Raw genomic sequence first — 57,671 nt, 5'->3', positions numbered from 1 at the left:
GACTTCCCGCGCCTTTCCCACGCCCATGCCTACGCGGCCTCTATTGTCACCGACGACCACCACAGTGCGGAAGCCGAAACGCCGGCCTCCCTGCAGCACCTTGGCCACGCGGTTGATCTCGACCACGCGCTCGTCGAACTCCTCAGCCTCGGGATACCCCCTAGCGGCCATCATACCTCCTGGCAAGTCTCACCGACGCTCGCGCGTCAGAACTCCAGTCCACCCTTTCTGGCAGCCTCCGCCAGCCTCTCGATGCGGCCGTGGTAAGCATACCCGCCCCGATCAAAGACCACCTTGGTGATCCCTTTCTCGCGAGCCCGCTGCGCTACCGTCTCGCCCACCAACTCGGCCTGCTGCATCTTGGGCAGCTCCGCCAGCCTGGCTCTGATCTCCGGATCCAGAGTGGACGCCGAAGCCAAGGTATTGCCCTGGGTGTCGTCCACCAACTGCACGTATATGTGCTTCAAGCTGCGGAACACGTTCAGCCTCGGCCGCTCCGGGGTACCCATCACCTTCTGCCTCACCCGAGCGTGGCGACGCTGACGCGCCAGATTCTTCTTCCGCACATTCGCCATGACCCAACTCCTCGGCTGCCTGGCTTCGCAAAATGAACAGCCGGCACGTTCTCCTGATAACTACGAGGCACCGGCTTTCCCGGCCTTGCGGCGCACCTGCTCGCCCACGTAGCGGATGCCCTTGCCCAGATAGGGTTCGGGTGGGCGCGCGTCGCGAATCTTGGCCGCCATCTCACCCACCTGCTCCTTGTCCAGCCCCTCAACGCTTACCTGACGCCCAGAGCGGTCCACGGAGAAGGTGATCCCGGCCGGAGGCCTAAACCTCACCGGGTGCGAGTAGCCTACTAACAGCACCAGGTCAGTCCCCTGCAGCTCGGCGCGGTAACCGGTGCCCTCGATCTGAAGGTCCTTTCGAAAACCCTCCACCACCCCGGTGACCATATTGGCGAGCAGGGCCCGTGTGAGCCCGTGCAAAGCCCGGTGGCGGGGCTGATCGCTGGGCCGCTCGACCCTCAGTTGGCTCCGGCCATCGCTCTGCTCCACAACGATGGACATCTCAGAGCTGAATGTACGAGCCAACTCGCCCCTGGGACCGCGTACCTCAACGTGCGGCCCGTCGACCTTCACTTGGACGCCGGCCGGTATGTCAATCGGTTTCTTGCCTATGCGAGACATCTCTCACTCCCCTCGGGTACGAACGACCGCGCCCTACCAGACCTGGCAGAGGACTTCACCGCCGACCCGACTGCGCCGAGCCTGCTCGTCCGTCATCACGCCCAAGGGCGTAGTCAGTATGGCGATGCCCAGGCCACTCATCACCCAGGGTATCTCGTGCCGCCCGCAATAGGCCCTTCTGCCCGGTCGGCTCACCCGCTTCATCCCCGTGATCACCGGTTCCTTGTCTTCTGTGTACTTGAGCCAGATCCGCAGAGTGGATCGGGCCCCGTCCCGGATGATCTCGTAGTTGCGGATATAGCCCTCTTCCTTCAAAACCCGGGCGATCTCCGCCTTCATCCTGGATCCGGGCATGACCACATGGCTCTGATTCACCATGAGGGCATTCCGTATGCGGGCGAGCATGTCAGCAATCGGGTCGCTCGTGGTCATCAACCTACTCCACCTTCCCCATTCCACCCCATGTCACCAGCTCGACTTACGCACGCCCGGGACCCTGCCCTCGAGCGCCTCGCGCCGGAAACATATACGGCAGAGACCGAAGCGCCGCATGTACGCCCGTGGCCGGCCACACATGGCACAGCGATTCACCACCCGCGTGGGGTACTTGCGCCTCTTCTCCCTGGCAATCATCGATTTCTTCGCCACATTCCCTCCGCCAAACTCAGACGCTGCCCGCTCAAGCGGCCATAGCGAACGGCATGCCCATCAGTTGCAGCAGCCGACGGCCTTCTTCGTCCGTCCTGGCCGTGGTCACGATGGTAATCTCCATGCCGCGCACCTGGTCTATCTGGTCGTAGTCTATCTCGGGCCAGACGAGCTGTTCCCGCAGGCCCAGGGTGTAGTTGCCTCGCCCATCAAACGAGTCCGGCGAGATGCCGCGAAAGTCACGCTGCCGGGGAAGGGCCACATTGATGAGGCGATCGAGGAAGTCATACATGCGGCTCCCTCTCAACGTCACTTTCACTCCCACCGGAGCACCCTCGCGCAGCCTGAACGACGCAATGGACTTCCGCGCCCGCCGCACGGCCGGCTTCTGCCCGGTGATGGCCGCTACGTCCCGCGAAGCCGCGTCCAGGGCATTGGCGTTGGTCAGCGCTTCGCCCACGCCGACGTTCACCACCACCTTCTCCACGCGCGGCACCTGCATGACGTTGGTGTAGCCGAACTCCTCCATCATGCGGGGGACGATCTCCGACTCATACAGGTCTTTGACCCTTGGCATCTAACTGTCTCCCGCCTACTCGATAGTCTCGTTGCATCTCTTGCAGAAGCGCACCATGCGCCCGTCCGCTGTCACCCTTATCCCGACCCTACTGGGCGCGTCACACGTCGGACATACTAGAGCCAGGTTCGACAGGTGCAGCGGTGCCTCGCGCTGGATGATCCCTCCGTCGCGCTCTCGCGTCCGCCTCTCATGCACCTTCACCAGGTTCAGGCCCTGCACCACGGCTCGCTCGCTCTTAGGATCTACTCGCAGCACCTGGCCGCGCATCCCTCGATGCTCGCCACTTATGACCTCGACCGTGTCGTCTCGTCGTATCTTCCTCACCGGTACCTCCCTCGTAGCTCTACAAGGCTTCCGGGGCCAGCGAGACTATGCGCATGAACCCCTTGTCTCGGAGCTCTCGAGCCACAGGGCCGAAGATCCGGGTACCCCGAGGGCTGCGCCCATCATCTATCAGGACGGCCGCGTTGTCGTCGAAGCGAATGGAGCTCCCATCGGGCCGTCCGTACTCCTTGCTGGTGCGCACGACCACCGCCCGCACCACATCGCCCTTGCGCACGGCGCTGTTGGGAGCGGCCTGCTTCACGGAGGCGATGATGATGTCGCCCACGCTGGCGTACTTGCGCTTGGTGCCGCCGAGAACGCGGATACACATGAGTTCACGCGCGCCTGTGTTATCTGCCACTCGAAGAGTGGACTGCTGCTGGATCATCGCCTATCTCCCTCGAATAACGCGCCCACAGGCACGGATTGCTGCTGCCTACTCCTCGGGCAGTGCCTCACGACTCAGGATCTGCTCCACCACCCAGCGCTTCGTCTTGCTGAGCGGCCGGCTCTCCCTAATGCTCACCGTGTCTCCCAGGCGACACTGATTGTCCTCGTCGTGAGCCACGTACTTCCTGTGGCTGCGTACCACCTTCCCGTACAACGGATGACGGTAAGAACGCTCCACTTGGACGACGACCGTCTTGTCCATCTTGTCGCTGGTAACCGTCCCGGTAAGAACCCGACGCTGCCCGTTCATTCTTCCTCCGCCACTTCGGCAGCCAACTGCCGGTCCCTCAGAACGGTCTTGATGCGCGCGATGTTCTTGCGCACCTCGCGCATCCGTTGCCGGTCGGCCAACTGCCCGGAAGCAGCCTGAAACCGTAAGTTGAAGAGCTCTCGGTTCGCCTCGTCCAGAAGACGCCCCAGCTCCTCATTGTTGCTCTCGCGCAGCTCGCTCGCCCTCATGATCCAGCCACCCTAGAGCCAGTGATGGGGTCCGTCTTGACCACGAACTGAGTGGCGATGGGAAGCTTGGAAGAGGCCAGCCGGAATGCCTCCCGCGCCAACTCCTCATCTATGCCGCTCAACTCGAACAGAATCCGCCCGGGCTGCACCACCGCCACCCACTCCTCCACCGAGCCCTTGCCGCCACCCATCCGCGTCTCCGCGGCCTTCTTGGTGACCGGCTTGTCCGGGAAGACGCGCGTCCACATGCGTCCGCCCCGGCGAATGTAGCGCACGATGGCGCGTCGCGCCGCCTCCAATTGGCGGTTCGTCATCCAGCAAGCCTCCATCGCCTGGAGACCATACTCCCCAAAAGCAATCGTGTTCCCTCGCGAGGCCACCCCTCGCCTTCGGCCACGCTGTTGCTTCCTATACTTGACCCGTTTCGGCATCAACATCGCGTTACATCTCCCCTGAGCCCGGTGTGGCCCACCTCGGCCTAGGCCTGAGCTGGCTCCGTCTCTGCCTCGACCCGCCTGGGGCCGACGCCCTCGGGCATGACCTCACCTCGGTAGATCCAGACCTTCACCCCTATGAGTCCGAAGGTGGTCAGTGCCTCCGCCTGGCCGAAGTCTATCTCAGCCCGCAGAGTGTTCCTGGGTATGCGCCCCTCGCGCATGGTCTCCGTGCGCCCCATGTCAGCACCCGACAGACGACCCGAGACCCGTACCATCACCCCTTCGGCCCCAGCCCGCATAGCACGCTGCATGCCCTGACGTACAGCACGCCGGAAGCTCACCCGCCGCTCCAACTGCTCGGCGATGCTCTCTGCCACCAGCTTGGCCTGAAGATCCGGGTCGCGGATCTCCTGGACATCTAGCCGCACGTGCTTCCCGGTCCGATCCTCCAGGCGCTGGCGCAAGGCGTTCACGATGGCACCCTTGCGCCCGATCACAATGCCGGGCCGAGCGGTGTGGATCGTCACCGAAATCTGGTTCGGGAACCGCTCGATGTCCACCGCAGCGATGGCAGCGTTTCTCATCTGCTCGTAGATGAGTTCCCGTATCTCTATGTCCTCGAGCAACTGCTCCCGGTAGCTCTTGTCCTTGTCGGCAAACCAACGCGCTCGCCAGTCGTTCACTATCCCGATCCGGAAGCCGTAGGGATGAACTTTCCTACCCAAGTTCTCTGCCTCCCCGTCCTATCTCACCAAGCCAGATCGTCCCAGGCATCTCCTAGATCGAGCGCTGCGACAGCACTACCCTGATGTGGCTCGACCTTCTGCGAATGGGCTTCCACCGCCCGCGAGCTCCAAACCGCCGCCACCGTCGGGTAGGACCAGGGTCCGCCGCAATCTCTGCTACCACCAGCTCGTCCGGCTCCGCCCCGAAGTTGTTCTCGGCGTTAGCCATAGCGCTCTTGATCGCCTTGGATACGGGCAGAGCCGCGCTCTGGGGCATGAACTGCAGCACAGCCAGCGCCTCCTGCGCCGGAAGGCCGCGAACCTGGTCAATAACCAGCCTCACTTTCTGAGGCGAGATACCCACGTACTTCTGTACGGCCTGGTAACCTTCTTCGTACATCTCTGTTCCCTGCTCAGCGCCGCGCGGCGCGCCCGCGACTTACGTGACCGCGGAAGAGCCTCGTGGGCGCGAACTCGCCCAGCTTGTGGCCCACCATGTTCTCAGTTATGTAGACCGGGACGTGCCGGCGCCCATCATGGACCGCGATCGTATGCCCCACCATCTGGGGAAACACAGTCGAGGCCCGCGACCAGGTGCGTATCACTCGGCGCTCGCCCGTCCGGTTCATTTCCTCGACCTTCTCCAGAAGCTTGCTCTCTATGTAGGGCCCCTTCTTGAGAGATCTAGTCACTCATGTCCTCCTGTCCTTCCCTCACCGGCGCCGGCCGCGCCTGCGAACGATGTACTTGTCCGTTCGCTTCTGTTTGCGGGTACGCTGCCCCAGAGTCGGCTTGCCCCAGGGAGTCTTGGGGCTGGGCATCCCGATGGGCGCCCGACCCTCGCCACCACCGTGTGGATGATCCCGCGGTGTCATGGCCGACCCGCGTACCTCCGGGCGTCGGCCCAGCCAGCGCTTGCGCCCTGCCTTGCCCAGGCGGATGTTGGCGTGGTCCTCGTTGCCCACCTGTCCGATGGTGGCCATGCACTCCATCCTCACCCGGCGGACCTCGCCGCTCGGCAACCGGATCTGGGCGTAATCGCCCTCCTTCGCCAAGACCTGCGCCCCGGTGCCCGCCGCGCGCACCAGCTGCCCTCCTCTCCCGGGCTCCAACTCTATGTTATGGACCATCGTTCCCAGAGGGATGTTAGCTATAGGCAGGGAGTTGCCCACTCTTATCTCGGACCCTGGCCCCGACATAACCGTAGCATCCACCTTGAGGCCGAGCGGGGCCACTATGTACCGCTTCTCGCCGTCGGCGTAGACCAGGAGCGCGATGCGCGCTGACCGGTTGGGGTCGTACTCGATACTGGCCACCCGCGCCGGCACGCCCTGCTTATCACGCCTGAAGTCAATAACCCGGTACCGGCGCTTGTGGCCACCGCCCCGGTGCCGCACCGATATGCGGCCACGGCTGCGCCCGCCCGTCCTCCTCAGAGGCCTGACCAGGGAGCGCTCGGCTTCCGTGGTCGTGATCTCCTCGAAGGTAGGCACGCTCATGTCCCGTCGTCCGGGGGACGTAGGCCTGTATACCTTCACTGGCATCTATGGACTCCTCTGGTCTCCTCTTACGCTGCGTCGCCGGCTAGGCAGACTCGAGCGCACGAATGGACTGCCCCTCGGCCAACCGCACCATCGCCTTCCTCCTGGCCGGCCGGCTGACGATCCATCGTCGCCCCGCTCTTCGCCTCTTCTCCGGCACGTTGACGACATTCACTGCCGCCACGTCCACCTCGAACAAGGTCTCCACCGCCTGCTTCACCTCAATCTTGCTGGCGGCTGGATGCACCTCGAATACGTACTTGTTCTCCCCGCGGAGGCCGTACGTCTTCTCCGTCGTTAGCGGCCTTCTGATCACTTCGTATATGTTCACGCCTCGACCTCCGCCCTTCGCGCCCGCGCCGGGTCGAGCCACTCCTCCACCTCGTCCAATGCCCCCAGCGTCAGGAGCAGACGTTCGTGGCCAAGGAGATCACGGATGTTCAGGTAGGTGGCTCGAATTACTTTGACGTCGGAGAGGTTGCGCGCGGCCAGCTCCAGGTTGCGATCAGGCTTGTGCACAGCCACCAACACGCTATCTCCCGCCTGCAACCGGTCCAGGGTCGCCACGAACTCCCTAGTTCGGGGGCTATCCGGACTCAGCTCGTCTACCAGGGTGATCAATCCCGCCCGTGCCTTCACGCTCAGTGCCGACCGGACGGCCGCACGGCGCATCTTCTTGGTCAGGTCCTGGCGATAGCTGCGTGGCCGAGGCCCGAACGCGATTCCACCCCCTCGCCAGATCGGGGACCGAATGCTGCCATGTCGAGCGCGGCCCAAGCCCTTCTGCCGCCACGGCTTGCGCCCACCGCCGCTTACCTCGCCCCTCGTCTTGGTCGAGTGGGTCCCCAGGCGAGCGTTGGCCAACTGCCGGACCAAAGCCTGATGCATCAGATCTTCGTTCGGCTCCACGCCGAAGATCGCGTCCGGCAGCTCCCTCTCCGACACGATCTCGCCTTCTATGTTGTGCACCGGAACCAACATGTCTAGCTCCTCTGGCTGACTGCGGCTACTGCTTACGGGCCTCTTTGATGACCACCAGGCCGTTGACGGCCCCAGGCACGCCGCCCCGGACACCTATGATATGTCGCTCAGGATCGACGAAGACCACCTCCAGCCCAGACGCGGTGCGCCTGGCGTTGCCCATGTGGCCCGGCATCCGCATCCCCTTGAGTACTCGCCCCGGAGTCGTCCCTGATCCTATGCTGCCCACTGCCCGATGCCGGTCCGACTGGCCGTGGGTCTTAGGGCCACCGGCGAACCCGTGGCGCTTCACCGCACCGGCGAAGCCGCGTCCCTTGCTGGTTCCCACCACATCCACTCTCTCGCCTAGGCCAAACTGGCCTACGTCGAGCACTTGCCCCAACTCGTACTGCTCATCGGGCTTGACCCGGAACTCCCGCACGTGACGCAGGGGAGGCGCACCCGCCTTCTGGAGGTGAAGCCGCTCCCCCTTGGTGATCTTCCGGCCAGGCACGGCCTCGAACCCCACCTGGATGGCCGAGTAGCCATCCTTCTCGGTGGTCTTGCGCTGCGTGACATAGCAGGGCCCGGCCTGGATGAGTGTCACCGGTATGAGCTCACCTTGTTCGGTGAACATCTGGGTCATGCCGAGCTTTCTTCCTATGAGACCTTTCATCATACACCTCGGAGAGAGCTGCCCAGGCCTAAGAGTAGCCGAAAGGCGCTAGACCTTGATCTCGATGTCCACACCGGCGGGCAGATTGAGACGCATAAGCGTGTCTATGGTCTTCGAGGTCGGCCTGAGCACGTCAATGAGCCTCTTGTGAGTCCGGATCTCGAACTGCTCTCTCGAGTCCTTGTCAATGAATGGCGACCGCATCACCACGAAGCGCTCGGTCTTGGTGGGTAGCGGCACCGGCCCGGCTACCGCCGCACCCGTCCGCTCCGCTGCCTCGACGATCTGCTGTGCGGACTGGTCGATCAGTCTGTGGTCGTAGGCCTTCAGTCGGATCCTGATCCTTTCCCTTGCCATATCGCTTCCCCGGCGCCCCTACCCCCTAATCGAGCACTTCGGTGATGGCGCCGGCACCCACGGTGCGTCCACCCTCGCGGATGGCAAACCGGCTCCCCGCCTCCAGCGCTACCGGCGTGATCAGCTCCACCGTCATCTCTATGTTGTCCCCAGGCATCACCATCTCTACCCCCTCAGGCAGCAAGATGGTCCCCGTCACGTCCAACGTCCGCATGTAAAACTGCGGCCGATACCCAGGCAAAAACGGCGTGTGCCGCCCACCTTCCTCCGCCCGTAGTACATATACCTGCGCCCGGAAACGATCGTGCGCCCGTATGCTCCCAGGCTGCGCCAGTACCTGCCCCCGCTCTACCTCATCCCGCTCTATCCCCCGCAACAAACACCCTACATTGTCCCCCGCTATCCCCTCATCTAGAGTCTTGCGAAACATCTCTACCCCAGTCACTACCGTCCGCCGCGTCTCCCGTAACCCTACTATCTCTACCTCGTCCCCTACCTTCACCGCCCACGCTCTATCCGACCCGTCACTACCGTCCCACGTCCCTTGATCCCAAATACATCCTCTATCGCCATCAAAAACGGCCGGTCTACCTCCCGCTGCGGCGTGGGTACATAATCGTCTATCGCCCGCAATAACTCCCATATGCACCTGTACTCCGGCGCCTCAGGGTCCGTACTGTCACTCTCAATTACCTTCAACGCACTCCCACGTACTACCGGTACCTCGTCCCCAGGAAAACCATGCCCATCCAATAACTCCCGTAACTCTAACTCTACTAACTCCAATAACTCCTCGTCCTCCATCATGTCGACTTTGTTCAAAAATACTACCATCGCCGGTACCTCAACCTGCCGCGCTAATAGTACGTGCTCCCGCGTCTGCGGCATGGGACCATCCGGCGCCGCTACTACTAGTATCGCCCCATCCATCTGCGCCGCACCAGTGATCATGTTCTTGATGTAGTCAGCATGACCAGGACAGTCTATGTGCGCATAGTGCCGCTTCTCAGTCTCATACTCTACATGCGCTATCGCTATCGTGATGCCCCGCTCTTTCTCCTCCGGCGCATTGTCTATCGACTCAAACGGCCGGTAACTCGCTAACCCCTTCAACGCTAGTACCTTCGTGATCGCTGCCGTCAGCGTCGTCTTGCCATGGTCTATGTGCCCTATCGTCCCCACGTTTACGTGCGGCTTCGTCCGTACAAACCGCTCCCTCGCCATCTCTCGGTACCTCCTGAGGCACTCCGCCCACCACTCCACGGACTGGGGGCAAACTCTACTATTATAGCTGCCTAGACCGGCTCCGCAACCCGGCGTCCTGGGGCGTTCAGCCGGTAAGGCGTCTGGCTACCTCTTGCGGCACGGGGCCGTAGTGATGGAACTCCATGGTGAAGGTGCCGCGGCCTTGGGTCATGGAGCGGATCTCGGTGGCATAGCCGAACATCTCCGCCAACGGCACCAGCGCCACAATGGCTTTGAACTCGCCGGGCCGCTCCTCCATCCCCTGGATGTCGGCGCGGCGCTGGCTCAGGCTGCCGATGACGTCTCCCGTGGCCGCCTCCGGCACCACTGCCTCCACCTTCATGATCGGCTCCAGCAGAATTGGCCCCGCCTTCATCACGCCATCGCGGAAGGCCATACTGCCGGCGATGCGGAACGCCAACTCCGACGAATCCACCGGATGGTAGGAGCCGTCCACCAGCCTCACTTTCACGTCCGTCACCGGGTAACCCGCTAGGACACCGGCACTGGCTGCTTCCTCGATCCCCTGGCGCACAGCAGGGATGTACTCCTGAGGAATTGCCCCACCGACGATGGCATTCTCGAACTCGAGGCCGCTCCCCTTGCCTAGAGGCTCAATCTGCAGCTTGACGTGACCGTACTGGCCCCGGCCGCCCGTCTGCCGGACGAAGCGTCCCTCGACCTCGACGGCTGCGGTGATCGTCTCTCGATAGGCCACCTGGGGCGTGCCCACATGGGCACCAACTCCGAACTCCCTCCGCATACGGTCAATGAGAACCTCGAGGTGCAGCTCACCCATCCCCGAGATCAGCGTCTGCCCGGTGGTGTCGTCGTAGTCTATGCGGAAAGTGGGATCCTCCTCGGCCAGTTTCCGCAGGGCATCAGACATCCGGTCCTGATCCGCCTTGGTCCGCGGCTCAATCGCCACCGAAATGACTGGCTCGGGAAACGTGATGGATTCGAGCAAGATCGGGTGATCCACATCGCATAGGGTGTCCCCCGTGCCAACGTCCCGAACCCCAACCGTGGCCACGATGTCGCTGGCGAAGATCTCTTGCACTTCCTCCCGTCGGTTAGCGTACATCCGCAGCAGTCTGGGCAGCCTCTGCCGCTGGCCCCTGCTCGCATTCAGGACCGTATCGCCCGTGGCAGCCCGTCCGGAGTAGACCCGCAAGTAGGCCAACCGACCGGCATACGGATCCGACACGATCTTGAACACCAGGGCACTGAAGGGCTCGTCCACCGAGGCATGCCGCACCGTCGGCTCGCCGCTATCGGGTCGCACCCCCTGTATAGGCGGAATGTCTGCCGCCGAGGGCAGGTAGTCAACCACCGCATCCAGGAGTCGTTGGACGCCCTTGTTGCGAAGCGAGGAGCCGCACAGCACTGGCACCAGCTGACCGGCAATGGTGCACCGCCTCAGGCCCTGAACCAGCTCCCTCGGCGCGATCTCCTCACCCTCTAGGTACTGGTGCAGGATGGCATCATCGTGGCTGGCGATGGCCTCCACTAGTTCCTCGCGTCGCTGGGCTACCTCTGATTCCAGTCCGGCGGGAATGGGCACGCTCTCCGGTCGCGTCCCCAACTCGTCCGGATAGACCAACGCCGTCATCGGGATGAGGTCCACGGCGCCGGCGAACGATGCCCCCACCCCGATGGGCACCTGGATCGCGACCGGCGACGCCCCTAGGCGATCGCGGATCATGCCAATGGTGCGCCAGAAGTCCGCCCCCTCTCGATCCATCTTGTTGACGAAGCACACCCGCGGAACCCGGAACCGATCGGCCTGCCGCCACACCGTCTCCGACTGGGGCTCCACCCCGGCCACGGCATCGAAGACCACCACGCCCCCATCCAGCACCCGCAAGGCGCGCTGCACCTCAGCCGTGAAATCAATGTGGCCTGGGGTGTCAATGATGTTGATCTCATAATCGCGCCAGAAGCAGGTCACGGCCGCGGAGGTTATGGTGATCCCCCGCTCTCGCTCCTGCTCCATCCAATCCGTCACCGTGGTGCCCTCATCAACGTTCCCCAGTTGGTGAGTGCGGCCGGTGTAGAAGAGGATGCGCTCGGTGGTGGTGGTCTTGCCCGCGTCTATGTGAGCGATGATGCCTATGTTGCGGGTCCTCTCGATCGGGTAGCTACGCACTGTCCCTCAGACTCTCAGGTAGCTCAGCTCACCAGCGATAATGGGCAAAGGCTCGGTTGGCCTCAGCCATGCGATGAGTCTCTTCCTTGCGCCGAATGGCCGATCCCTCTCCGTTCGCGGCGTCTATCAGCTCCGCTGCCAGCTTCTCGGCCATGGAGTGGCCGGGCCGCTGCCGGGCAGCCATCATCAGCCACCGCAAGGCCAGCGAAGTCCGCCGGTGGGGCGCTACTTCCATCGGGACCTGATATGTGGCCCCACCCACCCGGCGTGGCTTCACTTCAATCACCGGGGTGACGTTGCGCACCGCTTGCTCGAATACCTCCAAGGGGTTCCGGCGGGCGCGCTGTTCTATCAACTCGAAGGCGTCGTACACCAGTCCCAACGCGACGCTCTTCTTCCCCCCACGCATGAGCTTGTTGACAAACCGCATCAGCAGCTCACTCTGATAGCGCGGATCGGGCTCCACCTCACGGCGAGGCGGCCTATACCGTCTAGGCATGCCTTCCCTCCTGCGAACGGCACGACAAATGCCGGGGCCCCAGGGCCCGATGACTTGTAGATTGACCGGACCAGATGAACGACCAGCAGAGGCTTCAGCAGATGCCCTAGCGCGAATTCCCGTGCTAGCAGACTCGGGGGCCCGCGATGCCCGGGCTACCCGCCTACCGCCCGGATAGGGGAGCGGAGGCGTCTCGCGCTCGCGAAGCCCTACCGCTTCGGCCTCTTCGAACCGTACTTCGAACGTCCCTTGCTGCGCCCTTCCACACCGGTGGAGTCGAGCGCACCACGAACTATGTGATAGCGAACACCAGGGAGGTCTTTGACGCGACCGCCCCGCACCAAAACCACGTTGTGCTCCTGGAGGCTGTGTCCCTCCCCCGGGATGTACGCGGTGACCTCAACGCCGTTGCTGAGCCTGACCCTCGCCACCTTGCGGAGAGCCGAGTTCGGCTTCTTGGGCGTCGTGGTGCGAACCTGGGTGCAGACGCCACGCTTCTGCGGATTACCCTTGGGCATCCGCTTCGTACGCCGCTCCTGGCTGTTGTAGTTGTACTGCAGAGCCGGCGCCTTGGACTTCCTGGCCGACGGCTTGCGCCCTCTACGCACCAACTGATTGACTGTCGGCAATCCTTCCTCCTCTCGAGACTATCCTCCCGCCGCGACTGCGCTGCAGAGCGGCACCGGCGCTTCGATTGCCAAAGACGCATTCTATCACGCCCCTCCTTCCAGCGCAAAACCCCTGCAGCCGGGGGCTACACGACTAGTGCGTTCAGGGAGCAGCCCTGCGGAGCAGAACCGCGCCTCCCGCTTCTTCAATAGGCTTCGAACGTGGGCTATCCCCTCGGCCGCCAGGCCCAAGCGATGGCATCCAGGCACTTTCGGTCTCTCCTGATGCGTCCCTGTGCCTCCTGTAGACAGAAGCACCCCGAGGTAGGTTGCGTGGGGGCGCATACCCCCTTCGAGCGGAGGTGCACCGACGCAGTGGACGCATGGAGACACGGGACGCGGCCCTCAGGGTACGGAGCACCTGCAGCGCAGTCGCGGATTGCGCCCCCGATCTGGGTGCCCTCGAGGAGCGGAAAGACAGTGTAGGTCGGAATCCGTGGTCCGATACTAGGCTGCCAAAAGGCGCCGCCGCCGAGCGTGGCAGCCGTCAACCGCTGGACAGACTCGGATCGCCACCGCGGCTCACGAGAGCCGCGCCACCGCAAATGAACGAGGCCCACCCGGCGGCCAGGACGGACCTCCAGCCAGCCAGATGCCTCCCCTCAACCAGGCCAATCGGGCCCTTTGGCTGCTCGTGGCCAACGCCCATGGTCGGCAGCCTCCGCGGCTGGCCCTCAACCAAGGCGTAGCCGCCCCCGGGGCAAGGAGGAGCTGCGCCTGCGCTTGACTCGCTTCTGCTTGCCCTGTATCTACGGGAAGAACTAGAGACCGTTCCCGGCTTGTGCCTCACGCGTCAGGCTTAAGGAGAGGGCATGACAGAGCGACTGCTCCTCGAGGACTTTCTGCCCGATTCCCAGCTGGTGGTGCCGCAGCATCAAGTGGACAGGGCGCGTTTCCCCGCCATAGACGCGCACAATCACCTCCGGTGGCTCAGCCGCGATGGCGAACCCGGTGAGCGGTCGGAACTGCCGCCTCACCTCCTCATCGAGGCTCTCGACCGCCACAACGTGCGCGGCATCGTAGACCTCGACGGTTTCGTCGGCGGCCGGCTAGATTACGCTCTGGACGTCATCAAGGCTCAGTACCCGGAGAGGGTCGCGGTGCTGGCGGCGCTTGACTGGTCGGTCTGCTCCGACCCCGGTTGGCCAACCGCCCTGGTAGAGCAGTTCACTCAGGCCGTGGCCCGCGGCGCCGACGGACTCAAGGTTTCCAAGAGCCTTGGGCTCAGATACCGCGACGAGGCCAACCGCCTGATCCCGGTGGATGACTCGCGCCTGTCCGATCTGTGGGGCGCCGTGGCCGACGCGGGCGTCTGCGTCCTCATCCATGTGGCCGACCCAGTCGCCTTCTTCCGCCCCCTGGACGGACGCAACGAGCGCTGGGACGAACTACACCTCCGCCCCGATTGGAGCTGGTATGGGCCCGAGTTCCCCTCGTTCGAGGCCCTCATGGACCAGCTCCTGGGGTTGGTAGGCAAACATCCTGGTACCTTGTTCCAGGTGGCTCACGTCGGCTCCTACGCCGAAAACCTGAGTTGGGTAGCCGATGCGCTCCTCCGGCCGCATCCCAACGTGTATTGCGACATCTCCGAGCGTATCGCCGAACTAGGCCGCCAGCCTCACACCGCCCGCAGGTTCCTCATCGAGTTCGAGGACCGAGTGCTCTTCGGCACCGATCGGCCACCTCTGGGCCCCTGGTATCCCTACTACTTCCGCTTCCTGGAGACCTTCGACGATTACTTCCCCCACGGGCCCGAGGTGCCACCGCGGCAGGGGCGGTGGAACATCCACGGCGTGGGCCTGCCCGACTCGGTGCTGGACAAGCTCTATCGTCGCAACGCCCTGCGCCTCTACCCGGGGCTCGTCGCCGACTGACTGTTACCCGCGCTTCGCAGTACCGGGGGGCGGCCCGCTGGACCGCCCCCCGGCAGTTCCCTGTGTGCCAGCCAGGCTATCCGGCCGCGTCCGGCTTCGACGCAGGCGAGGCCTCCCCCTCACCCGCCGCACCGGGCTCCAGCTCAGCCGTCAAGTTAGGCTCAGCCAACTCCAGCGCCGCGTCCTGGCCGCTGGGCAGCCCAGCCTTGGCGGCTAGCCCCGTGCCCACCGGGATGAGCTTGCCGATGATGACGCTCTCCTTCAGGCCGCGGAGCTCGTCCACGGCCCCGCGCACGGCCGCATCTGCCAGAACCCGAGTGGTCTCCTGGAATGAGGCTGCCGCCAGGAAACTGTCCGTGCTCAGAGCACCCTTCGTGATCCCGAGCAGCACGTCCTGGGCCGTGGCCGGCTCCCCGCCCTGCTCGATGACCTCGCTGTTCACTTCCTCGAACCGGAATCGGTCCACCAGCTCGCCCGGCAAGAAGTCCGTATCACCGGTGGTGCGCACGCGCACCTTCTGCAGCATCTTGCGCACGATGAGCTCAATGTGCTTGTCGTGGATGACCACGCCCTGGGCGCGGTACACCGATTGGACCTCCTCCAGCAGGTAGGTCTGCACCGCCTCACGCCCCAGCACCCGCAGTAACTCTCGCGGGTTCTTGGAGCCTTCAGTGAGCTGCTCGCCGGCCTTGACCGTCTGCCCCTTTTCCACTCGGAGCCGAGCGGAGGCCGGTATCTCGTACTCCTGCTCGATGGTCTCCTCATACCGGACCAGCGCCCGGTCCCCTTCGAAGAACACTTCGCCTGCATGCTCGGCCACGATGGCGCTGCCACCGTCCTGGCTGTCCCGCGCGATGGCCGTGCCGCTGGGCACGTGATCGCCGTCGCTGATCAGCAACTCGTGGCCCTCCGGGATCACGTGCTCCTCGCTCCGCACCGCTGAGGAGGTTATCTTCAGCTTGCGTACCTCACCTTCCCAGTAGACGTCCACCACGCCGTCAATGTCGGCGATGATGGCTTCGCCCTTAGGTATGCGGGCCTCGAACAACTCCTCCACCCGGGGCAGGCCACGGGTGATGTCCTCCCGGTCCGCTACGCCACCAGTGTGGAAGGTCCGCAGGGTGAGCTGCGTGCCGGGCTCACCGATGCTCTGAGCCGCGATGATCCCCACCGCCTCGCCCATGGCGATCATCCCACCCCGGGCCAGATCCCCACCGTAGCATAGCTGGCATAGCCCATGCCGGGCCTCGCAAGTGAGCGGAGAGCGAACGAACACCTGGTCCACGCCCATCATGGAGATCTGGCGCGCGATCCCCTCGGTGATGAGCTCGTTGCGGTCCACGATGATCTCGCCCGTCTGCTCGTCAACGACGGCAGCTCCAGCCACTCGGTTGGTGAGCCGCTCGATGAAGCTTTCCCCGAGCCGCTCCGACGACTCGCGGTCCACCCAGATCCCGCTCTCGGTGCCGCAGTCCTCCATCTCAATGATGACGTCCTGAGCCACGTCCACCAGACGCCTGGTCAGGTAGCCCGCGTCTGCGGTACGCAGGGCGGTGTCAGCCTGCCCCTTGCGGGCCCCGTGAGTGGACAAGAAGTACTCCAGCGCCGTCAGACCTTCGCGGAAGCTCGATCGAATGGGCAGCGGGATAATGCGGCCAGAGGGGTCACCCATCAGGCCCCGCATGCCAGCCAACTGCGAGATCGGTCCAATACCACCCTTGGTAGCGCCGGACGCCGTCATAGCTCCCAGCGACTCCGTAGGGCTCAACTGCATCTGTACCGCGTCGGTCAGGTCATCCTTAGCCTTGCTCCAGATGGCCACCGTGCGCTGATACTGCTCCATCTCGGTGATGAGGCCCCGGCGATAGAGCCGCTCCAGTTCCTCCACTCGATCGGTCGCCTCAGCGATGATGGCCGCCTTCGTCTCGGGGACCACTATGTCACTCACCGCGATAGTGGCACCCGACCGGGTCGCGTAGCGGAAGCCCAGCTCCTTCATCCGGTCCACCATCTGGGCAGTAGCCTTGTGGCCTAGTCGGGTGAAGCACTCGCCGACCAGTTCGTTAAGGGCCGACTTGTCCATGACCCGGTTGACGAAGCGCAACTCCTCCGGAAGAACCATGTTGAACAGCACCCGACCGGCCGTGGTCTCCAGCAACTCGACGGAGCCATCCGGACGCTGGTACCGCACCTTCACCCGGGCCCTGGGGTGCACCAGGCCCACGGTGCAGGCCATCTCCACCTCTTCCATGCTGCCGAAGACCTTTCCCTCGCCTTTGGCGCCCGGCTTCTCCGTGGTGAGGTAATGGCAACCAAGTACCATGTCCTTGGTGGGGCCCACCACCGGCTCGCCGCTAGCGGGCTTAAGCAGGTTGACGGACGAGAGCATGATGTGGCGCGCCTCGCTAACCGCCCGATCCGACAGCGGCACGTGCACCGCCATCTGGTCCCCGTCGAAGTCTGCGTTGAAGGCAGCACACACCAGAGGATGTATCTGGATGGCATTACCCTCGATGAGCACCACTTCGAAAGCCTGTATGCCCAGCCGGTGCAACGTCGGCGCACGATTCAGCAGAACCGGACGCTCCTTCACCACTTCGGCCAGGATGTCCCACACTTCGGGTGCCATCCGCTCCACCATGCGCTTGGCACTCTTGATGTTGTGCGCTACTTCTCTCTCCACCAACCGGCGCATGACGAAGGGCTTGAACAGCTCTAGCGCCATCGTCTTGGGCAGGCCGCATTGGTGCAGCTCGAGCTCTGGCCCGATCACGATCACCGAGCGACCGGAGTAATCCACTCGCTTGCCCAGCAGGTTCCGGCGGAAGCGACCTTGCTTGCCCTTCAGCATATCCGAAAGCGACTTGAGCTTCCGGCGCCCCGAGCGTGAGACCATACGGCCCCGCCGACCATTGTCTATCAGCGAGTCCACCGCTTCCTGAAGCATGCGCTTCTCATTGCGGACGATCACGTCGGGCGCTCCCAGCTCCAGAAGCCTCTTCAGTCGGTTGTTGCGGTTGATAACTCGACGATAGAGGTCGTTCAGGTCACTGGTAGCGAACCGGCCGCCATCCAGCTGCACCATGGGCCGCAGGTCAGGAGGGATCACGGGCAGGATGGTCAGGATCATCCACTCGGGGCGACTACCCGACTTGCGGAAGGCCTCCACCACCCGCAGGCGCTTGGCCGCCTTCTGCCTTCGCTGCTTGGAGTGCGTGGTGCGCAACTCATATCGCAGTTCCTCGGCCAGCTTATCTAGATCTATCTTGCGAACGATCTCATAGATTGCCTCGGCCCCCATGCCGGCGGAGAAGATGTTGCCCCACCTGCTCGCCAGGTCGTAGTAGCGACTCTCGGAGATGAGCTCGCGCTCGCGGATGGACTTGAGCTCCTCGATCTCCTCTTGCACCCGGGCGGCGATCTTGTCCGCCTCCCGCTGCGCTTCCGCTCGGATGGCCTCGCTCTCCTGATCCAGCTCGAACTGAGCCTTGTCGCGGCGGGCTCCAAGTGTCCGCCGGATCTCCTCCCGCCGGTTGTTGGCCTCGGTCTGCAGCGTGTTCAGCCGCTCCTCGGCCCATTCGGTCAGGTGCTGCAGGTGTTCTCGGGTGATGGTCTCCCCTTCGCCAACCAAGTCGCGGTCCAGACTGGCGACGCGCACCTGCCCTGGGGAAGACCGTCCGATCCGGTCCTCCAGCCATTCCTGTAGTGAGCGAGTCTCGGTCATGAGCTCGTCCGCCCGGGTGGACAGCTCCTCTTCGATGCGGGCGAAGCTCTGCTCGATCTCGTCGTTCACTGTGCCCATGCGCTCGTCGAACTCGGCTCTCAGCTCCTCGACGCGGCTCTCCGCTGCCTGCTCCAAGGCCTGGATCTCGGCCGCTGCCTCCTTCTGAAGCCTCTGCATGGTGCGATTGCGCAGGTCCTCATTCACGTCATAGACGATGTACTGAGCGAAGTAGAGAATGCGCTCCAGGTTGCGAGGCGAGATGTTGAGCAGCAGCCCCAGCCTGCTGGGAACGCCCTTGACATACCAGATGTGGGCCACCGGAGCGGCCAGTTTGATATGACCCATCCGCTCTCGGCGCACTTCCTTGCGTGTCACCTCGACGCCGCACTTGTCGCACACCACACCCCGATACCGGACGCGCTTGTACTTGCCGCAGTAGCACTCGAAGTCCCGCGTAGGGCCGAAGATGCGCTCGCAGAAAAGGCCGTCACGCTCCGGGCGCAGCGTCCGGTAGTTTATGGTCTCAGGCTTGGTCACCTCTCCGTAGGACCAGGAGAGAATCTCCTCCGGCGAGGCCAGACTGATCCTGATTCTGTTGAAGTCATTAACTTCCAAAGCTATCCTCCCCTCATTAGCCCCGGCAGCCCGGTGAGGCCACCCGGCAGACGCGGCACGCGTTCTTCCGGCTGCTCCTTGCCGAACTCGATGGTCTGCCCCTTCTCGTCGAACACCTGGATGGACAGCCCCAGACTCTGCATCTCCTTCACCAGCACTCGAAACGACTCCGGCACTCCCGGCGGCTCGATGGGCTCGCCCTTCACGATGGCCTCGTAAGTCTTGACGCGGCCGGTCACGTCATCGGACTTGATGGTCAGCATCTCCTGTAAGGTGTAGGCCGCGCCGTAAGCCTCCAGGGCCCAGACCTCCATCTCTCCGAATCGCTGCCCACCGAATTGGGCCTTGCCCCCGAGGGGCTGCTGGGTCACTAGCGAGTAGGGCCCCGTCGAACGGGCATGCACCTTGTCCTCCACCAAGTGCACCAGCTTCATCATGTTGATGTAGCCCACGGTCACCGGCTGGTCGAAGGGCTCACCAGTCTTGCCGTCATAGAGCCTCATCTTGCCCGTAGTAGGCACCGGCCACCCCGTCTCCGCCTGCACCTCGCGCGCCCGCTCCTCCAGCTGGTCGTCGGGGATGTCTGCCGCATCGTACCCGCGTTCCTCGATCCATGTTCGCCAGCAGATCGTGCGGGCCAGCTCGTCGGCCGCGGCCCGACGGGCCTGATCTGTCTCTTCCGAGCTGATGAGCACCGAATCCGGCTCGTATCCCCTGGCCCGCAACCACTCCCTCAGGATGGCGTCACGACTGTAGGCCGGGTCGCGCAGGATCCGCTCCCAGTCGTAACCGTGGTAGTTGGCCGCGGCATAGACCTGGCGTACCTCACTATCGTCTTCGAAATCGCTTTCGGCGTAGCCCTGCGCCCGGGCCCATTCCCAGGCTGGCTCACCCACATCGCGCCAGGCCCGGTCAACCAGGTAAGCGCGAGCCAGCTCGGCCGCTATCTCGCGTTCGCTCGCCCCGTCGAATACCGGGGTGATGGCCTGGAAGCCCAGGCGGTTCGCAGCCCAGCCCAGGTGCGTCTCCATGATCTGCCCAATGTTCATGCGCCCGGGTACGCCCAGGGGATTCAGGATGATCTGAACGGCCGTCCCGTCCTCGAGAAACGGCATGTCCGCGATGGGCACGATGCGCGATACCACTCCCTTGTTACCGTGACGACCGGACATCTTGTCGCCCTCGGTGAGCTTCCGCCGCTGGGCCACGCTCACCCGCACCATCTTGTCCACCCCTGCGGGGAGGTCACGGTGCTCCTCGCGGGTGAAGACCTTGACGTCCACTACCTTCCCCTTCTCGCCGTGGGGCAGCCTGAGGGAAGAGTCCTTCACCTCTCGCGCCTTCTCGCCGAAGATGGCGCGCAGAAGCTTCTCCTCCGGGGTCAGCTCCGTCTCGCCCTTAGGGGTGATCTTGCCCACGAGGATGTCGCCCGGGCCCACTTCGGCGCCGATGCGCACAATGCCCTCTTCGTCCAGGTCCTTCAGGGCTTCCTCGCCCACGTTGGGGATGTCGCGAGTGATCTCCTCCGGCCCGAGCTTCGTGTCTCGCGCTTCGATCTCGTGCTTCTCTATGTGGATGGAGGTGTACTTATCCTGGCGTACGAGCTCCTCCGAGATCAGTATGGCGTCCTCGTAGTTGCCGCCCTCCCACGAGATGAAGGCCACCAGCACGTTCTGCCCCAGAGCCAGTTCGCCCCTGCAGGTGGAGGAGCTGTCAGCGAGAGGCTGGCCACGAGAGACTCGCTGGCCCTTCTCCACAATGGGGCGCTGGTCGATGCAGGTGCTCTGGTTACTGCGGCGGAACCGGCGCAGCGGGTACTCGATCTCCTGGCCCGAACCCGACAGGACTACTATCCGCTCGCCAGTGACCGAGATTACCTCTCCGTCCTCCTGGGCCAGCAGTACCTGCCCCGAGTCCTGGGCCGCGCGCGTCTCCACACCTGTGCCTACCAGGGGCGCGTCAGGCTGCAGAAGCGGCACTGCCTGGCGCTGCATGTTAGAGCCCATTAGGGCGCGGTTGGCGTCATCGTGCTCTAGAAACGGGATCAGTGCCGCCGATACCCCCACCACCTGCTTGGGGGATACGTCCATGTACGCCACCCGCTCTATGGGCTGCATGGCATAGTTGGCACCCTGACGAGTGTCCACGCGGTCTTCCACGAACCGCCCATGCTCATCCAGGGGAGCGTTCGCCTGGGCGATGACGTACTTCTCCTCATCGTCGGCGCTCAAGTACTCTATCTGATCGGTCACCCGTGGCCGGATGAGGAACTCCTCCCGCGGCAGCTGCGCCAGACGGAGCGCCAAGTCCTCGTCTATCTCCTGCCCAGCCCGGGCAATGGTCTCGCCTTCGTGAACGACGTCCTCCCGTAGGATCTCGCCCACCATCAGGTCGAGCGAGTTGGCGACGCGGTTCACGACCTTGCGGTACGGAGTCTCCACGAACCCGTACTCGTTCACCCGCCCGAAAGTTGCCAATGACCCGATGAGCCCAATGTTCGGGCCCTCGGGGGTCTCGATGGGACAGATGCGACCGTAGTGGCTGTGATGCACGTCGCGGACGTCGAACCCGGCCCGATCACGGTGCAGCCCGCCCGGCCCCAATGCCGACAACCGGCGCTTGTTGTTGAGCTCCGCCAGGGGGTTGGTCTGGTCCATGAACTGGGAGAGCTGGCTGCCCCCGAAGAACTCGCGCATGGCGGCTACGACAGGCCGGATATTGACCAGCGACACCGGCGTCAGTCGCTCGGGGTCGCGAATGCTCATTCGCTCCCGGACGACGCGCTCCATGCGCAGCAGCCCGATGCGGAGGTGGTTCTGGATCAGCTCCCCTACTGTCTTCACCCGGCGATTGCCCAAATGGTCTATGTCGTCCGCCTGGCCGTCTCCGTTATTGAGCTGGATCATGCGGCGCACGATGGCCACCAAGTCGTCCTTGATCAACGTGCGACGAGCCTCAGAGCTGCTCGGCCGGAGGCGTCGGTTGAGCATATAGCGGCCCACTCGGCTCAGATCGTAGCGCCGCGGGTCGAACAGCAGGCCCTGCAGAAAGCTGCGCGCGTTGTCCGCCGTAACCGGGTCACCCGGGCGCAGACGACGGTAGAACTCCATCACCGCTTCGGAGGCCGACTTAGTGGGATCGCGCTCGATGGTAGCTACGACGTAGTCGTGCTCCTCCGACACGTTGGCATCCTCGAAGAGAGCCAGAAGCTCCTCGTCCGTGCCTTCCTTGATCGGGCTATCCAGCAGACCGTCTTCCACCACGCCCAAGGCCCGCAGGAGCAGGGTTACCGGGAGCTTGCGCTTTCGGTCCACCTTGACCGAAAGGATGTCACGGCGACTGGTCTCAAACTCCAGCCAGGCCCCCCGGTCAGGGATTAGCTTGGCCATGCACAGGTTGCGGCCCGTGGTGCGATCCTCCTCTATGGTGAAGTAGCACCCCGGAGAGCGAATTAGCTGAGATACCACCACCCGCTCGGCACCGTTGACGATGAAGGTGCCGTTCTCGGTCATGAGCGGGAAGTCGCCCATGAAGACTTCCTGTTCCGAGATCTCACCCGTCTCCCGGTTCACCAACCGGGTCCGCACCCAGAGCGGGGCCGCATAGGTCATGTCTCGCTCGCGACACTGGGCTTCATCGTAGGTCGGCTCGCCGAAGCGATAGTCACCGAAATGCAGCTCAAGTTGCTTATTGAAGCTTACTATGGGAGAGACCTCATCAAACAGATCTCGCAGCCCTTCCCTAGCCAGCCAGTCGAACGACTCCCTCTGCACCTCAATCAAAGGAGGAAGCGCCAGGGCTTCGTGGATCTTGCTGTAGGACTTGCGATTGCCGTTGCGAGAGTCAAACATAGTCGCCAATTCTCCTTCCAGAAGGGAACGCAGCTGGTCCCACATGGACCCGGTCCGGCCGGGTGTTCTCCGGTCGCACGCTCCGGCAAAGAACGAGCGAGCTACCTCCGAAGCGAAGGTGCCCAAGCCATCCCACGCGGCCTGAGCAGACACGCGCGGCCCTGCGCCAAAGCGTCAGGGCAACGTCAAGCAGCGCTCGACTGCGAGCGCCGCGCGAAGTTGGATTCCGTTTCTACTTGATGGCACCACTGGAAAGGGGATACAATAGGAGTGTCGTGCCACACCACCTGTAGGCACTGCTTGTGTATGAGTCGCCCGCGAGACCCAGCCTGGCCCAGCCCACCGTGCTTAGACCGCTCCGATACCAAGTTGTTAGTCTACCATAGGGCCAGACGGTTGTCAAAACCAGCAGCAGGTGCGGCTCTGCCCCTCGTCGTCCGCGCCCGCAATCCCATCAGGCTGAGTCGAGCGATCTAGCCGCGGCCAAGATGATCTGAACCGCTACCGCGGGCGCGATCCTTCCAGTATCCACCATCAGGTTGTAGTAATCGGGATTCCGCCAATTAGCGTTGTTGTAGTAGCGCTTGATGTACCCGGCCCGTTCCGCGTCTCCTGAGCGCACGACACGTTGAGCGGCCTCCCTGGAGACTTGCTGGCTCTGCATCACTCGGGCAACGCGCACTGCCTCCGGGGCGTAGATGTGCACATGCAGCGCGTCCGGGCGGTCCTGGAGCACAAATTGAGAGCCTCGGCCAGCGATCACGCAAGGCTGGCTCGCCAGCTCCCGGATCGCCTGGCTCACATACTCCAAGTAGAGGGAGTCCGCCAATTGCTGTCGCCTCCCCGCTTGGCTACGCCGCACCAGCCCTACCATGTCGCTCGAGGAGAAGGTCCTCTCCTGAGCCGCCTCCCTCTCCTTGGCATCAAGCACTTCCTGTGGCAGCCCGCCCTGCCGGGCAGCTTCCTCGATGATCTCCCTGCCGACGTACCTGACTCCCAGCTCCCGCGCTACCTCCTCACCAATGGCATCGCCCTCGCTACCGGTCTCTCGGGAAATGGTCACCACGGCCATCGCCTCTTGCCTCCCGGGAAAGCGACGGGACCACCCTGGTGGGCGCTCCCCTGGGTCAGAACTGGCCTCCGCACCTTCGGTCAGGGCCCGCTCTGACGGGGCTCACGTCCGCGTGAAGTCTCAGCTGGTTCTACAGGTGGCGCAATTGCCCCCGGCACAGGACCCACACCCGCCCCCGACGGCGTGGCTCCCTGCAGAACCTTTGCTGAAGGCCGCGAAGCGTGACAAGAGCCGTCGGACCTCGGTCCCGCCACAGCTCTGACACGCTGCCGGCTCATCCGCCCGGGCAGCGCTGCAGACGCGCTCGAACCGGGCGCCGCACGTCTGGCAAGCATACTCATACAGAGGCATCTACACACTCAGTTATCGGCATCGGTGGCGCGGATACCGTAATACGAACGGCCGCGCACCAGCAACCGCAGAATCGTCTCTGGATCCCTCCGCGCCAATCGCTGCCAGATCTCGAGCGGGGACAGGGGACTGTTACCGTTGGCGAGAAACAGCCGGAAGACTGCCGTCATCAAGCTCGTGTCGCTGGCGACGAACTCGGGCCGCTCGGCGCAGCAAGTCCGAAGGCTGTGCCAGAGGCCATCCACCCGATGCACCTCCGCCGTCTCCGGGTCTACCCAGTCTATGGTCTCAGTCCCTCTATGAGTGGCGAGGCTGAGGCGACAGCCGGGGCAGAGATGGTGCCACAGCTCGACCCGGAAGTTGCGCCCCTGCTGTTCCCACCAGTCCAGGTCTATCTGGAAACGAGTCTGCACCGTGGGTTTAACCTGCATTAGCTCACCGCTCCTGAGAAGCCGCTCGCTCGTCCATAGCGAAGTAGCCACTGCCTACCGCGACGTAGCGCCAGTCCAGCGACAGCTCCGCCAGGATAGGCTCCGGGGGACACCGGCGGAGGACATTGACGGCCGAGTACAGAGTGTTGAAGTGCACTGTGCCCTGAGGACTGAGCTTGGCCAACTCGCCGAAGACCTCCCGAAGCAGCTCCGCCACCGGGCGACGCGCCGCCATCGTCCGACGCCATAGCCGGTCCGACGCCTCACGAGAGTCGTCCAACATGATCAAGGTCTCGTCGAATTCCACGCCCATGGGCTGCCGCCTTATCTCGAAGCCCAGCCGATCGTCAGCAACAACGGCCACCCGCACGTACTCCCGCTGAGTTCTCCTCTTGGCCCGATAGGCCACTCGCAGCACGTCGGGCTCTTCCGTGCGAGAGAGAGAGAGGTAGCCGCCCGAAGGAATCTCGTGGCGCTGGTACCATTCTGCCAGACCAGAGGCATAGCCGCCCTTGTGGGAGACCCACACAGTCAAGCGTTCGTGGTTCTGCTCGTCCACCAAAGTGACGATGCTCATCCCCTCTTCTCGGCGCGGCAGCACCGAGGTGATCGGACTGGCCAGAGGCAACGTGCCTGCCCTCCAGTGGGGATAGGGAAGGGCAAACTCCACCTCTGTCTCCCCTGCGGCAGGAGCCGGAGCCGATGAACCGACCGAGCTGAGCTCGTCGGGGATACCCCAGATCAGGCCTAGCGCCTCGGTGGGTATGGCCTCCATGCTGAAGGAAACGGGCTCGTACCGCAGGCGCTCCGGCGTCTCCAACACGGACTGCGGCACCAGCCGGTGGAGGAGCCACAGGTGCTCCCCCTCGCTCCCCACATCCACAAACCGCTCGTCCTGACTCAGAGCCAGCTCCAAAGCAAAGGTGGCGATCTCGGGCGTACCCGCTTCCAGCTCGATCTGCTCCAGTATCTCGGCCGTGCTCAGAGGCCCCTGGACTCCATCAGTGCCACGGGCTTGCTCCCAGGTGACCTCGATTACCGCCTCCGCCAGGTTGAGATAGCCGACATGCACCTCGGGCATGAGCTCCCGCACCAGCCAGAGCCCGTCGTTGGTCACAAACCCGATCTCGCTCTCGGCCATTGCCTCGGCCAGCACTGCCATGACACTCCCGCGGTGCGCCCGGTATATCTCCTCCGGCGAAGGTGCACTCTCGAGCTCGCCCGGCCCGCGTATGAGCTCGTTCAGGGGATGGTCCTCCTGGTACTCGGAGGCAAACTCGCGAACCTGCTCGCCCAGCTGAACGGCGATCACCTTGAACGGAGCATGTCCTGGCCAATGACCCTCGCGCTTGGCCGTCACCACACCAGTCGCGAACTCGAGCGCCGGGAAGATCAGCTCCTCGCCTTCCTCATACGCGTCGGCAGGGCGGTAGAACCGGCCCTGCTCCATCAGCCTTCGGACGCGGTCACGTTCCTGGTGCACGCGCCGAAAAACGACCGCCCGCGCCAACTCGTCGGTTGCCACGGGCCGCCTCGCGTCCACGATGAGCTCGCGCAGGGCTTCCAGGTCTTCGGCGTCGGGCCTGAACTTACGCCAGTACTCCGGGTCCTGGGTGCGACGAACCTGCACTCACAATCCTCCGACGTCTTGATTCACAGCCAACAAAGCAGTCTACCACTAGCTCAGCCCACAGACAAACACGGGCAAGGGAATAGGTTACAGGGGATAGGGGATAGGTTACAGGTTGCGGGGAACTGGGGGACAGGGGCCAATGCCGGCGAGAGCGGGGTGCCTGGACGTGCCCATCCCGTGAGGTTCGACCGCGTGACGCCCCTGCCCACTGTCCCCTATCCCCTGTGCCCTGTAACCTATTCCCCGCTCCTGGGGTATAATCCACTGCCATGCCTATCAGCGTGCTGCCGCCCGAAGTAGTAGAGAAGATCGCCGCCGGTGAGGTGATCGAACGGCCCGCGTCCGTCGTCAAGGAACTGGTGGAGAACTCGCTGGACTCGGGTGCATCGCGGATCGAGGTGCACGTGGCCGATGCGGGCCTGACCGAGATCACGGTGCAGGACGATGGCTGCGGCATTCCCGCCGCCGAGGTCGAAGTGGCCTTCCGCCGCCACGCCACCAGCAAGCTGCTCTCGCTCGACGATCTGGACCGGCTGCGTACCCTGGGATTCCGGGGCGAAGCGCTCGCTAGTATCGCTGCCGTCTCCGACGTGACCCTTTCCACTCGGCACCGCGGTGAGCCGGTGGGATCGCGAGTGCGGGTGCGCTTCGGCCAGAAGCCTGAGAGCCAGCCCGAGGCCCACGGTCGGGGCACCATGGTCACCGTACGCGACCTCTTCGCCAACGTTCCCGCTCGCCGCCGTTTCCTCCGCCGTCCCTCCACCGAGACCCAGCAGGTCGTGTCTCTGGTGTCTCGCTACGCTGTGGCTCACCCAGAGGTATCGTTCGCTCTCACGGTGGACGGGCGCCCAGTCCTCCGCACGGTCGGAGGCGGCCTTCTCGATGCCATCCGACGCGTGCACGGGCCCGAGGTGGGAGATGCACTCATCCCCTTCGATCGAAGGGAGGAGGGCCTCCGGGCTTACGGCTATGCCGGGCCTCCCCACCTTCACCGCTCCTCATCCCGGCACATGGACACGTTTGTCAACGGCCGCCTGGTACAGGACCGGCTCCTGACCCGGGCCACCATGGAAGCTTACCGCGAGCTACTCCCCACCCGCCGCTACCCCTTGGTCATCCTGCTGCTGGAGTGTGACCCCGCTGAGGTGGACGTGAATGTCCACCCCGCCAAGGCCGAGGTACGCTTCGCCGACCCCGACCGCGTCTTCCAGGCGTCCTATCGTGCCCTACGGGAAGCGGTAGCTGATCCTGCCATCGTCCCCTCGTTTGGCTTTCCTGCCCGCGATGACCCCGACCCGGACAGCAGGCAGGCTCTCCTGCGGTTGGTCCCGGCCGGGGGGCGGGGTGATGAGGACGGCTGGGACAGGCAGGAGCCCGGCCAGATGCCGCCGGCTTCGCTTTCGTCTCTCCCCCCATTGCGCCCCGTGGGTCAGGTGCAGCTCACCTACATCGTGGCCGAGGGCCCAGACGGGCTCTACCTCGTGGACCAGCACGCTGCCCACGAGCGTGTCCTGTACGAGAAGTTCATGTCCCAGAGATCGGCCGGCCGCCCTGAGTCGCAGGCGTTGATCTCGCCCACCACGGTGGACCTGGGAGCAGAACGCGCCTCGCGACTTGACTCGGTGCTGCCCCGGCTCAGGGAGATGGGCTTTGACGCCGAGGCCTTCGGCCCCGGCACTGTCATTCTGCGGAGCGTGCCCGCTATGCTCGCCCAGCGCGGCACCTCGGTGGAAGATGCCCTAACGGATGTGGTGGACTCGCTCGCCCTCGGCGAAGAAGAGCGCTGGCTGGAGCACAGTCTAGTGAGGTTGGTGTGTCACTCAGCCCTGCGCGCCGGCGAGGCGCTGGACTATGCCGAGATGCGGCAGTTGTTGCGGGATCTGGAGGCCACCAGCACCCCCCGCACCTGCCCACATGGACGGCCAACCATGCTCTACCTCAGTGCGGCCCAAGTGGAGCGGGAGTTCCGCCGACACTGATGATCGATGATCGCGATGGCCGGGCTATGCCCGGCCCGGCCCGCACCATCCCGGACCCGTCCGGGGCGGCAAGGGTCGAGGATGGGAGTATCGTCTTGGACGATCAGCGTAACCACACTGACTCAACTCGCAACACAGGTGGCCTTCGACCGCCAGTCCCAACGGCTCTAAGCCGCCTCTTGCTGCGCGCCCTGGCCGATGGCCTCACTCTCTCCAGAGTGGGCATGGCCGGCCTCCTTGTCTTCCTGGGCCTGCGCCAGGGTCAGGAAGCACTGCCGCTGGCCGTCGCTATCATCATCGCTGGCTGGACAGCCGATACCGTGGATGGGCACCTCGCCCACCTTGCCGGCGGCGAGGGGCAGACCTTGATCGGTCGCCACGACGTCACCATAGACGTGGCCTTCTCCTTGGGCGGGCTGGCCTACTTCGCCCTCTCCGGATACCTTTCCCGGTGGTTGGCTCTGGTGTACGTCCTCGTGGCCGCCATTGCCTTCCTCGTGCGCCCCGCCCGGGTCACCGCCATCCTGCTTCAGATGCCTACCGCGGTCCTGCCAGCCGTGGTCACCTTCGTGCATGACCGACGCTTGCTTGCCGTACTGGTGCTCTGGGCCTTGGCCTTGCTTGTCCTGGACCGGCGCCGGTTCTCCTGGCGCCTGAGCCAGCTAGGCCGCGGCCTGTCCGACCTGCTGGGAGGCGGCCGCCTCTGACAGCACTCCGACGCGGTCCGGCCCACTGGGCAGCAGAGCCAGCCGCCTGCTCCCATCTAGGTCCGAGTGCCCTCCCCGGCCGACCCTCCGGTGTCCGATCTTTCCCCATACTGGTGGAGAGGTTGACCATTTGTTACAATTGGTTTTCACAGTCAGTTGGGTGCCAACCCTTCCAGGAGATGCAGGTTCACATGCTAGATGTCAGAGAGCTCGGCAACCGCGCTGTCGACAACGTAGAACGAGTCATAATCGGCAAGAGCACCGAGGTTAGGCTTTGCGTCATAGCCCTATTGTGTCAGGGTCATGTTCTCATCGAAGACGTCCCTGGCGTGGGCAAGACCATGCTTGCCAAAGCACTCGCCCGTTCCATCGGGTGCACCTTCCGCCGCATCCAGTTCACGCCCGACATGCTCCCTAGCGACATCACGGGCGTGTCGGTGTACAACCAGAAGACCCAGGAGTTCGAGTTCCGCCCCGGGCCGGTGATGACCCAGATACTGCTCACCGACGAGATCAACCGGGCCACTCCCAAGACGCAGTCCGCCCTTCTGGAAGCGATGGAGGAACGACAGGTCACAGTGGACGGCATCACCCATGCCATGCCTGAGCCGTTTCTCGTGCTCGCCACCCAGAACCCCATCGAGTACGAGGGGACGTTCCCCCTGCCCGAGGCCCAGTTGGACCGTTTCCTGCTGCGCATCCGCCTCGGCTACCCTGCCCCCCGCGAGGAGATGGCCATCCTCAGTTCCCAGCAGCACCAACACCCTATCGAAACTCTGGAGAGGGTGGTGGAGCTCGAGGAGCTCCAGCAAGCCCAGGTCGCCATCCGCGACGTCTACGTGGACGACCTCGTCAAGGAGTACATCGTCTCCCTGGTCAACGCCACCCGCACCCACCCGGACATCTACCTCGGCGCTAGCCCCCGGGGATCACTGGCCCTCCATAGAGGGGGGCAGGCACGAGCCGCGCTCGAGGGCAGAGACTACGTGATACCAGATGACGTGAAGGCATTGGCTCGCCCTATGCTGGCGCATCGGCTCATCATCAGCCCGTCGGCGCGCATCAAGAACGTGGACGCCACCGCCGTCATTGACGAACTGCTGGACACCGTTCCCGTTCCTGGGGCCCGGCTGCGCCCAGCCCGCCGCCCGGCTTGATGCTGCGATCTCGGGGATCGAAGAGAAGCACCTCGTGACACAGGCCGACCTGGTTCTACTGCACGCGCCCAGCGTCTATGACTTCCGGCGCCAGTCCATACTCTACGGGCCCATCAGCGACGTCGTGCCTTCCATGCCCATCTTCGAGATGTACCCGGTGGGATTCGCCAGTATGGCCTCCTACTTGGAGCGTAACGGCTACCGGGTTCGCATCATGAACCTGGCTCACCGGATGCTCCGGAGCCGGAAGTTCGATGTCGAGAAGGCCATCGCCCGCCAGAGACCGCTCGCGTTTGGGGTAGACCTGCACTGGCTGCCCCACGCCCAGGGTGCCCTGGCCGTGGCTCAGCTCTGCAAACGGATCCATCCCGACATCCCGGTGATCTTCGGCGGCTTCTCCGCCACCTACTACCACGAAGAACTCGCCGCCCGAGACGAGGCGGACTTCGTGCTCCGGGGCGACTCCACCGAGCAGCCTCTTCTACAGCTGATGAATGCCATCCGCCGCGGCCTGCCGCTGCACGACATACCCAACCTCACGTGGAAGGACCGTCACGGGGTCCATGCTAATCCCCTCTCCTACGTGCCCGAGGACCTGGGATCGTTCTCCCTCGACTACGGCTACGTCATGTACTCGGCGGTGCGGTACCTGGACCTGGAAGGGGTGATCCCGTTCCTGGGCTGGCTGGACTACCCCATCACCACCGCTCTCACGTGCAAGGGTTGCAGCAATACCTGCAACACTTGCGGTGGCTCTGCCTTCACCTCGCGCCGCTTCTTCGGGCGCCAACGGCCCGCTTACCGCGATCCGGTCGACCTGGCGGCGGACGTGCGGCGCATATCCGAGTTCAGCAATGGCCCGGTGTTCATCTTGGGTGACCTGCGGCAGACCGGCGACGAGTACGCCAACGCCTTCTTCGATGCCCTCGGGCGATGCCGTTCACGGCTGATGGTTGAGCTCTTTGAGCCCGCTCCACCATCTTTCTACCAGAGGCTATCCCATGCTGCTCCCGACTTCACTGTAGAGATCTCTCTCGAATCCCACGACGATCGCGTGCGGCGCGCCTTTGGACGCGCGTACACCACCCAGGACGCCGAGGCCAGCATCGCCGCGGCGCTCGGGTCGGGGTGCGCCCGCTTCGACGTGTTCTTCATGATCGGCCTGCCCGAGCAGACGCCCGTTTCCGTTCTGGACACAGTGGATTACTGCGAGGAGCTTCTGGAGCGCTTCTCGGCCGGCGGGCGGCCGCGAGTGCTTCCCTTCTTGTCCCCCCTGGCTCCCTTCCTGGACCCGGGAAGCCCTGCCTTCGAGGATCCCGAGCGCTTTGGCTACCGGCTCTTCCACCGGACCCTGGAGGAGCACCGGCAGGCGCTGCTGAGCCCGTCCTGGAAGTACGTACTCAACTACGAGACTCGCTGGATGACGCGCGATGAGATCGTAGACACCACGTACGAGGCCGGGCTCAGACTGAACCGGATCAAGCAGCGGTTCGGCCTGGTTGAGGACTCCGTCGCGGACGCAGTGGAGGCCCGCATCCACAAAGCCCGCCGACTCATCAGACAGATAGACGACGTCATGTCCATCGGCGACGAGCGGCGTCGGCAGCGCCTGCTGACCGCGCTCAAGCCCCAGGTCGACACAGCCAACGTATCCACCGTGTGCGAGAAAGGCGAGCTCAACCTGCCCATGGGCATGCTCAAGATACGCTGGCCGGGCGCCGTCCGGACGGTGCTGCAGCGCATGGTCGGGGAGTGGCAGCGTGCGCTCCCGTGAGCGGCTGCTGGAGCTAAGGAACGCCCTACCCTTCATCATCTGGCTCGCCTCGCTCGCTGTGGCGCTCAACTCCGGATGGGTGGTGGCTTACCGCCTTCTCTACCTCTTTAGCCTGCTTATCCTGCTAGGGCTTTTCTGGAGCGGCGGAGCAGTCTGGTCTCTCAGCGTGCAGCGCGAACCCCTGTCGCGGGCGGTGTACGTAGGTGAGACTTTGATCGAGAGGGTGTGGGTCCGCAATCGCTCTCACCTCCCCCAGCTCTGGGTAGTCATCGAAGACCTGTCCCGTCTGCCCTTCCATCGTATGCGCCAGGTGCTGAGCTACATCTCGCCCCGCGCCGAGCGCGAGTTCCTGGTACGCACTCGCTGTGTCCGTCGCGGCCGGTTTCAGCTAGGCCCCTTCGCCCTCACCGGGGGGGATCCTTTCGGCATCTTCCGCACTCGCCGGCATCTGGCCACAGGCGGCAGCGTGGTCGTCTACCCCCGCGTGTTCGCCCTGCCCGCTCTCGATCAGCTCACCGGCGTACTCCAGGCCGATGGGCGTCGCTCCCAGCGATCGGCCGACCCCACCACCGATGTGTCTACCATCCGCGACTATCAGCCCGGTGATGAGTTCGCCCGCATTCATTGGCTCTCCAGCGCCCGCCAGGGCAGGCTCATGTCTAAGGAGTTCGAGGATAACCCGGGCGGCGACATCTGGGTGGTGCTCGACCTACACCAGGCAGTACAAGCCGGGGCCCTTCTAGATGTGGGCAGCGACGTGGAGCTGGATGCCGATGACTGGCCATTGCTCGAGCCCGCCACAGAAGAGTATGTGGTTAGCCTGGCGGCTTCGGTTGCCACCCACTTCATCCGCGCGGACCGAGCCGTGGGGCTGGTGGGTCATTCCAGCGGTCGCCTCCTGGTGCAGCCGGACCGGGGCGAGCGACAGCTCGGTCGCATTCTGGACCTCTTGGCGGTGGTCCAGGCCAGTGGCCGTCTGCCTTTGGACCGGCTGCTGGAGCAGGAAGCTGCCCTCTTCCGCCGGTACGACACCGTCATCGTGATCACCCCGTCGGACCGCCCGGAATGGGTGGGGGCTGCTCACGCGCTTTCCCTCAGGGGCACTCGGGTGCTGGCCCTCGTGGTAGACCGCGCCAGCTTCGGCGTGGCGGCCAAAGCGGACATTCGTGGCCTCCTGGCGGCAAGACGCATACCCTTCTGCGCGGTCGAGAACGGACAGCGGCCAGACGAGGCCGTCTGCGTGGCAGCCACCGTCCCCGTCCGCACCACCGTCGTCGTCCGCCGGCCCTAGCCCAGCGCTTGACCTCGGCCGGGCCCCGGGCCAGAATCGGCCCCGACCTTCCACGCCGGAGGAGCCCATGGCCCGCTACGTGACCGTCAGCAGTGTCTCCCATCGCCCCGTGCCTGCCGTCGAGGACATGGAGGCCCGCCTGGAGCAGGCAGCCGCTCTGGCTACCCGAGCCGCGCGCATGGGCGCCGACATCATTGCCTTCCCCGAGATCTACCCTCACCTCGGCGCCCCTGCGGATGCCTGGCCGGAGCTGGCCGAGACCGTCCCTGGTCCCACAACCTCCCACATGGCCGAGCTTGCCCGTCACCACGGCGTCTACCTCATCTGGCCCCTAGTCCAGAAGGAGGACGGACGCGTGTACAATTCGGCCGTCCTTCTGGACCGACAGGGCGAAGTGGCTGGCATCTACCACAAGATGTTTCCCACTATCGGCGAGATCGAAGCCGGGATCGCCCCCGGAATCTCAGCCCCGGTGTTCCAGACCGACTTCGGCCGGATCGGGATGGCCATCTGCTTCGACCTCAACTTTCGCCCGATAATGGAGGGCCTGGCCCGGGCCGGGGCGGAGGTCATCTTCTTCTGCTCCATGTACCGAGGCGGGCTGCAGTTGCGATCCTGGGCTCTGGAGCTGGGGACGTATCTGGTTTCCGCCGTGGCCGGCGAGTTGGGTCAGATAGTGGACATGGGCGGGGCAGTGCTCGCCGAGGCTACTTACGAGGCAGTCTGTCTGGCCCGCATCAACCTCGACCGGCGGTTGCTGCACATGGACTACAACTGGGACAAGATGGACGCCATGCTAGAGAAGTACGGGCCCGGCGTCGCCTTCCAGTACTACACTCGTGAGGCCAAGTACACCGTCGCCTCCGAGATGGAGGACAAGACGGTGGACGACCTGATCCGCGAGTTCGAGCTCGAGGAGCAGGAGCACTACTTCCTGCGCGCCCTCTGCGCCCGGGAAGAGGCTCTCCGGCGGAGGTGATCCGAGGCAGCTAAGGCTGGCGGCCGCCCTCGTCCTGAGCGCGCTAGCGGGTCACTACCACCCAGGTGCTCTCGGCAGTGCCATACTGGCCGTAGTGGACCCAGTCTCGACCCTGGGCATCGAGGGCGGTCCCCACGAGGTGTTCAGCCCCCTCCGGATCCGAGTCGAAGTTGGCGTCCACGCCGGCGTAGTCCACCACTTCCTGGTCGGAGAGCACTTCCACCGGCACCAGTTCGCCCCAGCCTCGCTCCAAGATCAGCTCCTCCAGCTCCTCCGGCACGTCGTTGGCCAGGAAGGCATTGCCGTCCACCCACCCGCCCCGGTCCAGGAAGAACTCGCGCACTTCCTGGTCCTCGAAGGCAACGTCATTCGTCAACAGCACTGCATACGCCATGTCTGCGTCTCCAGCTAACGTATGCCGCTAGTATACAGCCGCCGGGTGGCGCAATGAAGCGAGAAGGGATTGCCTCACAGGGCCGGGCCGAGTGCTTGACATCGCCCGCCCCGGACGGCTAACCTTCGCCCGTTCGCTGCTGGGCAGCCCACCACTCTGTGCCACGTGAGGAGCCGCCATGCCAACGGTCGTTACATTCGGTGAAGCGATGATCCGTCTCTCCCCGCCCGACTTTCGCCGCATCGAGCAGGCCACCTCGTTCGACCTCACCGCCGGAGGCGCTGAGCTCAACGTGGCCGTGGGCCTGGCCCGGCTCGGCGTAGATTCCGCTTGGGTCAGCCGGCTGCCCGACAACGCCCTGGGGCGGCTCTGTCGCAACCGAGCTCGGGAACTGGGAGTCGACACCTCCCACATCCTATGGTCCAAGGACGACCGCATGGGGCTGTATTTCGTGGAGTTCGGTGCCGCTCCGCGCGCTAGTTCCGTGCTCTACGACCGGGCCGGGTCGGCGATCAGCCGCATCTCGCCCAGCGAAGTGGATTGGGCCAGCGTGCTCGACGGCGCCCGCTGGTTCCATACCAGTGGCATCACTCCTGCCCTGTCGGACGGGGCTGCTCAGGTCGCTCAGGAGGCCATCATGGCCGCCAAGCAGGCGAGCTGCACCGTGTCCTACGACCTCAACTACAGGGCCCGCCTTTGGTCGCAGGAGAAGGCGCGCCAGGTGCAGTCGCCCCTCATGCAGAATGTGGACGTCCTGTTCACCACGGAGGAAGACACCGAACGCGTCTTCGGCATCAAGGCGGAGAACTACCAGAAGGTGGCTGAGCTTCTGTCCGAGCAGTTCGGCTTCCAGGCGGTGGTCATCACCCTTCGCGAGGACATCTCCGTCTGGCGCAATCGCTGGTCGGCCTTCGTCTACCAGGAAGGCCAGCACTACCTCGGCCCCACCTACGAACTCGAAATCGTGGACCGTGTCGGCGGGGGCGACTCGTGCAGCGCCGGCTTCATCTACAAGTCTCTCTCGGGCGCCGGCCCTCAGGAAGCCATCAACTTCGCCGTCGCCTTCTCCGCCCTCAAGCACAGCATCCCGGGCGACTTCAACCTCGCCTCCGAGGAAGAGGCCAACCGCCTCCTCGCCGGCGGCGGCCTGCGCATCTCTCGCTGAGGAGGTCCGAATGGACAAGCGTAGCATTGCCCGGCGCATCGAGGATGCCGGCGTCGTCGCCGTGGTGCGCCTATCTCAGGCCCGCGAACTGGCCCAGGTAGCCGATGCCATCCGCGCCGGCGGGGTTGACATCATCGAGTTTACCTTCACCACCCCCGGGGCCCTGCAGATCATCGAGCAGTCCGCCTCACGGTTTGGCGATGAGGTGCTGCTGGGCGCAGGAACGGTTCTGGACCCAGAGACGGCCAGATCAGCCATACTGGCGGGGGCCCAGTTCGTGGTCTCACCCACGACTGATTTCCGCACCATCGAGCTCTGCCACCGGTACGGCAAGGTGGTCATACCAGGGGCGTTCAGCCCCACGGAGATACTGGCCGCCTGGCAGGCCGGCGCCGACTTCGTCAAGGTCTTCCCGGCCGGCGTCTTGGGGCCCGGTTACCTGAGGGACGTGCTGGCGCCTCTGCCTCAGGTGAGGCTGGTGCCGACCGGCGGAGTGGGAAAGGCTAACGCCGCCGACTACATCCGGGCCGGCGCGGCCGCTTTGGCCGTCGGCAGCGATCTGGTCAACAACAAACTGGTGGCCGCGGGCGACTTCGCCCAGCTCACTGCCAACGCTCGCGCCCTGACCGAGGCGGTCCGAGCGGCACGGTCCGGTTGAGCCCTGTGACACGCGAAAGGGGCCGTAGCGACACCGAGTCAGACGCCGAGCGCGTCTCGCGCCGGGCCGAAGCTTTGATGCGCAGCGGGCTCCACTGATCGGAGGCGGTTCTGCTCGCGGTCGGCGAGCACGTCTTCGGCGAGGTCCCCGGGGCGGTACTCCGGGCGGCCAACGGCTTCCGCGGCGGCGTGGGGTCCTCTCGCCAGGAGATGTGCGGCGCGCTCTCCGGCGGGGTGATGGTACTGGGCCTGATGCACGGTCGGGAGAGTGCCGCCCAGGACGATCAAGCCGCGGCCGAGGTAGTTCGGCGGTGGCGGGAGACGTTCCTAGCCCACTTCCGCTACACCCAGTGCGAGCCCATCTACCGTCTGGTGCGTGAACCGGCGGGTCCGGGAACCTGCGCCGTCGTCGCGGGCGAGGCTGCCGGGCTCCTGGTCCGGCTGATCGAGGGCGAGTCTGCCAGCATGATATGACGCAGCGCCCCTGCCCTTAGGCCGCGGGCCTGACGTCGGGCGCGGCAACGCCGGAAGGGGATCTACAATCGGCGGAGCGTCGGCCGGGGGTGCCGTTATCCATCGGCACCACGGTCGGGCTCCAGCCTTGGAAGCCTGGAGGGAATCAGATATGAAACTAGTGATGTTCTCGAAGCACCTCGCGCCTCTCTCCATCGAGGAAGCGGCCAGACGGGCGGGCGAGCTGGGGTTCGACGGCCTGGATCTGACCGTGCGTCCCGGCGGCCACATCGAGCCTCCCGACGCCCTGGAGGCCCTGCCCCGGGCAGTGGACCTAGTCCGGGGAATGGGCTACGACATACCCATGATCACCACCGGCATCACTAGCGCCGACGATCCCCATGCCGACGACATCTTCCAGGCCGCCGGGGAGTCGGGGATACGAGACCTGAAGCTGGGGTACTGGCCCTACCGGGGCTTCGGCAACATGCGCCGCCAGATCGAGGAGGCCCGCGAGTTGCTCGACGGCATCGCCCCTCTGGCTGAGAAGCACGGAGTGCGGGCCAACCTGCACTCGCACTCTGGCAACTTCCTTACGGCCGATGCCGCCGTGGTCTGGCAGCTCCTCCTCGGGCGCGACCCCGACGTAGTGGGTGCGTACATAGACCCCGGACACATGACCGTGGAGGGCGGAGTAGCCGGCTGGAAGATGGGGATGGACCTGCTCACTCCCTGGATCAACCTCGTGGCCATCAAGAGCATGGCCTGGGTGCACCAGTATGACGAGGAGATGGGACAAGAGAAGTGGCAAACCAAGCTGGTGCCGCTTCCTGAGGGCCTCGTCCCCTGGCGCGAGTTCTTCGGCTACCTGCACGACATCGGCTACGACGGGACCATTTCCCTCCACAGCGAGTACCAGGGCCCCCATTCCTGGCGCGACCTTTCGCTGGAAGAGCTACTGGCCCAGACGAAGGAGGACCTGGCCTTCATCAAACAAGTGATAGCAGACACGTTCCACCAGGAGTGAGAGAGGGAGAAGGGGGAAGACGCGGGGACGCGGAGAGCGGGGGACCTGGAGTCGGACACTCGCAGGACCAAGGCCCAGGGGGCGCGGAATCGGGTGGCGGCAGGAATGCAGGAGTAGGGCGACCGGGCCTGGTCGCCCTAGGACCCTAGTTGCGCGCCTCCCGGGAGTAGTTGAGGAGCCCGCCGGCCAGAACCACCTCCACCTGCCGCGGTGACAGGTGATGCCGCACTTGGATCCGGCGGTCCTGGCTCAGGTTCTCCAACGTCAGCTCTTCTCCCTGCGCCAGGGACGTCCTCAACCCGGCCAGCCTGAGAACGTCGCCCTGTGCCACGTATCGCCAGTCCTCGGCGTTGACGAACTCCAGCGGAAGTACGCCGAAGTTAACCAGGTTGGCCGCGTGAATGCGAGCGAACGACGAGGCGATGACCGCCTGCACCCCCAGGTAGCGCGGAGCGATGGCGGCGTGCTCTCGGCTCGACCCCTGGCCGTAGTTGGCCCCTCCAATTACAAACCCGCTCCCCGCCTGGCGCGCCCGCGCCGGGAAGTTTGGGTCCACCCGAGTGAAGGTGAACTCGCTTATCGCCGGAACATTCGACCGCAGAGGCAACACCTGTGCTCCCGCGGGCATGATGTGGTCGGTGGTGATGTTGTCCCCCACCTTGAGCAGCACCGGCCCCTCGATAGTGTCCGGCAGCGGTTGCATCTCCGGCAACGGACGGATGTTGGGGCCACGGATGATCTCTATCCCTTCGCCCCGCTCGGGAGGAAACACGATGAGGGCATCATCGGTGAAATACAGATCCGGCTCCCGGACTTCAGGGGGTCTGCCCAACTCGCGGGGGTCGGCGATGTGGCCGACCAGGGCGGAAGCGGCGCAGACTTCCGGGCTGGCCAGGTACACCTGGTCATCGGGAGTCCCCGAGCGGCCGGGGAAGTTGCGGTTGAAGCTTCTGAGCGACGCCCCTCCCGTCGGAGGAGCCTGGCCCATCCCGATGCAGGGGCCGCACCCCGATTCCAGCACCCGCGCGCCCGCCGCCACCATGTCCGCCAGGGCGCCGTTGCGCGCCAGCAGGGTGAGCACCTGGCGCGATCCCGGGCTAATGGTCAGGCTGACCTCGGGGTGCACAGTGCGCCCCTTGAGGATGGCGGCCACCGTCATGAGATCGCGCAGGGAGCTGTTGGTACAGCTGCCAATACAGACCTGGGCCAGCTTCACCCCCGTCAAGGCCGTGACCGGTTGCACCTTGTCGGGGCTCGACGGGCAGGAGACCTGTGGCACCAGGGCACTAAGGTCTACCTCCACTACCTCATCATACTGCGCTCCCTCGTCGGCCGCGAGGGGCACCCACTGCTCCTCGCGGGCCTGAGCGCGTAGGAACTCCCGCGTCCGCTCGTCGCTGGGGAACAGGCTACTGGTGGCCCCCAGCTCCGCGCCCATATTGGTGATGGTCGCACGCTGGGGCACGGACAACGTCGCCACGCCGGGACCAAAGTACTCCAGGATCCGTCCCACTCCCCCCTTGACCGTGAGTCGGCGCTGGAGCTCAATGATGATATCCTTGGCGCTCACCCACGGCGGCAACTCGCCCACCAACTTGACCCCCAGCACCCGAGGCATCTCCAACCGGAAAGGCTCCCCGGCCATAGCCATTGCCACGTCCAGGCCACCGGCCCCAATGGCCAGGGAGCCGATGCCGCCGGCCGTGGGAGTGTGCGAGTCCGCACCGAGGAGGGTGCGCCCAGGGCGGGCGAAGCGCTCCAGGTGTACCTGATGGCAGATGCCGTTTCCCGGCCGGGAGAACACTACCCCGTAGCGGGCCGCCACGCTCTGCAGATAGCGGTGGTCATCAGCATTGCGGAAGTCGCTCTGCAGCATGTTGTGGTCCACGTAAGACACCGATAGCTCGGTCTTCACCCGGTCCACGCCCATGGCCTCCAGTTCCAGGTAGGTCATGGTACCGGTAGCGTCTTGGGTGAGCGTCTGGTCCATCCGCAGAGCGATCTCCTGCCCTGGCTCCATCGAGCCTTCGACCAAGTGTTCGGCGATGACCTTGTGCGCCAACGTACGCGACAACTGAGTCCCTCCAATGCCAGAGGTAGGGGAGCGATTCCGAGTATAGCACCCGCTTGCCAGGGGCGGAAATGGCCCGTCCTAGGCGTTGACCCGGGCCAAGCGCCACTCTAGAATCCAACCCCAGTATGGAGGTGAGCGATGTCATTGGTGCTGGCGTGCGGGCAGTTCTCGCCCTCGGCGGGCGACATAGCCGCTAATGTGGCCACCATGCTCGATCAAATGCAGCAGGCAGCCGGAAGCGGCGCTGCTCTCATAGTCTTCCCCGAGCTGGCCCTCACCGGCTATCTGCCGCCGGAGGAGGTGACCCCCCTGGCGGTGGCACCTGTGGGGCCAGAGATGGCACCTTTGAGGCAGGCGGCCGAGCGCCTCGGAGTGGCAGTCGCTTTGGGCTTTCCTGAACTCGCCCCTGACGGCATCCGATACAATAGCATGGCTTACATCTCGGGCTCGGGCGACGTTGCTTATGTCTATCGGAAGACCCATCTGTGGGACACAGAGAAGCAGTGGGCAACTCCGGGGAGCACAGTTGGCACGTTCGAAGCCGCCGGTGTACGGGCCGGGATGTGGATCTGCTACGACACCCGCTTCCCCGAGGTCGGGCGGCTGGTGGCCGTGAACGGGGGAACGCTGGCCCTGGTAGCCACCGCCTGGCTGGGGCCGGCAGACGAGTGGGAGCTGGCGGTGCGGGCTCGGGCCCTGGACAATGGCCTCTACGTCGTAGCTAGCGCCCTTCAGGGCCAGCACGCATCCTACCGGTTCAACGGCTCTAGCCTGATCGTGGACCCTCATGGCAACGTGTTGGGCCGTATCCCCGAGGGTCGGCAGGCGATTGTCACCGCCGGATACGACCCGGCGGTAGTCCAGGGCTTCCGAGCACGGCTGCCCCTGCTCGCTCATCGCCGTCTGGACGCTTACGCGCCTCTGGGAAAGGCCGCAGATTGGTGACTGGCAGCCGCCGCCAGGGCGCCGAAAAGCCGGCGGGAGTGCTCCTGCAGGGCGATCAGCTCTTCCGGATGCCACTGCACCCCCATTACCAGCACTTCCCCCGGCATCTCCACCGCCTCCACCAGGCCATCGGGCGACCACCCCACTGCCCTCAGGGCACTGGCTACGTCCCTGACCGCCTGATGGTGCATGCTGTTCACCCGTATCTCGCGGCGGCCTACCACAGCCGCCAGGTGGCTGTCGGCCTCCAGCTGGACCGAGTGCACGAGCGCCTGCCGCTCCGGCGAGCGGTGGAGCAGGGTCGAATCGGGCCGGTCGGTGGGGATGTCCTGGTAGAGAGTGCCGCCCAGGGCTACGTTGAGTACTTGTATCCCACGACAGATGGCCAGAAGGGGCTTCTTCTGTGCCACAGCCACCCTGACCAACGCGATCTCACTGTGATCGCGCTCGCTGTCGGCCGTGCCGCATTGGGCCCGGCGCTCCTCCCCGTACCAGGAAGGCTCCACGTCGCCACCGCCCACAAGCAGCACCGCATCCACCCCGGCGACCGCCCGCGCCAGGGAGGACGCGGTCAACCCGACCGGGATCAGTACCGCGTCCGCTCCCGCGACAGAGATCGCCCTCAGGTACGGATCGGAAACGCCCTGTGCGCCATGCCCGCCCTTCTGTCCCGGAAGACGGACGCACCCCACGCCAATCAGAGGCCGGACAGCCCCTGCCGGGTGGGGCTCCGCCTGATGAGAGTGGCATGATGTCATCGCCGGTCACCTCCTCCGATGCGGTCGTGGGCTGTGCCTACGACCCGATATTCCTAAGCCACGACCTTCCCACCCACCCAGAGAACGCCGGCAGGCTACGGGCCATACTGTCCACGCTGCAAGAGCGCGGCTTGCAGGAGCGTCTCCTCTCCATCCCGGTGCGGCCGGCCCGGGAGAGCTGGATCACCCGGGTGCACGACCCCGCCTACCTCGTCTGGCTCCGGGAGGCGTCGCGGCCACCGGTCCGCCATGTGGACCAGGACAACTACATTGGCCCCGGTTCCTACCAGGCCGCAGTAGCCGCCGTCGGAGCTACTGTGGAGTGCGTGCGTGCCGTCCTCGAAGGTGTCTCTCGCTCGGCGCTGGCTCTGGTTCGACCGCCGGGCCACCATGCTCTGCCCGAGCAGATGATGGGCTTCTGCCTGCTCAACAACGTCGCCTGTGCCGCTGCCTACGCAATGGAGGAGATGGGGTTGGAGCGCGTGCTCATCCTCGATTACGATGCCCACCACGGCAACGGCACCCAGCAGGCTTTCTGGGAAGACCCCCAGGTGCTCTACGTATCCATTCACCAGCGTCCCCTCTTCCCCGGTTCCGGCTCCGCCGCCGAGCGGGGCTCCGGTCCGGGCCTGGGCTATACGGTGAACCTTCCCCTACCGCCGGGTAGCGGCGATGAGTCCTACAGTTTCCTCACCGACGCCATCATCGATCCGCTCGCGCGGTCGTTCCGGCCTCAGTTGGTCCTGGTCTCAGCCGGGTACGACGCCCACTGGCGAGAGCCCCTGGCCAACCTACGCGCCGACGTGTCTGGGTTCGATCGCCTGACCACCCGGATCCTGGCCCTGGCTGAGGAGCACTGCGAGGGCCACCTGGTCCTGGTGCTTGAGGGCGGCTACGACGAGCAGGTCCTCGGCACTTGCGTGGCCAACGCGGCCGAGATCCTCCTGGGCACGCCTGGCAACTGCCTAGACCCTATAGGCCCGGCCCCTCTACCTGCTGCAGACGACCTCCGGCACCTGGAGTCGTTGCGGCACGGCCTGCTGGGCTGAGGTCACTGCGAAGGCGACCGGAGGTAGTCCAGGATCAGGCGGTGCACCACTTGCTCCACCGGTGCATGGTCGTCAGTGAACACCTGTCCCTCGCCTGGGGTGGCTCGCACCCTCCCCTGCACCCGTCTAGCCACCTCGACCAGGCGAGGATCGGTCAGGGCCGCCAGGTTGACCTGAAACTGCTGAATGTCTGTATCCTGCCTGGTACCCACCACCATGCTGTTACTCAGCCCCGCCAGGGACAGTGGCAGGTCTACCACGTAGACATCCGGAAACACCACTGCCATGGTGCTGGCAAGTGCCCTCACTAGGCTGTCATCCGTAGTGGATCGCCCTACGTTAATGGCCACCACCCCTAGCTCCGTCAGGTGGCGATCTGCCTCCTGGAAGAACTCCACCGTGGTTAGGTGAGGCGGGATGTACGGCGGGCGGTAGGCGTCAATGATGATGACGTCGTACTCCCTGGGCGAGTGGGCCAGGAAGTACCTCCCGTCCGCGGCTACGGCGTTCAGGTTGGGCTCGTTCATGTCGAAGAACCTGCGCCCCACCTCGATGATGTCCGGATCTAGCTCGGCCCCGTCTATGGGTATGGGACCGTACACCTGCGTGTACTGCTTGGCGATGGTGCCTCCGGCGAGCCCGATCAAGCACAGGCTCCCCACATCCTCCGGCCCGTAGGGCGCGGGGTTGAAGTAGGGAGCGAGAAGGAACAGGTCCCACACGCTCCCCGTTAGCACCATGTCCGGACGGTACACTGAGTGGATGCCCTGTCCCTCGTTGAGGTACAGCAACCGTCCGCCACGCCGCTCCACTACCTGAATGTAGTTATAGGGCGATTCCTGCTCGTGGATCATGTCGGGCACCGCCCTCAGCGCCCCTCCGGGCAATAGCACCGCCGCCACCACCAGAACCGCCAGCATGGCGAGCTGGGAGGCTTGCAGGCCGCCCGTCCGAGCCAGTCCGATCAACCCCACTACGACCAGTAGCGCGGCCTGCACCAGAAAGGCGCTCCTGGTCCCTGCAGTTGGGATAAGGACCAGGCTGACAGCGAAAGTGCCCAGCAGGCTGCCCACTGTAGACACGGCGTAGACGGCCCCCGACGATCTGCCCGACGATCCCACCTGCCTCACCACCAAGCGCGTGGCAAAGGGGCTCACGCAGCCCAGCATCACGGTGGGCACGGACAGAAGGGTGACCACACCAAACAGCGAGAGCACCAGCAGGCTGGCGAGATAGCGATCCAGCGCCTCCTGTCCATAGCGGAGGATCGGTTGGGCCACGAAGGGGATGAGTCCCACCGGTGCACCGGCCCAGGCGACCAACAGAAAGAGAGTGCGCGGCCTGGGCGATCGGTCGGCCAGGCGGCCACCGAGGTAGTATCCTGCCGTGAGATACAGCAGCACCATGCCGATCAGGACGGCCCACACGATCTGGGAGGAGCCGAAGTAGCTGTTGAGCAACCGCGAGGCCGCCATCTCCAACCCCAGGCTGCAGAATCCCCCCGCGAAGACCGCTAGGTGGACCTCGGTCGAGCGCTGCATCACTTGCCTCCCCGGCAATCGGCGATTATAGAGTTGTGGCAGCAAGACCGGCAAAGCATCCGTGCGAGGACCCCCGTGCTGAACACCCCCCAGAGCCTGCTCGACTACGACACCGAGCTGCTTCGGGCCATCGCCCTCACCCGAGGGCTGGACGCCTCCGCCAGTCGTCCCCAGCTGCTGGCTGCCCTGAGCGAGGCCAACTCCCGACCACTCTCCGTTCGTCTGCTCTGGGAGGAGCTGTCCGAGGAGGAGCGCCGGGCGGTGGCGCGGCTGGCAGCCAAAGGTGGGTGGATGCCAGCTGTCTACTTCGAACACGAATTCGGTGGCGTCCGCCGATTCGGGCCCGCCCGCCTGGTGCGCGAGCGGCTATGGGAGCACCCACAGAGCGTCACGGAGTCGCTGCTCTTCCGTGGGCTCATTTTCCGCGGATTCAGCCCAGGCAAAGAGACCGCCGTGTGGTACTTACCCACCGACGCCGCCCCCCTCATACCCGTCCGGGAAGAGGACGCCCGGCCGCCAGCCGAACCGACTCCTGTCGAAGGCGACGTGCGTATCGCTCGGCCCGCCGACGACTTCCTGGTTCGTGCCCTCTACCATGTGGTGGGGGCCGCCCGTCTTGGTGAGCGGCCGCTGCATTCCGCGGTGCGATCCCGGCTGGCTTCCGAGCCCGACGCCCCCGATGAGGCTCGCATCGAGTATTTCGCGGCCCTGGCGCAGGCCCTGGCTCACGAGATGAGGTTCCTGAGGGACGCTGCTATCAACCAGAGAGACGCGGGGAGGATCCGAACCTGGCTTGCGTCGCCTCGTTCCGACGCCCTGGCTGCAGTTGCCCACGCCTGGCTGGCCAGCACCTCGTGGCACGAGCTGCTCCGCGCCCCGGGCCTGGTGTTCGAGGGCGGTCAGGTGCCGGCCGCCGCGCCGGCCCGTCAGGCCATCGTCGACGCCCTTGAGCGCCTGGAACCAGCCCGGTGGTACGCGGTGGCCGATCTCCAGGATTGGATGCAGCGAATGTGCCCCGACTTCCTGCGCTCCGACTCCGACTTCGACAGCCTCTACCTCCGCGACGGCCCCGGTGGCGCGCCCCTGGATGGGCTCGCGGCCTGGATGCGAGTGGAAGGGCGCTTCCTGGAAGAGGTGCTGGTGGCGCTGAACGCGCTGGCGGCGGTCTCCCTCGGGGCCGCGGGCCCGATGCGCTGCCTGCGGGTGGAAGCGACGGCCTGGTGGGCATCGCAGGAGCCGGTCGCAGAAGCGATCGCTAGTCCGCTTTCCCTGGGCCCCGGGCTGACCTTGACCCTGGCTCGCGAGGCGCCTCTGCTCCTTCGCTACCAGGTAGAAGCGGTGGCAGATCGCGGCCCCGTGCCGGGCGCATACCGGCTCACCCGGGCGTCGGTGCGACGCGCCCACCGGCGCGGCATCGACTCGGCGCGGCTGGAGCGCTTCCTGGAGGCAAATGCATCCGGGTTCGACGACGGCTCGCGGAGAGCACTGGCGGCCCTCATGGGTCCGCCTACCGCTTGGGCCGAGGCCGCCGTAGTGCTCGAGCCCGAGGATGAGGACGCCCTCGAAGATCTTCTCCAGGATCCCGGTATCAAGCTCTGCCTGGAGGCCGAGCTGCCGCGCGGGCGGCTGCTGTTCCGCCGAGAGCGCTGGGCGGCCGCCGCCGCCCGCCTCCGCGCCCTCGGCTTCCGCCTCGATCGCAGGAGGTCCTGAATCGTCGCAGGAGGTGCCTTTCAGCCTCGGCGCTGGGGACGACGATGTCGCGCCCAGCTCCCATCCGAGGGGTCCGCGATTCCAGAGTCGGAGTCAGCTCGGGGAGTGAGCGGGCCTGCGCTCCACTCCTGCAGGCTACCTGTGTCCCACACTTGCCCCATCCGAGACGCACCTCCAGCGGTCGCTTCTTGCCGACACTACGCAGGCGCCATAGACTGAGAGCGAGCTGATATGTGGGGCGCTGGGGCCGCCGAGAGCGGCCTCATTCTGTTCCCCTTGGGGGCGAGCCATGATCGTTGAGATGAAAGCGGGAGCATCCCAGGCGCAGTTGGACGCCGTCATCGGCCGGGCTCGGTCGCTAGGCTTCGACGTGCAGCTGAACATCGGCACAGACAAGGTAGTGGTGGCCATCCTGGGCAGCAACACTGGCCGTGTTCCTACCGACAGCTTCGCCGTAATCCCGGGAGTGGAAAGCGTCACCCGGATCATGCGGCCCTACAAGCTTGCCTCCCGCGAGTTTCGCTCCGAGCGTACCGTAGTGCACGTGGGCAGCATCTCCATTGGCGGCGACACTCCCGTGGTGATGGCGGGCCCCTGCTCGGTGGAGAGCCTGGAGCAGATGCTGGCCACGGCGGAGTCGGTGAAGGCGTCTGGCGCCACGGTTCTCCGTGGAGGAGCCTACAAGCCGCGCTCCTCCCCCTTTAGCTTCCAGGGCCTGGGCGCAGGTGGGCTCGAGATCCTGCGCCAAGTGAAAGAGCGCACGGGAATGCCCGTGGTCACCGAGGTCATGGACCCCCGACAGATCGAGGAAGTGGCCGAGGTAGCAGATATTCTCCAGGTAGGCGCCCGTAACATGCAGAATTTCGCCCTTCTGCGAGAGCTGGGCCGCTCGCGTCACCCAGTCGTCCTCAAACGAGGGCTGTCAGCCACCATCGAGGAGTGGCTGGAAACGGCCGACTACCTGCTGGCCGAGGGAAACGAGCAGGTAATCCTCTGCGAGCGGGGCATCCGGACCTTCGAGACTGCCACCCGCTTCACCCTCGACATCAGCGCCATCGGCGTGGTCAAGCGCTACAGCCACCTGCCCATCCTGGTGGATCCCAGCCACGCCGCCGGCCATTACGAACTCGTGCCCTCACTGGCCAAGGCAGCCCTAGCCGCAGGGGCCGACGGACTCATAATCGAGGTGCACCCGAACCCGGTGGAAGCTCTTTCCGATGGGCTTCAGAGCCTTACCTTCAGCGACTTCGCCCGCCTGATGACCGATCTGGGCGAGCTGAGCGTCGGGCTCAGACGCCCACTGAAGCAGTCCGCCTGAGGATGTGGAACGGCGCCGACTGGCGTCGGCGCTGATGAGCCCAGTGGCATATGTCTTGGTGGAGACACCTAGTCGGATCAAGAGAGCCAACCTGATCCTCTGCCCCTTGCCCCAAGAACGAAGGGCGAGCCAAATGCCCGTCTCCTCTCAGGAGATGGGCCAGAGCTGAGGTTCGCTTAGGAGCAGCGCAGATCAGCGTTTCATCGGGGCCATCAGCGTTCTGCCCCTTGGCGGCTGACGTCGGGCACCCCCACCGGGTTGACGCTGAACAGCACCCCTCCAGCGATCCAAAGCAAGCTGGCAAGAGCCAGCACGGGCGTTAGCCCGAACCGGTTCGCCAGTGCCACCGCTAGCATGGGAAGCGCAAAGGCGAGGGCATTGTTGAGGGCGCTGTACACCGAGATGTACGTCGGACGGCGGGCCTGGGGGCAGACCTCCAGCAACGTGTTGTAGTGGCTCAGGTTGAGCCCGGGTGAGATCACGCCGTACCAGAGGATCACCAGGATGACGGTGTTGAGCGACCCGGATATCCCGATGAGCAGAGGGTAGAGCCCGGTGATGGGCCAGGTGGCCCTCAGAGTCTTGTCCTCACCCAGCCGGGGCAGGAGCCGCCTCCAGACGAAGAACCCCACCATGGCCGCAAGGTTCGCGGCCAGCGTGGCACTGGCAATCCACCCGTCCGACGCGTTCAGCGTGCGTACGTAGTAGATTATGTAGAGCGGGCTGGCGAGATAGGCGCCAGCGTTGCCAGCCAGGGAGTTCACCAGGAAGCGCACGTACGCCCGGTTGCCCGCCAGGGTCTCCCGCACCATCTCCAGATTCAGCCGCCGCCCTCGTTCCGCGGGCAGGTGGGGAACCGAGTCTGGCACCTGCATCCGGATCAAGAACCAGTAACTCACCAGGCCGGCCAGGCCGCCCATCATGTAGACGACCTGGTAGTTCAGGGGAAAGGGAGCCAGCTCGAGCCAGGGCCGGATCAGAAGCAGCGCCAGGATGGTGGCCGCCGTAGCCAGGATATTCCGCCAGGAGAACACCTGGGCCCGCAAGCGGGGCGCTATCATGTCCGCCAGCGCCGAGTCGAAACCAGCAGAGAAGATCAGAACCGGCACGAAGCGTATGGTAAGCAGCGCTACGAACGCCGCTGCCTGGTACGGCGCCGGTACCACCAGCGGGATCAGCACGATGAGGAAGAACAGCACCCGGGTGATGAGCAGGCTCCGGAGCATCATGGGCCAGCGCCGCGTCTGCCGTTCCACGATCACCGAGGCCGGGATCATGCCAATCATAGTGATCAGGGCTGGGAGCGAGGTCATGAGCCCAATGAGGGCGTTGCTCGCCCCCAGCCGCAGGGCCAGCGCCCCATTGAAGTTGGCCGCCGCCGCCATCACCGAGGCCGCCGCGATGTCTAGGTAGAGCAGAGCGACGTTGCGCTCCTGCACATCGTATGGCCCCCGGCCTCGGGCCACCTCGTACAGGCCAACCAACCGGTTTAGAAGCAAGCGCGAAGTACTGCGCATGGCAACCCCTACGTGCTACGTGATGCGTGACCAGTGGCTAGTGGGGAGTGGTGAGTGCAGGAACCCTGCTTATGCGCATTGTGTCTCATCCGCCAAGGGTCACGCATCACGCGTCACCTGTCACGTGGCGTCCCCCGCGCTTCTTCCAGGCCCCGACGAATGCCTTCCCAGTGAGTCCCACCCCAGTACACGCGGCCGCAGCCCCGGCAGACCCGGAACGCTGCCTGATCGGACCATACATGTGGAGGTACCTTCCCCTGCACCGACTCGCGCTCGGCGTCCGCCAGTAGGCCGTTGCACACGGCGCACCGCGGCGGCGAGACTGGCCCTGTCTTCCCGAAGGCGCGCAACACCTCGGCCACCTGCTCCTGAATCTGCTCCGAACTCACCAGGTATGCCGTTATGCCACGGCGCCCCGCCAGTTCGCGATCGCGGGTGAGCAACACCCGACCGGTCTCGCGTGCCAAACGCGCCAACTCCCCGTCATCCAGCGAGGTGTCGTACACGGTGTCGTAGCCGGCGAAGCGCAGCCACCGCGCCAAGCGACCCAGCATGGCATCAGCAATGAATCTCGGAGGCGTACAGGTCATCGGCCGACCAGGACCCCCTCGGACACGCGGGAGTACACCGCCCCTTCCGGTCGGAGGGTGCTGCACATGAGGCTTACGCTCGGCACCTCGAAACTGAGCGCTGGGACTGTCACGCCGACGTCCAGCATCTCGGTTACCTCTCCCAACTCCCGCGGCCCAGCGCCGCGACGGACTCGGCCCAGGGTAAGATGGGCAGAGAAGGCCCGCTCCTCCGGAGGGTATCCCAGCCGCACCACTCCCCGCTCCAGGGCTCCCTGCAGAGCCGCCAACCGTTCTGCATCGTCGCCCGCGTCCAGCCCCACCCAGACCACCCGAGGGCGCTTACGGCTGGGAAAGGCGCCTATCCCGTCTAGCTTCAGCTTAAGCGGCGGACAGGTCAGGCAGGCCTCCACCAGGCAGCGCTCCACCGCCGGCACCGTCTGCTCCTGGGTCTCTCCCAGGAACCTCAGGGTCAGGTGAGTCCCCTCCGGATCGGTCCAGCGCACGTGGCGACTTCCCGGGTGGGCCCTAAGCCCTCTCTGCACCTCGGCCAGCGCCTCGCGCACCGAGCGGGGTAGCTCCACAGCGATGAACAGCCTCAGCAATGTCCCTTCCTCCCCCTATACACGCGCAGTGCGTTACCTCCCAGGACGGCTTCCCGCACAGCGCCGTCCCACCGCACCCCGTCCAGCCGCTGCAGCGCCTGTCGCTGAGAGATGAGCGGGTAGTCCGTGGCAAACAGAACCTTATGGGGCGCCACGCCAGCCATCGAGGCGAACACCTCGTCCCGGTAGAGGAGCGGCCACGCCGCCGTATCGTAGTACACCCGCGCCAGCGCCCGGGCCACCTCGGGCATAAGCTCGTAGAAGGGCAGACCACCGCCCCAGTGGGCGCACACAAGGGTGAGAGAGGGAAAGGCCTGCGCCGTGGCAACCACCTGGGCCGGCGCAACCGTGCCCTTGCCCGGATAGGAGTGCCCCACCGGCTCGGACACGTGCACCAGCACCGGGACCTGCAGACTCTCGGCCACTCGCGCCAACGGCTCCATCACCTTCCGGTCGTCCAGGCTGTATCCGGGTCCGTCGGGCATCAACTCGCCGATCCCACTTAGGCCCGCCTCTATCGCCCGAACCGCCTCGCCTTCCGCCTCCCGCACACGCGCTGGATTGACCGTCGCCAGCCCCACAATCCGCTCAGGGTGCCGCCGCACGCACTCCAATAAGTAGTCGTTCTGCTCTCGGCAGAGTCCGCCGTCTTCCCAGCCAAAACCCGCCGCCACTGAGAGCCGCACCCCAGCCTCGTCCATGGACCGCAGCAGGTCATCCGCACTAGCCATGTGCCCCCTGGGCCCCCGGTACAACGTCTCGAAATAGGAGTCCCGCGCCAGCAGGTGCTCCTTCGCCGCCACCCAGTCCGGAGGAAACACATGAACGTGAGCGTCTACGATCATCGGCCCATCGCCCCCAACAGCAGTACTGGTCTCCTTGAGCGGTCCGCTGGCACGCTCGCTGCTATCACCTGCCTCAGAGTCGCCAAGAGGTGCGGCGATGCTTGGCAGGGGGCTTGCCGCAACACCGACCATAGTAACAGTAGTTCTCATGGCGTGAGTCTAGCAGCCTTGGTGCGGACCGCCAATGCTGCTATACTGCGCCCGGCAGTCTGCGGAGGGTGCGCGGGGTATGGAAGGCAAAGGCTGCATCCTGGTGGTAGACGACGAGCCTCAGTTCGCGGGGGTGATCGAGCTGATGCTGCGCCAGGAGGGCTTCGACGTTGACCTGGCCCATGACGGGCTGGACGGCCTGCGGAAGGCCTTCGACCGCAAGCCGGATATCATCCTGCTCGATATCATGATGCCCCGCATGGACGGATGGGAGCTCTGTCGTCGGCTGAGGGACGTGAGCGAGGTGCCCATCATAGTTATCAGCGCCCGCGGACGAGAGGCCGACATCGTGCGCGCCCTCGAGCTGGGTGCCGACGACTACCTGGTCAAACCGTTCGGAGCCACCGAGCTGATAGCACGGGTGTACGCCCTTATGCGCCGCACGGGCTTCCGCCAATCGGCGGTCGCCAGGCCGCTCACCTTCGGCAACGTGGTGGTGGACCTCAAGCGGCACCGGGTAAGCAAGAACGGCCAGGAGGTAGGGCTCACGCCCACTGAGTTCCGGCTGCTCTCTACCCTGGTGCGAGCCGCCGGGCGCGTCCTCCCACATCGGTATCTGCTGACCGAGATCTGGGGTTCCGACTACGCCGACCAGCTCCAGTACCTTCGGCTCTACGTGCGGTACCTGCGAGAGAAGCTCGAAGACGATCCCACCAACCCCAAGCTCATCATAACCGAGTGGGGCATCGGCTATCGCCTGCGCGCCCCGGACGATTGACCTCCCGGGTCTACCGCCAGGGAGCGCAGCTCGAAGTAGACAGCCGGCTCGCTGACGCCGCGTCCCACTATCACCTCCTGCACCCCGATGTCACCCCAGGATTCCTCAGCCGTTCCCGTCTCGGCACCGACCACGCCCACGAAAGCATGGGCGCAGCGGAAGCACCCCCGCAGGTCGGCTTCCAGGCCCAGCCGCCCCAGAGCCCCTACTGCCTCCTGGCTCAGGTTGAGCGACGCCTCATCGGCGACGGCGCCGGCCACGATGGTGCCCCACGGAAGCGATTCCAGGTAGGCGGACATCTCCGACGATGCCTGGGGGTCGGCATGGGTGTCGAACGACCGTCTCGAGATGATCTCACCTGAGACGGCATCGAGAGCCACCAGATTGTAGCCCCGGCCATTCGGGCTTGCCTCTCGCCCACCAACGTACACCCGGCCGAAGTCGCCGAACTCCTCCCCTGCGCTCCGCACGTACAGGTCCACCGGCGCCTGCACGCCAGTGTTCCCGATGGCGCGAACAGCTGGCAGCGATCGGGGGTCTCGCCGCCGGGCTCCCAGCAACAAGACCTGCTGCACAGGGGCAGATTCGGGGGGCAGGGATACCTGGCACTTCGACCACTCATCCGTGAGCTGGCACTCCCCCACCAGGCGTCCGCCGGCCTCCACCGCCACCGCATCGCCCGTGCCCAAGCCTCTCACCTCGAGCGTCAGGTGGCGCACGTCGCCCCCGGGCACCAGCAGCCGAGCCCGAGACCGCACCGCCGGGGCCGGCGCCCTCCTGCTTCCCCAGCCCTCCGCCAGGGCAACCCGCAGGTCCAGCGGCCCCAGGCCACTGTCGGACTGGACCGCGTAGACGCGCATCCCCTCCTGCTCCGCCACCAATCGGGTGGGCAGCACTTCCTCAACGTATTGCCGCAAAGGCCCGTCCACGGGGGGCGTGTGGGTCACCACGTAGCGGACGCCCAGCGCCGCCAGCACCCTTCCGGCCAGGGCACGGTCGTGCTCCCACGCGTCCGTCGGCAGGCCCCGCCCTGTCTGCAGGGCCACCAGGGACTCGAGCACGGGCATCTCGGCGAAGTACTGGAACTTGAGCTCCGGATTGCGGGAGGTGTTGCCGCCCAGCAGCCTCTTGCCGTGCGCCGTCTGGTAGAACTGGCTGAACATGATGCCGACGTGCTGCGCCCCGGTCACTCGGAAGCCGTTCCGCCATCCCAGCGGCAACTCGAGCACGGCGAAATCGCCCGGCTCCTCTCGGATCAACCTGTACAGCGAAGGCACTCTCATGTCGGACAAAGGCAGCGGCGCCGACAGGTTCTCTCCCAGAAACAGCAGCGTCAGCCCGCCCAGCAGCCACCACTGCCGGCGAGGTAACCGCCGCATCAGGTGGGCCACGCCCATACCCCCGAGAACAGCCAGCGACAGGCCCAGCATCACCCCGAAGCGGCTGGGGTAGCGGTTGGCCTTGAACAGGGGCAGCTCCTGCAGGACGCTGAAGGGCATAGGCAGGTGAAATTCGGAGCCGTTCACCTGCAGCACCGGACCGAAGGCCAGCAACAGGAACACCACCGCCGCCGTGCCCCAGAAGGCGGGACGGCCGTTCCTGGTGCCAGCCAGCGCCACCGCTGCCAACACCCAGAGCGAGAGCCCGTAGTAGAGGTGCTGGCCCTTGTCGAAGTGGCGGACCTCCATCCACTCGCTCACCAGACTCCCAAGGCCAGGGTGCAGCATGGTAGGGGCGATCAGCCCAGCCACGTCCGCGGAGAACACGTCGGCAAAGCCGCCGCCCACCACGGTGAAGTCCCCCTCGACGGCGAGATCCAGAGCCATGCTTCCCAGTATCGGGGCGATGATGGCCACGAATAGGCCCCCGGCGAGGGCTACGGGAAGCAGGGTGCGCCTCAGGAAGGCAGACCAGGTGTTGCGCCCCGCGAGGGTCTCGGCCACCCGCCAGGCCACGAGCAACCCCAGGAACACCAGCAGGAAGGAGGCGTAGGTCATCTCCGCCCAGGCCTGCATTCCCAGGAACAGCCCCGCCAAACCGGCCTGTCGCCACCGGCCCCGGATGGCCTCCCACAGGCTGAGCACGGCGAAGGGCACCCACTGAGAGGAGGCGATGTTGAACTGGCCCAAGGCCGCGTAGAACAGCTTGGGGGCAGCGAAGGCATAGGCCAGCCCAGCGAACCAGGCGGCGGATACAGCCCACCGCCGATCCACTGGACCCAGCAGCCGCAACGTCAGCAGGAAGGCTCCGTACCCCCCCAGGACATAGGACGACAGCAGGATGAGGTTGCTGGCGGGAACCAGCCCGAAGATCGCCTGCAGAGGGCCGGAGAGGAAGCCATTGAGAACAGTGAGAGTGTAGAAGGCCAGGTTGATCCTGATGGGATGGAACATGTAATCGCAGTGAAAGAGGTCGCGCCCGTGCAGTGCCGAGTCCCATACCCACCAAAGGTTCCAGGTCAAAGCCGGGTCGTCTATCCCATCGCCGGGAACGTGGGTGGTGAAACGCAGGGCGAGGGGGAGGGTGAGGATCAGCGCGAGCCCGGCATAGCTGGCAAGCACGCCCACGTGCAGGGCAAGCACGCCCCCACGACGCGACCGATGAGCAGGTCCGCGCGGGGAGGCCGCCATTCAGGAGTCGCCCGCGGGCAGGACGGCGCGCAACTCCTCTTCGGTCACGTCGTCGTAGACCCGGACGTCGCCCAAGGCCAGGGGCAAGACGAATCGAAGGCGGCCTGCGCGGCGCTTCTTGTCCGCCTGCATGGCGCCCAGGACCGCGTCAGGCACATAGGGAGGCGGTTTCACCGGCAACCCCGTCGTCTGCAAGCAGGCCACCAGCCGTTCCTCCAGGTCCGGCGCCGTAAGCCCCCGGTGCCGGGCCAGTCGAGCCGCCAGCACCATGCCGATGGCAACTGCCTCGCCGTGTCTTAGCCGGAAGTCGCTCAGCTTCTCGTAGGCGTGTCCAAAGGTATGCCCCAGGTTGAGCACGGCCCTGCGGCCCTGCTCGTAGGGGTCCTCCTCCACCACGCCGACCTTGACCCGGATGGAACGCTCGATCACCTCCAACAGGTCATACTGGCCCGTTTCCAGTCTCCGGAACAGCTCCGGATCGGCGATGACACCATGCTTGACCGCCTCCGCCAGGCCGGCCCGTCTCTCCTCGTTCGGCAGGGTCTCCATACACTCCGCGTCCACCAGCACCAAATCCGGCTGCTTGAACGCGCCCACCAGGTTCTTGCCCGCGGGTAGGTCCACGGCCACCTTGCCTCCCACGCTCGAGTCGAAGGCCGCCAGAAGCGTGGTGGGTACCTGCACCAGAGGCACGCCACGCATGTAGAGGGCCGCGACCAGCCCGGCCGTGTCCCCCACTACCCCGCCACCCAGGGCAATCACGATGCAGTCGCGCCCGAGGCCCGCCTCCACCATGTCGGTCACCAGGCTCTCCACCGTCGCCAGCGTCTTGCTGCGTTCGCCGGCGGGGAACCTCAGCACAGTGGCGTCCAGGCCTCGCTCCGCTAGGCCGCGCACCAGGGTCTCGCCCCACAAGTCGACGACCGTATCGTCGCCAATCACGGCCACCCGCCCGACCAGGCCCCGCGACCGCAGGTACAGGCCGGCGGCCTTGAGTCCCCCGCGGGTGACGAACACGGGGTAGAAGCCACCGGGGTAGTGCACCCCCAGGGCGCGCTCGCCGGTGTGCTCGGCGTTGGCAGCGATGTCCACCACTCGAGCCACGACCTGCTCCACCGCCAGTCCGGTGGTGTCCACCTGATGCGGTATCTCTCGGTAGGCCGGCTCGCGCTGCTGGAGGAGCTCCTCCATGCGCCCCCGGCGATCGCCCGCTTCCAGCATGGGCCGCCCCCGAGTGCCCGAGACCCGCTCCCATAACGCTTCCGGCGACGCCGTCAGCCGCACCAGCAAGCCCGTGGCCCCCAGCGCCTCCCGGTTGCCGCGATCCACCAGGGTGCCGCCTCCTGTGGCGATCACCAACTCGCGCTCGTCCGCCAGTTCCCGAGCCAGCCGACTCTCCTCAGCCCGGAAGAAGGGCTCTCCCAGTCGCCGGAAGATGTCGGGCACGCTCATGCCCAGCCGCCGCGCTAGTACTTCGTCCATGTCCACAAAGCGCCGGCCGAGATGCTCGGCCACCGCTCGGCCCACCTCTGTCTTGCCACTCCCCATGAACCCGGTGAGCACTAGGTTACGCGCCAAGTCTCGGCTCAACCGTCCCCCCTCGCTGCTCCGGGCCCGACCAGCGGTCGTTCCAGGTACCGTGACAAGGCTGCCTGGAGAGATGCCATCGAGTCGCCGCCGAACTTGTCCAGCAGGGCGTCAGCGAGAACCAGACAAGCCATCGCTTCCACCACCACTGCGGCCGCGGGCACCGCGCACACGTCTGAGCGCTCGTAGCGGGTTTCCGTCGCCTGCCCGCTGTCCAGGTCCAGAGATGGCTGGGGAGCGAGAGTGGTAGGGATGGGCTTCATGGCTGCCCGCAGCACCAGCAATTGCCCCGTGGTCATGCCGCCTTCTAGGCCGCCGCACCGGTTGGACGCGCGCAGCCGGCCTGCCTCCCCCACCGTGACCGGCCCCTCGGACGACGGTACTATGCCGTCGTGGACCCGCGTGCCGCGCTGCGTGGCATTGGCGAAGGCGGGTCCGATCTCCACTCCCTTGATCGCTTGAACGCTCATGGCCGCCTGGGCCAGCCGCCCGTCTAGGCGTCGGTCCCATTGCACGTGCGAGCCCAGCCCCGGCGGCAGGCCAGTCGCCAGCACCACCAGCACCCCTCCCAGCGAGTCCCCGTCGGCCCGAGCCCGATCTATCTCTCGACGCATGGCGTCGGCCGTCTCTGGGTCAGGACAGCGCACGTCGCTCTCGTCCGCCTGCTGCACAAGCTCCCAGTGCGGCTCCAGGGGCGGGAGAGCGGCTTCGCCTATACCCTCCACGTAAGAGCCTACCGCGACTCCGCAGTCCTGCAGTACCCGCCGAGCCACCGCCCCGGCAGCCACCCGGGCTGCCGTCTCCCGGGCGCTGGCCCGCTCCAACACCGGTCGGCAGTCATCCAACTCGTACTTCAGCACCCCCGGCAGGTCGGCGTGACCCGGGCGGGGGATAGACAGGCGAGGCCAGGGACGATCGCGCCAGTTGGCCCAGTCGCGGTTGCGCACCAGGATGGCGATGGGCGCACCCGATGTGACCCCATTGATGACACCGGCAAGGATCTCCCCCTCATCGCTCTCGATGGCCATCCGGCCACCGCGGCCGTAGCCCACCTGGCGCCGGCGCAGGTCCCGCCGGATGTCTTCCTGACTCAGCCGCAGCCCTGCTGGGGTACCCTCCACGATGGCAACCAGAGCCGGGCCGTGCGACTCACCTGCCGTCAGGAACCGCAACCCGCTCACGCCCGCATCCTATCGAGAACCTCGAAGAACCCGGGAAAGGAGTCATCGGCGCACTCGGCGCCCTCGATGGTAACCGGGCCATCGGCCACCAGCGCCGCCACCGCCAGGGCCATGGCCAGGCGATGGTCCCCGTGGCTGGAGACCGTGGTGGCCCGCAGAGGCGTCGGCCCTTCCACCACGTACCCGTCCGGCAACTCCTCGATGCGGGCGCCCAGCGCCCGCAGCTCACTCACCAGAGTGGCCACCCGGTCGCTTTCCTTCACCCGCAGCTCCGATGCCTCCCGCACCTCGGTGACACCGTCAGCCTGGGTAGCGAGGACGGCCACCAGAGGCAGCTCGTCTATAGCTCGGGGCACCAGTTCCCCCGCCACC

The 57,671-nt window shown here is 65.3% G+C and carries 56 protein-coding genes and 1 pseudogene (2 of these 57 cut by a window edge); 16 read left to right on the top strand and 41 right to left on the bottom strand.

The annotated features are described in order from the left end of the window. The 23 genes and pseudogenes from rpsE to rpsL form a co-directional block, all read right to left on the bottom strand. Positions 1-171, bottom strand: the start of a protein-coding gene (gene rpsE / locus HPY83_04500; protein ID NPV07210.1) for a 30S ribosomal protein S5. 357 nt of this gene lie to the left of the window's left edge; only the first 171 of its 528 coding nucleotides appear in the window; it begins with the start codon at positions 169-171; its stop codon lies off the left edge, out of view. 35 nt (positions 172-206) lie between these two features. Beyond that, complete coding sequence (locus HPY83_04495) at positions 207-575, bottom strand: 50S ribosomal protein L18 (protein ID NPV07209.1); 369 nt, start codon at positions 573-575, stop codon at positions 207-209. 60 nt (positions 576-635) lie between these two features. Next, the gene (gene rplF / locus HPY83_04490) at positions 636-1,190 is read right to left on the bottom strand and encodes a 50S ribosomal protein L6 (protein NPV07208.1); all 555 of its coding nucleotides are present in this window, start codon (positions 1,188-1,190) and stop codon (positions 636-638) included. Positions 1,191-1,223: 33 nt separating this feature from the next. Continuing rightward, positions 1,224-1,622: a 30S ribosomal protein S8 gene (rpsH, locus tag HPY83_04485; protein ID NPV07207.1), complete on the bottom strand. Its 399-nt coding sequence runs from the start codon at positions 1,620-1,622 to the stop codon at positions 1,224-1,226. 33 nt (positions 1,623-1,655) lie between these two features. Continuing rightward, complete coding sequence (locus HPY83_04480; GenBank protein NPV07206.1) at positions 1,656-1,838, bottom strand: type Z 30S ribosomal protein S14; 183 nt, start codon at positions 1,836-1,838, stop codon at positions 1,656-1,658. 31 nt (positions 1,839-1,869) lie between these two features. Continuing rightward, positions 1,870-2,415, bottom strand: a complete 546-nt coding sequence (gene rplE / locus HPY83_04475) for a 50S ribosomal protein L5 (protein ID NPV07205.1) — start codon at positions 2,413-2,415, stop codon at positions 1,870-1,872. A gap of 15 nt (positions 2,416-2,430) precedes the next feature. Beyond that, the gene (locus HPY83_04470) at positions 2,431-2,742 is read right to left on the bottom strand and encodes a 50S ribosomal protein L24 (GenBank protein NPV07204.1); all 312 of its coding nucleotides are present in this window, start codon (positions 2,740-2,742) and stop codon (positions 2,431-2,433) included. Between the two features lie 19 nt (positions 2,743-2,761). Continuing rightward, a complete protein-coding gene (gene rplN / locus HPY83_04465) occupies positions 2,762-3,130 on the bottom strand; it encodes a 50S ribosomal protein L14 (protein NPV07203.1) in 369 nt (122 codons plus the stop codon). Between the two features lie 48 nt (positions 3,131-3,178). After that, positions 3,179-3,442, bottom strand: coding sequence for a 30S ribosomal protein S17 (rpsQ, locus tag HPY83_04460; GenBank protein NPV07202.1), 264 nt, complete (start codon positions 3,440-3,442; stop codon positions 3,179-3,181). Next, a complete protein-coding gene (gene rpmC, locus HPY83_04455) occupies positions 3,439-3,651 on the bottom strand; it encodes a 50S ribosomal protein L29 (GenBank protein ID NPV07201.1) in 213 nt (70 codons plus the stop codon). Before rpmC ends, rpsQ begins: the two co-directional genes overlap by 4 nt. Then, a complete protein-coding gene (gene rplP, locus HPY83_04450) occupies positions 3,648-4,088 on the bottom strand; it encodes a 50S ribosomal protein L16 (protein NPV07200.1) in 441 nt (146 codons plus the stop codon). Before rplP ends, rpmC begins: the two co-directional genes overlap by 4 nt. Before the next feature lie 41 nt (positions 4,089-4,129). Continuing rightward, positions 4,130-4,813, bottom strand: a complete 684-nt coding sequence (rpsC, locus tag HPY83_04445; protein NPV07199.1) for a 30S ribosomal protein S3 — start codon at positions 4,811-4,813, stop codon at positions 4,130-4,132. A 52-nt stretch (positions 4,814-4,865) separates the two neighbouring features. Further along, entirely contained in the window at positions 4,866-5,213 is a 348-nt protein-coding gene (rplV, locus tag HPY83_04440) for a 50S ribosomal protein L22 (GenBank protein ID NPV07198.1), read from the bottom strand. 13 nt (positions 5,214-5,226) lie between these two features. After that, positions 5,227-5,505 (bottom strand): 30S ribosomal protein S19, encoded by a 279-nt coding sequence (gene rpsS, locus HPY83_04435; GenBank protein NPV07197.1) that lies wholly within the window; start codon positions 5,503-5,505, stop codon positions 5,227-5,229. Between the two features lie 21 nt (positions 5,506-5,526). After that, entirely contained in the window at positions 5,527-6,357 is an 831-nt protein-coding gene (gene rplB / locus HPY83_04430) for a 50S ribosomal protein L2 (GenBank protein NPV07196.1), read from the bottom strand. 40 nt (positions 6,358-6,397) lie between these two features. Beyond that, positions 6,398-6,685, bottom strand: coding sequence for a 50S ribosomal protein L23 (rplW, locus tag HPY83_04425; GenBank protein NPV07195.1), 288 nt, complete (start codon positions 6,683-6,685; stop codon positions 6,398-6,400). After that, complete coding sequence (rplD, locus tag HPY83_04420; GenBank protein ID NPV07194.1) at positions 6,682-7,335, bottom strand: 50S ribosomal protein L4; 654 nt, start codon at positions 7,333-7,335, stop codon at positions 6,682-6,684. Before rplD ends, rplW begins: the two co-directional genes overlap by 4 nt. A gap of 25 nt (positions 7,336-7,360) precedes the next feature. Further along, the gene (gene rplC / locus HPY83_04415) at positions 7,361-7,993 is read right to left on the bottom strand and encodes a 50S ribosomal protein L3 (protein NPV07193.1); all 633 of its coding nucleotides are present in this window, start codon (positions 7,991-7,993) and stop codon (positions 7,361-7,363) included. A gap of 45 nt (positions 7,994-8,038) precedes the next feature. After that, positions 8,039-8,347, bottom strand: coding sequence for a 30S ribosomal protein S10 (rpsJ, locus tag HPY83_04410; GenBank protein NPV07192.1), 309 nt, complete (start codon positions 8,345-8,347; stop codon positions 8,039-8,041). A 25-nt stretch (positions 8,348-8,372) separates the two neighbouring features. Next, a pseudogene (tuf, locus tag HPY83_04405) lies at positions 8,373-9,571 on the bottom strand (elongation factor Tu). A gap of 106 nt (positions 9,572-9,677) precedes the next feature. Beyond that, positions 9,678-11,741, bottom strand: a complete 2,064-nt coding sequence (gene fusA / locus HPY83_04400) for an elongation factor G (GenBank protein ID NPV07191.1) — start codon at positions 11,739-11,741, stop codon at positions 9,678-9,680. A 28-nt stretch (positions 11,742-11,769) separates the two neighbouring features. Then, positions 11,770-12,240, bottom strand: a complete 471-nt coding sequence (gene rpsG, locus HPY83_04395) for a 30S ribosomal protein S7 (protein NPV07190.1) — start codon at positions 12,238-12,240, stop codon at positions 11,770-11,772. 209 nt (positions 12,241-12,449) lie between these two features. Beyond that, complete coding sequence (rpsL, locus tag HPY83_04390) at positions 12,450-12,869, bottom strand: 30S ribosomal protein S12 (GenBank protein ID NPV07189.1); 420 nt, start codon at positions 12,867-12,869, stop codon at positions 12,450-12,452. Positions 12,870-13,720: 851 nt separating this feature from the next. On the opposite strand from rpsL, the gene HPY83_04385 reads away from it, so the two are divergent. After that, a complete protein-coding gene (locus HPY83_04385) occupies positions 13,721-14,782 on the top strand; it encodes an amidohydrolase family protein (GenBank protein ID NPV07188.1) in 1,062 nt (353 codons plus the stop codon). Between the two features lie 76 nt (positions 14,783-14,858). Here the strand turns inward: HPY83_04385 and rpoC are convergent, their stop codons facing one another. The 6 genes from rpoC to HPY83_04355 form a co-directional block, all read right to left on the bottom strand. Beyond that, entirely contained in the window at positions 14,859-19,121 is a 4,263-nt protein-coding gene (rpoC, locus tag HPY83_04380) for a DNA-directed RNA polymerase subunit beta' (protein ID NPV07187.1), read from the bottom strand. 2 nt (positions 19,122-19,123) lie between these two features. Continuing rightward, positions 19,124-22,972, bottom strand: coding sequence for a DNA-directed RNA polymerase subunit beta (locus tag HPY83_04375; GenBank protein NPV07186.1), 3,849 nt, complete (start codon positions 22,970-22,972; stop codon positions 19,124-19,126). 454 nt (positions 22,973-23,426) lie between these two features. Then, positions 23,427-24,044: a cytidylate kinase-like family protein gene (locus tag HPY83_04370; GenBank protein NPV07185.1), complete on the bottom strand. Its 618-nt coding sequence runs from the start codon at positions 24,042-24,044 to the stop codon at positions 23,427-23,429. 120 nt (positions 24,045-24,164) lie between these two features. Further along, positions 24,165-24,395 (bottom strand): zinc ribbon domain-containing protein, encoded by a 231-nt coding sequence (locus tag HPY83_04365; protein ID NPV07184.1) that lies wholly within the window; start codon positions 24,393-24,395, stop codon positions 24,165-24,167. Positions 24,396-24,403: 8 nt separating this feature from the next. Next, complete coding sequence (locus HPY83_04360) at positions 24,404-24,826, bottom strand: hypothetical protein (protein ID NPV07183.1); 423 nt, start codon at positions 24,824-24,826, stop codon at positions 24,404-24,406. A gap of 4 nt (positions 24,827-24,830) precedes the next feature. Then, entirely contained in the window at positions 24,831-26,456 is a 1,626-nt protein-coding gene (locus HPY83_04355; protein ID NPV07182.1) for a hypothetical protein, read from the bottom strand. A 272-nt stretch (positions 26,457-26,728) separates the two neighbouring features. On the opposite strand from HPY83_04355, the gene mutL reads away from it, so the two are divergent. From mutL to HPY83_04325, 6 genes are all read left to right on the top strand, one after another. After that, positions 26,729-28,438, top strand: coding sequence for a DNA mismatch repair endonuclease MutL (gene mutL, locus HPY83_04350; GenBank protein ID NPV07181.1), 1,710 nt, complete (start codon positions 26,729-26,731; stop codon positions 28,436-28,438). Beyond that, a complete protein-coding gene (locus tag HPY83_04345; GenBank protein ID NPV07180.1) occupies positions 28,438-29,145 on the top strand; it encodes a hypothetical protein in 708 nt (235 codons plus the stop codon). Before mutL ends, HPY83_04345 begins: the two co-directional genes overlap by 1 nt. Positions 29,146-29,336: 191 nt before the next feature. Beyond that, the gene (locus tag HPY83_04340) at positions 29,337-30,302 is read left to right on the top strand and encodes a MoxR family ATPase (protein ID NPV07179.1); all 966 of its coding nucleotides are present in this window, start codon (positions 29,337-29,339) and stop codon (positions 30,300-30,302) included. Positions 30,303-30,336: 34 nt separating this feature from the next. Beyond that, a complete protein-coding gene (locus HPY83_04335) occupies positions 30,337-32,076 on the top strand; it encodes a TIGR04190 family B12-binding domain/radical SAM domain protein (GenBank protein ID NPV07178.1) in 1,740 nt (579 codons plus the stop codon). Continuing rightward, positions 32,063-33,367: a DUF58 domain-containing protein gene (locus HPY83_04330; protein NPV07177.1), complete on the top strand. Its 1,305-nt coding sequence runs from the start codon at positions 32,063-32,065 to the stop codon at positions 33,365-33,367. The genes HPY83_04335 and HPY83_04330 overlap by 14 nt, the downstream gene beginning before the upstream one ends. 67 nt (positions 33,368-33,434) lie before the next feature. Beyond that, a complete protein-coding gene (locus HPY83_04325; protein ID NPV07176.1) occupies positions 33,435-34,346 on the top strand; it encodes a carbon-nitrogen hydrolase family protein in 912 nt (303 codons plus the stop codon). Positions 34,347-34,389: 43 nt separating this feature from the next. On the opposite strand, the gene HPY83_04320 is transcribed toward HPY83_04325, so the two are convergent. Further along, complete coding sequence (locus tag HPY83_04320) at positions 34,390-34,740, bottom strand: hypothetical protein (protein ID NPV07175.1); 351 nt, start codon at positions 34,738-34,740, stop codon at positions 34,390-34,392. Between the two features lie 178 nt (positions 34,741-34,918). Between HPY83_04320 and HPY83_04315 the strand changes: the two genes are divergently transcribed. The 4 genes from HPY83_04315 (at position 34,919) to HPY83_04300 (ending at position 38,042) form a co-directional block, all read left to right on the top strand. Further along, a complete protein-coding gene (locus HPY83_04315) occupies positions 34,919-35,905 on the top strand; it encodes a sugar kinase (GenBank protein ID NPV07174.1) in 987 nt (328 codons plus the stop codon). A 10-nt stretch (positions 35,906-35,915) separates the two neighbouring features. Beyond that, positions 35,916-36,563, top strand: coding sequence for a bifunctional 4-hydroxy-2-oxoglutarate aldolase/2-dehydro-3-deoxy-phosphogluconate aldolase (gene eda / locus HPY83_04310; GenBank protein NPV07173.1), 648 nt, complete (start codon positions 35,916-35,918; stop codon positions 36,561-36,563). Between the two features lie 110 nt (positions 36,564-36,673). Beyond that, entirely contained in the window at positions 36,674-37,036 is a 363-nt protein-coding gene (locus HPY83_04305) for a C_GCAxxG_C_C family protein (GenBank protein ID NPV07172.1), read from the top strand. Positions 37,037-37,187: 151 nt separating this feature from the next. Beyond that, the gene (locus HPY83_04300; GenBank protein ID NPV07171.1) at positions 37,188-38,042 is read left to right on the top strand and encodes a sugar phosphate isomerase/epimerase; all 855 of its coding nucleotides are present in this window, start codon (positions 37,188-37,190) and stop codon (positions 38,040-38,042) included. 145 nt (positions 38,043-38,187) lie between these two features. Here HPY83_04300 and HPY83_04295 read toward each other — a convergent pair whose 3' ends face one another. Beyond that, positions 38,188-40,116: an aconitate hydratase gene (locus tag HPY83_04295; protein ID NPV07170.1), complete on the bottom strand. Its 1,929-nt coding sequence runs from the start codon at positions 40,114-40,116 to the stop codon at positions 38,188-38,190. Between the two features lie 138 nt (positions 40,117-40,254). Here HPY83_04295 and HPY83_04290 point away from each other — a divergent pair, with 138 nt between their 5' ends. Beyond that, on the top strand, positions 40,255-41,061 hold the full coding sequence (locus HPY83_04290) for a carbon-nitrogen hydrolase family protein (protein ID NPV07169.1): 807 nt from the start codon (positions 40,255-40,257) through the stop codon (positions 41,059-41,061). Here the strand turns inward: HPY83_04290 and HPY83_04285 are convergent. Further along, entirely contained in the window at positions 41,028-41,819 is a 792-nt protein-coding gene (locus tag HPY83_04285; GenBank protein ID NPV07168.1) for a gamma-glutamyl-gamma-aminobutyrate hydrolase family protein, read from the bottom strand. The genes HPY83_04290 and HPY83_04285 overlap by 34 nt on opposite strands. Between HPY83_04285 and HPY83_04280 the strand changes: the two genes are divergently transcribed. Further along, positions 41,810-42,868, top strand: coding sequence for a histone deacetylase (locus HPY83_04280; GenBank protein NPV07167.1), 1,059 nt, complete (start codon positions 41,810-41,812; stop codon positions 42,866-42,868). The genes HPY83_04285 and HPY83_04280 overlap by 10 nt on opposite strands. A gap of 2 nt (positions 42,869-42,870) precedes the next feature. Here the strand turns inward: HPY83_04280 and HPY83_04275 are convergent, their stop codons facing one another. Continuing rightward, positions 42,871-44,409, bottom strand: a complete 1,539-nt coding sequence (locus HPY83_04275; GenBank protein NPV07166.1) for a fused MFS/spermidine synthase — start codon at positions 44,407-44,409, stop codon at positions 42,871-42,873. A 75-nt stretch (positions 44,410-44,484) separates the two neighbouring features. On the opposite strand from HPY83_04275, the gene HPY83_04270 reads away from it, so the two are divergent. Both HPY83_04270 and aroF read left to right on the top strand, forming a co-directional pair. Continuing rightward, positions 44,485-46,119 (top strand): hypothetical protein, encoded by a 1,635-nt coding sequence (locus HPY83_04270; GenBank protein NPV07165.1) that lies wholly within the window; start codon positions 44,485-44,487, stop codon positions 46,117-46,119. A 289-nt stretch (positions 46,120-46,408) separates the two neighbouring features. Then, entirely contained in the window at positions 46,409-47,437 is a 1,029-nt protein-coding gene (gene aroF / locus HPY83_04265) for a 3-deoxy-7-phosphoheptulonate synthase (GenBank protein ID NPV07164.1), read from the top strand. 212 nt (positions 47,438-47,649) lie between these two features. Here aroF and HPY83_04260 read toward each other — a convergent pair whose 3' ends face one another. The 4 genes from HPY83_04260 to HPY83_04245 form a co-directional block, all read right to left on the bottom strand. Then, entirely contained in the window at positions 47,650-48,954 is a 1,305-nt protein-coding gene (locus tag HPY83_04260) for an MFS transporter (protein NPV07163.1), read from the bottom strand. A gap of 113 nt (positions 48,955-49,067) precedes the next feature. Then, the gene (locus tag HPY83_04255; GenBank protein NPV07162.1) at positions 49,068-49,544 is read right to left on the bottom strand and encodes a hypothetical protein; all 477 of its coding nucleotides are present in this window, start codon (positions 49,542-49,544) and stop codon (positions 49,068-49,070) included. Continuing rightward, on the bottom strand, positions 49,541-50,128 hold the full coding sequence (gene thpR / locus HPY83_04250) for an RNA 2',3'-cyclic phosphodiesterase (protein NPV07161.1): 588 nt from the start codon (positions 50,126-50,128) through the stop codon (positions 49,541-49,543). Before thpR ends, HPY83_04255 begins: the two co-directional genes overlap by 4 nt. After that, on the bottom strand, positions 50,122-50,973 hold the full coding sequence (locus HPY83_04245; protein NPV07160.1) for an amidohydrolase: 852 nt from the start codon (positions 50,971-50,973) through the stop codon (positions 50,122-50,124). Before HPY83_04245 ends, thpR begins: the two co-directional genes overlap by 7 nt. A 229-nt stretch (positions 50,974-51,202) precedes the next feature. Here HPY83_04245 and HPY83_04240 point away from each other — a divergent pair, with 229 nt between their 5' ends. After that, the gene (locus HPY83_04240; GenBank protein NPV07159.1) at positions 51,203-51,901 is read left to right on the top strand and encodes a response regulator transcription factor; all 699 of its coding nucleotides are present in this window, start codon (positions 51,203-51,205) and stop codon (positions 51,899-51,901) included. Here HPY83_04240 and HPY83_04235 read toward each other — a convergent pair. The 4 genes in view from HPY83_04235 to aroA are tightly spaced (at most 48 nt apart) and all read right to left on the bottom strand, a layout consistent with a single transcriptional unit that may run on beyond the window. Then, positions 51,874-54,483: a hypothetical protein gene (locus tag HPY83_04235; protein ID NPV07158.1), complete on the bottom strand. Its 2,610-nt coding sequence runs from the start codon at positions 54,481-54,483 to the stop codon at positions 51,874-51,876. The two genes, HPY83_04240 and HPY83_04235, sit on opposite strands and share 28 nt — an antisense overlap. Before the next feature lie 48 nt (positions 54,484-54,531). Beyond that, complete coding sequence (gene aroB / locus HPY83_04230; GenBank protein ID NPV07157.1) at positions 54,532-56,121, bottom strand: 3-dehydroquinate synthase; 1,590 nt, start codon at positions 56,119-56,121, stop codon at positions 54,532-54,534. After that, positions 56,118-57,290, bottom strand: a complete 1,173-nt coding sequence (gene aroC / locus HPY83_04225; protein NPV07156.1) for a chorismate synthase — start codon at positions 57,288-57,290, stop codon at positions 56,118-56,120. The genes aroB and aroC overlap by 4 nt, the downstream gene beginning before the upstream one ends. A 5-nt stretch (positions 57,291-57,295) precedes the next feature. Next, positions 57,296-57,671, bottom strand: partial view of a 3-phosphoshikimate 1-carboxyvinyltransferase gene (gene aroA, locus HPY83_04220; GenBank protein ID NPV07155.1) — the end only. Its footprint extends 911 nt past the window's final position; the window shows 376 of its 1,287 coding nt (coding positions 912-1,287); its start codon lies beyond the right edge, outside the window — the gene reads right to left on this strand; the stop codon is at positions 57,296-57,298.

The sequence above is a fragment of the Anaerolineae bacterium genome (assembly GCA_013178015.1).
In the GTDB taxonomy this organism is placed as follows: Bacteria; Chloroflexota; Anaerolineae; order DRVO01; family DRVO01; genus Ch71.
Note: the sequence above shows the minus strand (reverse complement) of the source record. Positions and strands in the feature narration are given on the sequence as shown.

Coding starts and splice junctions, on each gene's coding strand:
- HPY83_04370 (NPV07185.1), bottom strand. CDS start 24,044: ATGGCCGTGGTGACCATTTCCCGAGAGACCGGTAGCGAGGGCGATGCC.
- HPY83_04320 (NPV07175.1), bottom strand. CDS start 34,740: ATGGCGTATGCAGTGCTGTTGACGAATGACGTTGCCTTCGAGGACCAG.
- rplE (NPV07205.1), bottom strand. CDS start 2,415: ATGCCAAGGGTCAAAGACCTGTATGAGTCGGAGATCGTCCCCCGCATG.
- HPY83_04280 (NPV07167.1), top strand. CDS start 41,810: ATGATGTCATCGCCGGTCACCTCCTCCGATGCGGTCGTGGGCTGTGCC.
- rpsQ (NPV07202.1), bottom strand. CDS start 3,442: ATGAACGGGCAGCGTCGGGTTCTTACCGGGACGGTTACCAGCGACAAG.
- HPY83_04365 (NPV07184.1), bottom strand. CDS start 24,395: ATGCCTCTGTATGAGTATGCTTGCCAGACGTGCGGCGCCCGGTTCGAG.
- rplD (NPV07194.1), bottom strand. CDS start 7,335: ATGTTGGTTCCGGTGCACAACATAGAAGGCGAGATCGTGTCGGAGAGG.
- HPY83_04290 (NPV07169.1), top strand. CDS start 40,255: ATGTCATTGGTGCTGGCGTGCGGGCAGTTCTCGCCCTCGGCGGGCGAC.
- HPY83_04340 (NPV07179.1), top strand. CDS start 29,337: ATGCTAGATGTCAGAGAGCTCGGCAACCGCGCTGTCGACAACGTAGAA.
- rplC (NPV07193.1), bottom strand. CDS start 7,993: ATGATGAAAGGTCTCATAGGAAGAAAGCTCGGCATGACCCAGATGTTC.
- rpsH (NPV07207.1), bottom strand. CDS start 1,622: ATGACCACGAGCGACCCGATTGCTGACATGCTCGCCCGCATACGGAAT.
- rplB (NPV07196.1), bottom strand. CDS start 6,357: ATGCCAGTGAAGGTATACAGGCCTACGTCCCCCGGACGACGGGACATG.
- HPY83_04345 (NPV07180.1), top strand. CDS start 28,438: ATGATCGATGATCGCGATGGCCGGGCTATGCCCGGCCCGGCCCGCACC.
- rpmC (NPV07201.1), bottom strand. CDS start 3,651: ATGAGGGCGAGCGAGCTGCGCGAGAGCAACAATGAGGAGCTGGGGCGT.
- HPY83_04315 (NPV07174.1), top strand. CDS start 34,919: ATGCCAACGGTCGTTACATTCGGTGAAGCGATGATCCGTCTCTCCCCG.
- HPY83_04385 (NPV07188.1), top strand. CDS start 13,721: ATGACAGAGCGACTGCTCCTCGAGGACTTTCTGCCCGATTCCCAGCTG.
- rpsJ (NPV07192.1), bottom strand. CDS start 8,347: ATGGCAAGGGAAAGGATCAGGATCCGACTGAAGGCCTACGACCACAGA.
- HPY83_04300 (NPV07171.1), top strand. CDS start 37,188: ATGAAACTAGTGATGTTCTCGAAGCACCTCGCGCCTCTCTCCATCGAG.
- rplN (NPV07203.1), bottom strand. CDS start 3,130: ATGATCCAGCAGCAGTCCACTCTTCGAGTGGCAGATAACACAGGCGCG.
- HPY83_04325 (NPV07176.1), top strand. CDS start 33,435: ATGGCCCGCTACGTGACCGTCAGCAGTGTCTCCCATCGCCCCGTGCCT.
- HPY83_04275 (NPV07166.1), bottom strand. CDS start 44,409: ATGCAGCGCTCGACCGAGGTCCACCTAGCGGTCTTCGCGGGGGGATTC.
- HPY83_04240 (NPV07159.1), top strand. CDS start 51,203: ATGGAAGGCAAAGGCTGCATCCTGGTGGTAGACGACGAGCCTCAGTTC.
- rpsG (NPV07190.1), bottom strand. CDS start 12,240: ATGCCTAGACGGTATAGGCCGCCTCGCCGTGAGGTGGAGCCCGATCCG.
- HPY83_04360 (NPV07183.1), bottom strand. CDS start 24,826: ATGCAGGTTAAACCCACGGTGCAGACTCGTTTCCAGATAGACCTGGAC.
- rplP (NPV07200.1), bottom strand. CDS start 4,088: ATGTTGATGCCGAAACGGGTCAAGTATAGGAAGCAACAGCGTGGCCGA.
- HPY83_04245 (NPV07160.1), bottom strand. CDS start 50,973: ATGATCGTAGACGCTCACGTTCATGTGTTTCCTCCGGACTGGGTGGCG.
- HPY83_04375 (NPV07186.1), bottom strand. CDS start 22,972: ATGTTTGACTCTCGCAACGGCAATCGCAAGTCCTACAGCAAGATCCAC.
- eda (NPV07173.1), top strand. CDS start 35,916: ATGGACAAGCGTAGCATTGCCCGGCGCATCGAGGATGCCGGCGTCGTC.
- HPY83_04255 (NPV07162.1), bottom strand. CDS start 49,544: ATGACCTGTACGCCTCCGAGATTCATTGCTGATGCCATGCTGGGTCGC.
- HPY83_04495 (NPV07209.1), bottom strand. CDS start 575: ATGGCGAATGTGCGGAAGAAGAATCTGGCGCGTCAGCGTCGCCACGCT.
- aroF (NPV07164.1), top strand. CDS start 46,409: ATGATCGTTGAGATGAAAGCGGGAGCATCCCAGGCGCAGTTGGACGCC.
- rplV (NPV07198.1), bottom strand. CDS start 5,213: ATGTACGAAGAAGGTTACCAGGCCGTACAGAAGTACGTGGGTATCTCG.
- mutL (NPV07181.1), top strand. CDS start 26,729: ATGCCTATCAGCGTGCTGCCGCCCGAAGTAGTAGAGAAGATCGCCGCC.
- rplF (NPV07208.1), bottom strand. CDS start 1,190: ATGTCTCGCATAGGCAAGAAACCGATTGACATACCGGCCGGCGTCCAA.
- HPY83_04260 (NPV07163.1), bottom strand. CDS start 48,954: ATGCGCAGTACTTCGCGCTTGCTTCTAAACCGGTTGGTTGGCCTGTAC.
- HPY83_04285 (NPV07168.1), bottom strand. CDS start 41,819: ATGACATCATGCCACTCTCATCAGGCGGAGCCCCACCCGGCAGGGGCT.